Below are 44,402 nucleotides of genomic sequence, written 5' to 3'. Positions count from 1 at the left end.
TGTACGGCAGCCCGAACCGCTCCACCCAGCCCTCGCGCGCCCACACCTCGTCGGTGCCGGCGAGCGGCGCGATCTGGGCGTCCTCCATCCGGGCGATGTGCCACAGGATCCAGGCGATCGAGTTGGCGCGGTCGTAGGGCCGCCACAGCAGGTCGTCGACCGAGAGCCCGTCGACGATCGAAGGAAGGGTCTCCGCGATCCGGCCGAAGCCGTCCACGAGCAGTCGCTGGGGCCAGGTTTCGCTCATGCCTTCCGTTCTACACCGTCGAACTAGACCGTGTCCGGGAGGAGGCTCCGTGCCTCGCTCCACATCCGGGTCACGATGTCGGCGGCCGGCTCGGCCACCGCGCGCGCTGCGGCCTGGCCGGCCCAGTGGTTGGCCCGGTCGAGCGCCACCTCGGCCGCGGGGTCGGGCGTTCCCTTGCGCCACCTGGCGACCAGCCTGCGCTGGTGAGGGTAGGGCGCAGGCGACGGCGCGCCCGGAGCCTCCCAAGAGCGGACATAGCCCGTCGGGGCGGCGCGACCGAGGCGACCGGAGTAGGCCCGCGTGGCGACGGTGTCCTCCGGCGCGAGGCCGTCGAGCGAGGCCGCCCAGGCGTCCGCGATCGCGGTCTCCGGGGACCGCAGCAGCGCGGTGCCGACCTGCACGGCACTCGCGCCGAGGGTCAGCGCGGCGGCGACCGCACGTCCGTCGGCGATCGCGCCGGTGGCGATGACCGGCACGTCGACCCCGTCGACGATGTGCGGCAGCAGAGCGAACAGCCCCACGGCCGTACCTTCAGCCGTCGCCGGCTCGAAGACCCCTCGGTGCCCGCCCGCCTCGAGACCCTGCGCCACGATGGCGTCTGCACCGGCCTCCTGCGCGGCGACTGCCTCGGCCAGGGTCGTGGCGCACGCGAACCAGGCGATCCCGGCGTCGTGCAGGCGGTCGACGTACTCCGGCGAGAAGAGGCCCATGATCGAGGAGACGGCCCTCGGCCGGGCGGCGAGCATCGCCTCGCACTGCTCCTCGAACGACGGCGCGGGCGGCTGCTCGGGGCCCGGCGTACCGAACCGGGCCAGGAACTCCTCCGCCGCCGAGATCCTGGCGGGGTCGTCGTCGGCCGGGTCGGGGATCCAGATGTTCAGCTGGAACGGTCCCGACGACAGCGACCGGAACTCGGCGGCCCACTCCGCGATCCGCTCCGGCGAGTCGAGCACCACCCCCGCCGCGCCCATCCCACCGGCGTCGGCGACCGCGGCCGCCGCCGCGGGCGGACACGCACCCGCCATCGGCGCCTGAAGGATCGGCATCGTGAGGCCGTACGCCTCGCAGAACTCCTGAGCACGTCGTCGAGCAGTCACGCCGCCAGGTTAGTCCTCGACCAGTCCGTCGCGGCCCCAGCGAGGCGTCGGCCCGGGGTCGCCGAGGTCGGTCCCCGGTGGTTCCTGGGAGACGTCCTTGGCGATGGCGGTGCCCCAGTCGAAGTAGGCCATCAGCGTCTTGTGCAGGTCCGGCCGGTCGGCCAGGACCTCCTCGATCGCTGCCTGCATGAGCTCGAGCCAGCGCTGCCGGTGCTCCTCGCGGATCCCGAGGCCGAGGTGGACGTTCAGCAGGGCCTGATGGCCGCCGAGCCTGGCGGTGAAGTCGGCCGGGCCACCGAAGATCTCGCCCAGCCAGATCGCGACCCGCTCGACATGGGTGGGGGTGAAGTTCGCGAACACCGGCGCGAGGAGCTCATCGGCCAGCACCCTCTCGTAGAACGCGTCGCTCAGCCGGCGCAGCGCGGGCCCGCCGCCGAGGTCCTCGTACAAGGTCATGCCTCACCATCACGTCCGGCGCCGAGATGCGCAACGAAATACTTGTGGCGGTATGGGGACCCGAGCGGCAGGATCAGGAGCATGCGCACACTCATCTACTCAGCGTTCGTGTCCATCGACGGCGTCGTCGACTCCCCCGGCGGCGGCTCCCCGTCCGAGCAGCACCGCAGCGGCGGCTGGACCTTCAAGGACATCGAGTTCCTGCCCGAGGCCTATGCGATCAAGGGCAGCGAGATGGAGGAGGCCGGCGCGCTGCTGTTCGGCCGACGCAGCTACGAGGCCTTCGCACCGATCTGGCCCGACATCGAGGACTTCGCGGTGGTCAAGGAGATCCCCAAGTACGTCGTCTCGACCTCCCTCGGCGACGACGCCCTGGTCGACAACTGGGGCCCGCAGAACATCCTGAGGTCGCTCGACGAGGTCGAGAAGCTCAAGCAGGGCGACGGCGCCCCGATCCTGATCGCCGGCAGCGCCGAGCTCGCCCGCAACCTCTCCGACGCCGGCCTGATCGACCGCTACCACCTGCTCGTCTTCCCCGTCGTGCTCGGCGCCGGCAAGTCGATGTGGAGCGAGACCGACAAGGACAAGCAGCGCCTCGAGCTGGTCGAGTCGGAGACCTATGCCAACGGCATCATCAAGCTCGTCTACGACGTCCTCCGCTGACCCCGGTCAGGGGCAGCGCGCGTAGAGACGACGCGAGCCGGTTCCGTACGCCGTGGGGTCGGTGAACGCGCAGCCGTAGTCGGGTGCGGCGACGGCTGCCCGGTCGAGCACGTCGTCGCCGGCCGGACGGTCACCGTTCTCGACCCAGTCGACGAGGTCGCCCCAGGCGGCCGAGGCCTCGGCGGGGCTGAACTCGCAGTGCCCGGCCGAGCGGATCGCCCGCTGCACGAGCAGACCGTCGCGGTGGTGGCGGGCCACCTCACGGGCATAGATCTGCTCCAGGGAGAACGGCACGAACATGTCGCCGAGGTTGTGCAGGCTCACCACCGGGGCGGTGGGGCGACCGGAGATCCGCGACGGGGCGTTGAGCCGGTGGCTGTAGCGCCCGGACGGATCCGTGGGGTCCGCCCGCTCGATCTCGGTGTTGAGGTCGACCGGCGAGCTCGGCGTGTAGACGGTGTCCCGGTTGGTCGCCACCCGGCCGATGTTGAAGCCCAGCGTGCCGCCGTCGTCCACCGACGGCAGCGTGAAGAGGAAGTCCTTCCACTGCCCGAAGGCCGCCACCGCGCCCGGCCGCGGACCGCCGCTGCGCTCGATGGTCATCGCCCGCAGCTGCTCGCCCTCCGGGGTCAGCGTGCCGCCGAGCCCGAGCCGCTCCTTGATCACCGGGACGTCGACGCTCTGGTAGTCCTTCGTATAGGGGTAGGCGTCGTGCCCCGCGAGCGCCTGCGCGCCGAGGTTGTAGTCGACGAAGAAGTCGAAGAGCTCCACGTCCCCCAGCTGCCCGCACATCGGCATCGCACCGTCGTAGAAGCCCGGATACTGCTCCAGCGAGCGCCCGATCACGTGCCCGCCCATCGACACCCCGGTCACATAGGTGCGGGCGGCCTTCCGCGGCAGCAGCTCGGAGGCGTACGTCGCCAGGTCCCGGGTCGAGCGCACCCCGGCGCCCACGTCGTAGCCGTTGGTCGAGTAGCTCGACGCCGCCCAGGCGTACCCCTGCTCGAGGAACGTACGCCGCAGCCCGAACCCAGGCGTCTCGGGCGTCAGCGTGTAGCTGAGCCCGCGGTAGCCGTGAGCCCACATCACCAGCTCGCCGTTCCAGTCTGCCGGCACCTCGAGGATGTACGCGGCGTGCTCGTGCACGCCCTGGCGCACCGTCGTCTCCTGGCCACCGACGACGATCGGCGCGACCGGCGGGTTGCTGATCGTGTAGCCGGGAAGCGGCTGGTCACCGGGTGGTTCGGGGTCAGCGAGCGCCGTGCCGGTCGAGGCGACCAGAGCGGAAGCGGTCAGGAGCAGGGCGAGGAGAGCGGCTGACGCACGAGGCATGCCTCCGAGAGTAGGGCTCGCTGTGACTGGCGTCACAGGAATAGTGCACGATCTGCCTCGTGCACTGCGCACAACGACTCAGCGGCCGACGGCCTTCCGGATCGCGCCGAACGCCGCCCGGCCGACGCCCTTGACGCCCGCCGCGATGAAGGTGGTCCAGTCGAAGTAGTCGCGCCAGAGCACGATCTTGCCGTCGCGCACCTCGAAGGTGCCGCACACCCAGAACTCGGCGGAGACCGAGCCGCGGCTGAGCACGTCGATGCGCTCGGTGAGCACCACCGGGCCGTTGGCCGCGATGTTGATCATCCGGACCTCGAAGCCGGTGGCGTACTTCCCCATGACCCGCAGCTGTCGCCCGACATCGGAGAGGCCACGCGCGGGTGGGAGGGGCACGTTCTGGTAGGTGACGTCGTCCGCGCACAGCAGCAGCGCCGCGTCGACGTCGCCCGTCTCGAGTGCGGCCAGGAACTGCTCGACGATCTGGATCTCGGTCATGCCGTCACGTTATCGCTGTTCAGCGGCCAGTGCTGGGCTCAGGACCAGACAGTCCTGCCGGTGAAGCGCCTGGTCGTCGAGAAGCTCCTCGACGGCGACCCGTCCGCCCGGCACCCGCCGCAGCGAGCCGGCCTCCTTCTCCTTCAGGAACACGTCGCGCGCCCTGGCCAGCTCGGCGAGGTAGCCACGGTCCATGTGCTCGATCTCGAGCATCAGCGCCCAGTGTTCCGTGTCCTCCAGCGACCTCGCCGCGCCGTCGACGACCTCCCGCTCGAAGCCCTCCACATCCACCTTCACGCAGAACGGACGCCGCTGGTCGCCCAGCACCGCATCGAGCGTGGTGACCTCGACGTCGCGGAGCTGCCAGCGCGCCGAGCCGTCGTGGCGCTCGTCGTACAGCGACGACGTCCCCGACCAGGTCCGATCCACCGCGAACCGCGCGACGCCGGGCTTGTCGGCGACGGCTTGCGCGCGCAGGTCGATCGCGATCCCACGGGTCTCGAGCGTCTTGCGCAGGACCTTGTGCAGCGAGGTGTTCGGCTCGAACCCGATCAGCTCCGCGCCCTCGGGGATCTCCACCCCGACGAGCATCTCGCCGTAGTTCACACCGATGTCGATCACCGTCTGCCACTCGTGCAGCCCGAGCGCCGCCCGCCACAGCTCGAGCGAGCCCCGGATGATCCGCCCTTTGTTCGCGATCAGGCCCAGCGCCCGTGGATCCGTCGGCTTCACATAGATCCGATAGCCGTCTTCGGTCGTCGCGTACGCCATCTCGAGCACCTTCACCTTAGGGTCCGCCAATAGCCGTCGCCGAACCCTAAAGCGCCTTCGGAAACGCCAGCCGAACCTCGGGCAACGCGGATCAGGCCGCAAGCGTGTGAGTGAGGAATACGTCGCGCAGCCTGAGCTCCGCCCGCGACAATCGCGGTGGTGGGTCCGGTGCCCAGGTGTCTGGTGGTGGGCTGGTGTAGGTGTGCCCGGTGGGTGTGATGGTGATGACGCTGCCGTCGGGTCCTGGTCTGGCTCGCCAGCCGAGGGCTTCCTTGGCCTGGTTGCATCGTTCGCACAGGCCCTGCAGGTTCTCGGATCTCGTTTCACCGCCGTCGGCGTGGCGTTCGACGTGGTCGATGTTGCGGATCGGGGCGTCACAGCCGTTGGTGCGGCAGATCCCACCATCCCGGGTGGCGATGAACTCGGCCAGCCCCTCGGGGGCTTTCCGGGAGCGGGACTCCATCGCCACCAGCCGTCCGACCGGGTCGGTGAACAGCCGCCGCACGAACACCTCCGCGTCGGCGAGGGCGTCGCGGGCCCAGGCGGCAGGGACGGGGCCGTAGCCCTCGACCATGGCGGGCTGATCGTTGGTGTTGGCGAGGGAGTCGGCGGTCATCACGATCTTGACCTCGATCCGCGGCTTGCCACCAACCTCCGCGCGGCCGGTGACCCGATCGACCAGGGTGTCGGCCATGACCTGACCCCGGGTCCGCTCATCACCGGCAGCCGCAGCAGCCTTGGCGGCCTGGTCCAGTGCGGCGAAGACAGCGACCCCGTCCTTGACCGGCAACAACGCGCCGAGCCAGGTCATCGTGTCCGGTGCCGGCCGGAGGCTGACGCGGCGGTCCTTCACGGCGTTGGCGGCGCGGGCGACGACGGAGGCTTGGTCGAGGGTGATGGCGAGCTTCTTGGCGGCGTTCTCGAGCTGCCGCAACCCCATCGGCACCGCCCGAGCAGGTTCACCGTCGGGCCCGGTCGCACAGAGTTGGTGGTCGATGACCCGACGGTCCTCCACCGACAAGCACGCGGTCTCGCGGGCCAGGATGGTGGCCTGCCATTGCGAGAACAGGCCGGCCCTCATCAGTGCGAAGGTGTGCGGCATCTCCGCAGTCAGAACCTTCGCCAATCCGAGGAGCTTGGCGCCCTTCTCGGGCGAGACCCGCCGCGCCAACGCAACCTGCGAGGCCACCCCTTCACCGAGCTTCCGGGCGGGAACCCCGTCCGCGGCCTGGCGGGCCCGGACGGCGTCATCCAGGCGTACCGCCGCTTCGGCCTGGACCGCCTCGGCGGTGCACTTGACCTCTTCAAGACGCGCGACCCAGTCGACCAGCTCACCCTCGGACGCACCCGCAGGCGGCCCAGCAAGGAGGCGGTCGATGGTCTCGTACATAGGCCTTATTATATGCGCAAGAGCATCATCAGGCGACCTATTTAAGCAGGTCAAGCCGATGTTACGCAGTCAGCGAACAAGTAACGTGAACTCCGCGCCACTCTCTCGCCGCCGCCCCGATACAGGCGAAATCTTTCTCGATCGGGTGCCGAGTCAAGGACCGCGAAGCGGCCGGCGAAGCCGGCGCCCGAAGGGCGTCCTTGACGCGGCGCACGATCGAGAAACACTCAAATCAAGGGTCGGCGGCGAACCTTTGAAACGAAGAACAGTCGCTAAGCGAGCCTCCCCCGAGAAGCGACCGTGTTGGTCTCGACAAGCCTCCGCCTAGCGGCTCCGGCGGCTCGACCAGCGGGGGCTCCGGCGGCTCGGCCAGCGGAGCACGGTGGCTCCGCCGACTCGACCGCGGGATCAGGAGATCTGCTCGACCAGGTTGTCGGCGATCTCGTCGAAGGAGTTGCCGTCCCGGAACTGCTCGCCGTCGAGCAGGATGGTCGGGGTGCCACTCACCCCGTCGTCGGCGGCAGCCTTGGTGGCGGCGTCGGCCCAGGCCTTGCCGTCGAGGCTCTCGATGCGGTCCTTGACCGCGGACTCCTCAGCGCCCGCCTCGACGGCGAGGTCGACGAGGTCTGCTGCCTCGGGGAACGGGCCGGACTCGCTGGGCTGATTCTCGAAGAGCAGGTCGTGGAACTTCTTGGCGACCTCGGGACCAGCCTCCTCCTGGACGACCGCGAAGGCCGAGGTGGCGAGCTCGGAGTAGGGGCCGACCTGGTCGAGGAGCACGAACGGGCGGTAGTCGACCTGGACCTTGCCGTCGGCGGCGAGCTCGGCGAGGTCCTCACGGGACGCGTTCTCGAACTCACCACAGTAGGGGCACAGGAAGTCTTCGTAGATGACGACCTTGTGCGGCGCGTCGTCGGGACCGATGACCAGGCCGTGCTCGCTGCTGCCGGCCTTGGCCGCGGTGATCTCGTCACCACTGGACCGGTTCAGGCTGAACCACACCAGGCCACCGACGATCACCGCGAGGACGGCGACGACCGCCACGACGGTGAGGATCGACTTGCGGGCCTGCTTCTTTCGCAGAGCCTCCAGCTCCGCGGCGGCCTTGGCAGCGCGTGCCTCACGCTTCTCCTTGCGCGAGGGGCTGCTGGCTGAATCCGTGCTCATGGAACCAACATAGGGCGGTCTCCTGAGCGCAGCCTGAAACCACGCCATGGGAACCGTTATCACATCGTCTCCTAACCCTCCGCGAAGCCGCTGAGCAGCAGCGTTATGGTGCTGCGGTGGCTTCACTGAACGAACGTCTGGTCTGGATCGACTGCGAGATGACCGGGCTGTCCCTCGAGCACGATGCGCTCATCGAGGTGGCAGCCCTCGTCACCGACTTCGATCTCAACGTGCTCGGCGACGGGGTCGACATCATCATCAAGCCCCCGGCCGAGGCGCTGGAGCAGATGGACGACTTCGTACGCGACATGCACACCAAGTCCGGCCTGCTGGTCGAGCTCGAGAACGGGGTGCCGATGCGCGAGGCGGAGGAGCAGGTCCTGGCGTACGTCTGGGAGCACTGCGGCAAGGACTCCCGGCCGCCGCTGGGCGGCAACACGGTGGCCACCGACCGCAACTTCCTGGCCCGCGACATGCCCGAGCTGGAGGGCTTCCTCCACTACCGCAACGTCGACGTCTCCTCGATCAAGGAGCTGTCGCGGCGCTGGTTCCCGCGGGCCTACTTCTCGGCGCCTCCCAAGCGCGGCAACCACCGCGCCCTGGCCGACATCCAGGAGTCGATCGAGGAGCTTCGCTACTACCGCGAGGCGGTCTTCGTGCCGATGCCCGGCCCGGACTCCGAGGCGGCGAAGGAGATCGCCGGCCGGCACGGAGCCTCGATCACCGGCCTCGGCGACCCGGTGGCCACCCCCGATTCCACAGATCCGGCCTGATTCCCCTATGATTCTTGCTGGCTCGAACATGCGCTGTCCGAGCCGATGGTGGGCGTAGCTCAGCTGGTAGAGCATCGCGTTGTGGTCGCGAGGGTCGCGGGTTCAAGCCCCGTCGCTCACCCCATATGGCGAGGTTCAAACCTCCACCAGAGGGAAACCTCTGGTCAGGTTTGAACCTCGCCCTTCATCATTTCGTCTCCTTGATGGCGAGCGAGACGCGGGCGAGCGCGCCGTGCTCCAGAGCGACCCAGAGCGCACCGTCGGGACCGACGGTGAGTCCATGAGGCTCGGAGTTCGGGGTCGGCAGCGCGACGGACTCGATCACGCCGGCCGCGGTGATCGAGCCGACCCGGTTGCCACCCCACTCGGAGAACCAGAGCTCGTCGGCGCCGGCGACGATGGCGTGCGGGCGCGCGCCACGGTCGGGCAGGGGATGCTCGGTGATCTCTCCGTCGAGGGTGATGCGGCCGATCTGGCCCGCCGCGATCTCGACGAACCACAGCGCAGCATCGGGGCCGAGCGTGATGCCGACCGGCGCCGCGTCGGGAGTGGGTAGGTCGTGCACGGTGACCTCGCCGCGCAGGTCGATTCGGCCGATCGCGTTGGCCCGGTTCATGGTGAACCACAGCGCCTCGTCCGGACCGGCGACGATCGCCGACGGGAACGCCTCGGTGATCGGGAGCGGAAACTCGGTGACCGTGCCGTCGGTGGTGATGCGTCCGATGCAGTCGGTCGTCATCTCCGTGAACCACAGCGCACCGTCGGGGCCGGCGGCGAGCCCGTACGGCCCGCACTCCCGCAGTGCGTACTCGCTCACCACGCCATCGACGGTGATCCGGCCGATCCGGTGGGCGCGAGTCTCGGTGAACCAGAGCGCGCCGTCCGGCCCGGGCGCGATGATCGTCGGACCGCAGTCGGCCGCCAGCGAGAACGTGGTAGGAGACTCCCCCGGGGCGAGGCGGCCGATCTCGCCACTGCCCTCCAGGGTGAACCACAGCGCATCATCCGGACCTGGGGCGATGGCGTACGGGCCACGGCCGGGCACTGGGTGCTCGGTGATGCGGCCGGGCTGCTCGGATGTCATACGTACCTCTCTCCGTTCGGCTTCGGCGCTCCCACTCTCGCCGCGCAGCGAGGCCCGAACAACCAGTTTTCGGACCATCCTTGGAATCCCAGAATTACCTGACTAAAGTCAGGTATATGACAGTGGACACCTCGGTGATGCGCAAGTTCAACATGAGCTACGTCCGTCGGGTGGGAGCGCTCGAAGACTCCTTCCTCGGCAGTGGTCTCCCCTATGGCACGGCTCGGATCCTCTACGAGATCGGGCTCGCAGCCTCGGACTCCGATTCCGCCCCCACGGTGCAGGACCTCAGGACCCGGCTCGGCGGCCTCGACTCCGGCTACGTCAGCCGGATGCTGCGGACGCTGGAGACCAAGGGGTACGTCGCGATGGACCGCGACCCCTCCGACGGCCGGCGCCGGCTGGTGGCGCTCACCGAGGACGGCCTCAAACAGTGGGACGACCTCGAGCGCCGCTCCGAGGAGCGCGCCCACCTGCTGCTCGATCCGCTCACCCAGCGGCAGCGCGACCGTCTCAACGAGGCGCTGGCGACAGCCGACCTCCTGGTCCGCGCGGCCACGATCACCATCGAGCAGGTGGACCCGCGCGACCCGATGGCCCAGGAGGCGGTGGGCCACTACTTCGCCGAGATCGGCGACCGCTTCGGGTTCACCGTCGGCGACGAGGGCTTCGGCGACGACCCCTCGCTGCGATCGCCCCACGGCACGTTCTTCGTGGCCGCCAGCGACGGCGCCCCGGTCGCCTGCGGTGGCGTGCGCGAGTTCGACGGCACCGGCGAGATCAAGCGGATGTGGGTCGACCCCGCCTGGCGCGGCGCGGGCCTCGGCTCACGCCTGCTGCGCCACCTCGAGGCCGAGGCGCTGCGGCTGGGCCACACGGTCGTACGCCTCGACACCCGCGACGTCCTCAGCGAGGCGATCGGGATGTACGAGCGGGCCGGCTACGAGCGCATCGACCGCTACAACGACAACCCGCATGCCACCCACTTCTTCCGGAAGGAGCTGGCCTAGGCGTACGTCTCCAACCGGTCCAGCGGCGGCTGGGCGCTGGGGTGCGCGACCGCGGCGGCGCCGACCGCACAGGCCGTACGCAGCGCCTGATCGTCCGGTGCGCCGGCCCGGATCGCGAGGGTGAGCGCCGCGGAGAACGCGTCGCCGGCGCCGACGGTGTTGACCACGTCCGCCGCCGGCGCGGCGGGGACGCGAGCGGTCTCGACACCGTCGGCGATCATCGCCGCACCTGAGGCGCCGTAGGTCACCGCGACCCGCTGGGCCGCGCGCAGCTCGGGCATCGCGGCGTACTCGGTCTCGTTGACGATGAACAGGTCCACCCGCTCCACGAGGTCGGCCGGGAGGGGCTGGGCCGGGGCGGCGTTGAGCGCGACGAAGCCCGTCGCCCGGGCGGCGACGGCGCGGACCACCTCCAAGGAGAGCTCGAGCTGCATCAGCACCGCCTCGTCCGCCCCGACCGAGATCCCGTCGGCGCCGACCGACGCGTTGGCGCCGGAGCACACCACGATCTGGTTCTCCCCCGCCGCGTCGACCGCGATCAGCGCCGTCCCGGTCGGCGAGTCGGTGACGCACACGCCGGCGACGTCGACCCCGACGGCTCGGATCGTCTCGACCGCCCAGGCGCCGTCGGCATCGGAGCCGACGGCGCCGACCATCCGCACCCGCGCTCCCAGCCGGCTCGCCGCGACCGCCTGGTTGGCACCCTTCCCGCCGACGTCGCGGCGCAGCCGACCGCCACCGACGGTCTCCCCTGCGCCGGGCAACCGCTCGACGAGCGCCGTCAGATCGACGTTGATGCTCCCGACGACGACCAGGTCCTGTGGCGGGCGCACCGGCATCAGGGACGTACGAGACCGATGCAGGAGTAGGGCAGGCCAGAGATGCGCTCCACCGGCACGTCGCGTGCCTCGGCGAGCTTCTTCACCTGGCTCACGTCGGCGTCGCGGGCCGGGTCCACCAGGATCTTCGCCGGCTCGCCGTGCAGCAGCAGCCGGAGGGTCTCGTCGACGCCGGCCTGGACGAGGCTGACGTCGCCGTCCGCGAACTTCTCCGCGACCTCCTCGACCGCGTCCCAGCCCACCCAGGTGGGGGTGTGGTCGCCGCCGAGGTGGGCACCGAGGTCGAGCATCACCTTGGTGCGCACGATCGGGAAGCGGGCCGCGACCGTGTCGATGAACTTCTTGGACACGTCGGCCGGAGCCAGCTCGGCGTGGAACACCGCGCCGTGGAAGTCGTTGGGGCCGACCCGGTCGTCGTCGATGATGGGGCGCGAGACGAGGCCGGAGACCGTCGACCCGAGGGACGCCGACGGGATCAGATAGTCCTCGCGGGTGCCGTAGACCGCCACGCTCCGGCCCGGGTCGGCGAGGACCGCGAGCTCCGGGGAGAACGGCGAGGCCAGATGGGCGTCGAGCGTCGAGTTGGCCTTCTCGACCGACGCGGCCAGCTCGCGGGCGATCGCGCCCGTGCCGGTCCACCCGTCCACGAACATCACCTGGGCGGGGTCGTGGTGGGCGGCCAGATAGGCGAGCGCGGTCTGGTCGATGCCGCGACCGCGGATCATCGAGATCGCGTAGTGGGGCAGGTCGAGCCCGTGCACGCGCTGAGCCCAGCGCCGCATCAGCACCCCGATCGGGATGCCGGCACGCACCAGGGAGACCAGCACGGCATCCTGCCCGCGCCTGGCGAGCACCTGCTCGGTGACCAGGCCGATGGCGTACGCGACCCGCTGGGCCGATGCGGTCAGGGCCTCGTCGAAGAGCTCCCGGTGAGCCTCCGCGTGTTCCTCGGCCGGCGCCTCGGCCGTGTCCTCGGACAGGTCCTTGAGCAGCCAGGCGACGTCGTCGCGGTCGTAGGAGCCGAACGCCGGCCCGTGGAGAGGAGCAGGCAGCTGCCGGGCCGGCTGGTCGTGGCGCGGCTCCGGGGCGTACGCCGGGATGGTCACGACCACGACCCGCGGCGCGAGCCGGGCGAGCTGGTCGACCAGGCCGCCCTCCTCGTGCAGCGCGGGGGTGTCGGCGGGCTCGTCGACCACCAGCACGATCGTCTCGAAGGCGCCCTCGCGCAGGTTGTAGGCGTAGCGGGGCCCGTCGCCGTCGGCCGGGGCGTCGTGGGACGGGAAGGTGATCGCGGTGCGGATGGCATAGCCCGGGTCGTCGACATCGAGCACCGGCGACCGCGTGGTCGTGGAGTAGGTGATCTCGTGGCGGCGGCCCTCGGCCGCGCGCCGGTCCGCCAGGGCAGAGGCGATCCGCAGCGGTGCGTACATCAGCTCCTCGGTGCCCAGGACGTGCACCGGGCCGTCGGGGATACGGCCGGCGACGGCCGCGGCGGTCACGGTGACGGCCGACTCGTAGGAGCCGGCGGCGCTGGGCGCGAAGCCGTGGCGACCACCCTCCTGGACGGCCCGCGGCCAGGTCGCGACGACCTGGACGACCTCGCCGCGCGGGCGCTGGCTCGTCTCGACGCCGGCCAGCTGACGGAGGTTCTCGACGGTGTCGATGAGCCGGTTGCCGTTGTCGGCGAGGTCCTCGGGCAGCTCGATCTCGCCGCTCGCGAGGGAGACCACGTCCAAGGTCGCGCGCAGCCGCTTGACCGAGCGCTCCATCCGGCCGCGGTCGGCCTCCGAGCGCAGGTCGACGAGCGCGGCCACGACGTAGTGCTTGTGCGGGAACTTCTTGTGCAGCGCCCGGATGGTGCTGACAACGGTCTTGCCGGTGATGACCTCGTCGTCGACCAGCACCAGGGTGTCGGCGCGGGCAAGGAAGGCGGGGTCGGCGGGGAGCAGCCGGTGGGCGGTCGCGTGCGAGTGCTCCTCGTAGAAGTCCGCGACGGACTCGATGCCGTCGACGACCCGGCGGGTGGAGTGCAGGTAGGGCGCCCCGAGGGCGTCGGCGACGAGATGGCCGAGGGCGGTCGCGGTCTCGGCGTAGCCGAGGACCACCGCGTCACCCGTGACCGCGGCGCGCGCCTTGGCGCCCAGGCGCAGCCCGGCGTCGGTCACCAGACGCGGGTCGGTCGGAACATGCTTGCCGAGGACGGAGGAGACGAGGAGCTGCGCCCGGCGTGGGTTGCGTCGCACCGCCAGGCCCACCAGATCGGTGAGCATCATCCCGCTCGGCGCGTCGGTCGTCCGCAGACGCACGCCCAGACGTTCGGCCACCCAGGTGCCTGACCAGCCGCTCGCTTCGTCTCTCACAGGTGACATTCTCCCCCAATGCTCCTCAGCTGACTCAACCGCAGAGAGGCCGCCCCTGTCCACTGCGGGTCTCTTCTGAACAGCCCCGATGCGCCGCCCGCCGTCCAGAATGAGAACATGTTCTTGTCGGATGTGATGAAGAGCACTAGGTTCCGCACATGTCACGTCGCTCGGGAAGCTTCGCCATCGTTGTCGCTGCGGCGGCTGTGCTCGCCTTCGGAACCTCCCTGCTGAGCCCCGTTGGTCCGGCCGCCGCCGACCCTTCCGCCGACACGGCGGAGACGCCGCGGCTGTCCCGCGAGGGGCGCTGGCTGGTCGACCAGCACGGCCGGATCGTGCTGGTGCACGGGCAGAACCTGGTCTGGAAGCACGATCCGTACGTCCCGCCCGACTCGCCCGAGGGCTTCACCGCGGCCGACGCGGAATGGCTCGCCGAGCACGGGTTCAACGGCGCCCGGATCGGCACCCTGTGGGCCGGCGTGACCCCGGACGCCCCGGGACAGGTCGACGACGACTACCTCGACGACTGGCAGCGGGTGATCGACCTACTCGCCGACGAGGGCATCTGGATGCAGTACGACTTCCACCAGGACATGTGGCACGAGACCTACGGCGGCGAGGGCGTGCCCGACTGGGCAGCGAAGCGACCAGCGCCCTACAACCTGCACCCGCCGATCAAGCTGTCCTTCCCGGCGACGTACATCACGCCCGAGCTGGCCACCGTCTACGACAACTTCTGGGCCAACAAGAACGGCGTCCAGGACGGCTGGGCCGCGGCCTGGGGCGCGGTCGCACAGCGGTGGGGCGACCAGCCCTACTCGATGGGCTACGACCTCATCAACGAGCCGTGGGCGGGCCGGGAGTGGCTGACCTGCCCGATCACCGGCTGCGCGAGCTCCTACCGGGACGAGTTCCAGCCGGCGTACGAGAGGGCGACGGCGGCGATCCGCCGGTCCGACCCCGACGGGATCGTCTGGTATGAGTCGCAGCTGCTCGCCAACCAGGTCCCCAACTCGAGCTTCGGCCCGGCCGACGACGACCAGGTCGGCTACTCCTGGCACAGCTACTGCCCCTACGGCTACCTCGACTCCCAGGGCATCCCGGTCGGGGTCAGCGGCTGCAAGGACTACGACGAGACGCACAACCTCAAGGCGCTCGAGCAGGCCGAGACGATGGGCGCGACCAACCTGATGTCGGAGTTCGGCGCGACCGACAACACCGAGCTGCTGGCCATCGACACCGCCTCGGCCGACGACCACTTCACCTCCTGGATGCACTGGGCCTACAAGCACTGGGACGACCCGACCACCGCCGACGGACGCCAGGGCATGTTCACCGACGACGCCGATCTCTCGACGGTGAAGCCCGAGAAGCTGCGTACGCTGGTCCGCACCTACCCGCAGGCCACGGCCGGGACGCCGGTGGATCTCTCCTTCGACCCGGAGACCGGTGCGTTCAGCTACACCTACGAGCCCTCAGCCGATGTCGACGAGCCGACCGAGATCTTCGTCAGCCCCCTCCACTACCCGTCCGGACCGGACATCTCGGTCGAAGGCGGCCAGGTGGTCGGCGAGGCCGAGCACCACCGGATCCTGGTCGAGGCGACCGGAACCGGGCCGGTGACGGTCACGATTGACTAGGCTTGTCGCGTCCGCGTCGGTCCAGCCATCGGAGGATCAGTTGTCCGTCTCGCTCGCCAAGGGACAGTCGGTCTCGCTCACCACCGGTGACGGCAGCAGCATGACGCACGTGCGGATCGCGCTCGGCTGGGACGCGGTCAGGAAGGGCCTGTTCGGCGGCTTCCGCGGGGCCGACGTCGACATGGACGCCTCCGCGATCCTCTACGACGCGGCCGGCACCCACGTCGACCATGCCTGGTTCCGGCAGCTGAAGTCGAGGGACGGCGCCGTCGTCCACACCGGCGACAACCGCACCGGTGCCGGCGAGGGCGATGACGAGTCGATCATCGTCCACCTCGACCGTGTGCCGGCCGAGGTCGCGCAGATCGTGTTCACGATCAACTCCTTCACCGGACAGAGCTTCGCCCAGATCCAGAACGCCTTCTGCCGTCTGGTCGACGAGAACACCCACACCGAGATCGCCCGCTTCGACGTGAGCCAGACCGGCCCGCACACCGCGGAGATCATGGCCAAGGTCAGCCGTCAGGACGGTGGCTGGGCGATGACCGCGCTGGGCGAGATCGGCAACGGGCGTACGTTCCAGGACCTGCTGCCCTCGATCGCCCCGACGCTCTGACCGCTCAGACTGCGTGGATCGCGGTCAGCCGAGTGAGCCGACGCCGACGACGGTGAGGCCGGCGCCGAGGACCGTGACGCCGAGCGCTGCCAGGATCGGGGTGATCTTCGCCGCGACCTGGAGGTAGGTCTTCGACTCGGCGAACCGGACGACGAGGTTGTTGCCGGCCAGGGCCAGCATGCCGACGCCGAACAGGATCGTCGCCATGCCCAGGCCGAAGGTGATCACCAGCAGCAGCGCGAACGCCGAGCGGCCGGCGAACAGGCCGGTCACCAGGACCAGGAAGGCCCCCGGGGACGGGGTCAGGCCGCCGGAGATGCCGAGCAGGACGATGCCGGGGCGGCGTACGCCTGGCTGACCGTGGCCATGCCCATGTCCGCGACCGTGCTCGGCGGAGTGCCCGTGGGAGTGCCCGTGTCCGGTCCCCGAGCGGGCAGCACGCCAGTGCCGGCGCAGCAGCCAGAGCCCGGTGCCGATGATCAGCACCCCGGCGACGATCTGCAGCCCGGCGGTGAGGTTCTCCAGGCGTACGAGATCCGAGAGCGAGAAGAACGCCCACGCCACCGCGATGACCAGCACCGAGAAGGTGTGCATCACCGCCACCGAGCCGCCCAGCCAGGCCGCGTCGCGCACCCGGCCCTCCGCGCCGATCAGGTACGCCGCCGCCAGGGTCTTGCCGTGGCCCGGCGCGATCGCATGCGCAGCGCCGGCGGCGAAGGCGAGCACGAAGGCGGCCGCAGCGATGCCGGGCTCGTCCAGATAGCCCTGCACGCGCTCGACCAGAGCCGCCGCGCCGAACCAGTCACCCGTGAAGAAGTCGTCCATGTCAGACGCAAACGATGGCACAGAGTTCCGCCGCCGGATACGGCTGCGGCAAGCGTTTACCCACCGGACAGACGGGCGTCGACAACGCCGCTCGGCCACGTTCACCAGATCTCAGGATCCTCATCCAATGGCCGGGCGTGTGCCTCGGCCGTTCGGCACCTCGGGCGATGCCGCACGTCATGCCGCACGACCCCAAGGAGCATCGTGTTCGCACCAACGAGTGCCAGCTTCGCCAGACCCGGACGTAGGCGAATGGTCGCCGTCGCCGCCGGTCTGGCCCTCGCCGGGGGTGTCATCGCCGCCCTGCCCGGTGACGCCGTCACCTCCGCCAGCGCGTCGACCTACACCGCCGTCGGCGCACCGCTGACCGGACCGCCGCGCGCCGCGCTGGCGACCGTGGACGCGCCGGCGCCCGACGTACTCGACATCGACTTCGAGGGCGGCGCCCCGCACGAGCGCGCCCAGTCGCTCGAGCCGCGCACCTGGGGTGCGCCGGCGTACGGCACCGACGACACCCTCGCCGAGACGCCGACCGATGTGATGACCGTCGACGGCACCGACGACGCGGTCTCCGTCGAGCACGACCCGTGGTCCGGCCTGCAGCAGGGCTTCACCATCGAGTGCGTCTTCCGGGTCGAGACCACGCTGCCCACCACCAACGAGAAGGACCTCTGCTCCAACAAGGAGGCGGGCGGCTACTCGGTCTATGTGACCGGCTCCAACCTGGGCACGATGGCCCACATCGGCGGCGGCTACAAGACGGTGCTGACCCCGATCACCGCTCACCGCTGGTACCACGTGCTCTCGGTCTGGGACGGCCAGAGGCTGAACCTGTACGTCAACGGCACCAAGGCCGGCTCGACCGCCGCCACCGGCGCGCTGCAGGCCCCGGCCGCGACCTCGCGCCGCTTCGTGGTCGGCGCCGACTCGGCGCCCACCGGGATCGGCCAGCCGGCCCCGCCCGCCTCGTTCGCCGCGGCCTCCCTCTTCGCCCGCGCGGTGACCGACGCCGAGGCCGCGGCGCTGGCCGGCGCCTACGACACCGCTCCCCCGGTGCCGGCCGCGGACGTGCTCGACGTCGACTTCGACGACGGCACCCCGGCCGACGACACCGGCCGGGCCGTCACCACGGTCGGCGAGCCGGTGATCTCCGACGACACCGCGCTGGACGCCAAGGTCGCCTCCTTCGACGGCGCCAACGACGCGTACGCCTATGCGATGGGCTCCGCGGCCTGGGACCAGATCGACGAGCAGGTCTCGATCGAGTGCACCTTCAAGGACAACGGCACCTTCCCCAACGGGACCGAGCACTCGATCTGCTCGGAGAAGGAGGGCGGCGGCTACTCCATCGTCGTCTACAGCGGCAAGCTGACCTTCGCAGTCCACGCCGGCGGGGCCTACCGCAACGCCCAGGTCGAGATCGAGACCGGCCGCTGGTACCACGCCGTCGGCACCTGGGACGGCTCGACCGCGCGGCTCTACGTCGACGGCGCGCTGGCCGCGTCGATCGCGGCACCTGCGCCGCTGACCCGTCCCGGTGGCAACGCCCTCAACTCCTTCTACGTCGGGGCCGACTCGGTCAACCAGTTCTGGTCGCCGGTCACCGTGCGCACCGCGCGGATCTTCACCGACGTGCTCACCGCGGACGAGGCCAACGCGCTCAGCGTGGCCGCGCTCGGTGACGTACGCGACGCCGGCGTGGTCGTCAACGGCACCACCCCCGCGGCCGGCTCGCACATCACCACACCGACCGAGTTCGCCGTCGACATCACCAACCAGGGCAACGCCTCCGGCTGGACCTACACGCTCGACGGCGACCCGATCCGGCCCGGCCAGGAGATCGGCGCCGGCCTCGCTCGCGGCGAGCACACCATCGAGATCGCGGCGAAGGACGTCTTCGGACGTCCGGTCGCGCACACCTCGACGTTCACCTCCGACGCCATCCCGACCGGCGGCGGCACCGACACCGGTCAGGGCAAAGGGAAGGTGACGCTCTCCGCGATCGCCAACAGCCCCGACGGCTCGGACGTGACCACCACCTTCAAGGCGGCCTCCGCCTCCGTCGCCGACGGCGGCTTCCAGGGGGTCGTGCCGGTGCTCCCGAGCGCGCTCGAGTTCGACTACTCCTCCCCCGAGACGATCGACGGGAGCCAGAAGCCGGACGGGCAGACCACCGACAGCGCCTCGAGCAAGCTGATCCCGTTCCAGCGCTACGACGTCTCCGTCCCGGCCTCCGACTCGCGTCGCCACGTGGTCTGGACCGGCACGGCCGACCCGGCCCGCTCGGTCTCGCTGCGGGTGTGGAACACCGTCGAGAGAAGCTGGGACGAGCTCGCCTCCGCGCGCGGCATCGCCGACGGCGACACCACGCTGCAGGGCCGAGCGTTGGCCGCCCACGTCGACGACGGCGTCGTGCACGTCCTGGTGACCGGCATCGACCCGTTCGCCGACGACCTCTCGCCGCGCGACGAGTCGGCCGCCGCCGACAAGGACCACTTCGAGAACCCCGACGACTACGACTTCTCCTTCGCCCACTTCACCGACACCCAGTACATCGCCGAGGGCGCGGCCGGTGGGACGTACGAGAACTTCAACGGGATCGAGGAGCCCTCGGACGTGCAGCTGGTCGAGGAGCAGGCGGTGTGGCAGCGCGCCTACCGCGCCGAGACCGAGTGGATCCGCGACAACGCCGACCAGCGCAAGATCGCGTTCACCTCGCACACCGGTGACGTCACCGAGAACGACACCAAGGACCCGCTGGCCACCGACGCCAACGGCAACCTGCTCTACCCGGGGCTCGACGAGCAGATCACCCGCGAGTTCGAGTTCACCTCGGACGCGCAGGGGATCCTCGACGAGGCGGGCGTGGTCAACCAGGTCGTCGCCGGCAACCACGACAACCAGGGTGGCCGCGAGACCGGGGCGCAGTCGCGGTTCAGCCGCTACTTCAGCCCGGAGCGCTACTACCAGGCGGCGCAGGGATGGCCCGATGGTGCGTCCTACCACGCCTGGGACGAGGTGACCGACGGCTCCGGCAACGTGGTCACGCCGGGCACGGACAACCAGAACAACTACGTGCTCTTCTCCGCCGGCGGGCTCGACTTCGTCGCCGTCGGCCTCTCCTACGGCGTCACCCCGGAAGAGGCGGCCTGGGCGAGCGAGATCTTCGCCCGCTTCCCGGACCGCAACGGCATCCTGAGCACCCACGCCTACCTGGCGCCCTCATCGGCGCCCGACGGGCGTGGGGCCAACTTCTCCACCGATGGGTCCCGGCTCTTCGACCAGGTCGTGGAGGCCAACCCCAACGTGTTCCTGGTCCTCGCCGGCCACGAGCACGGCGTCGGCACCAACCTCAAGCGCGGCATCGGCGCCACGGTCTCGCACAACGTCGTGGAGCTGCTCGCCGACTACCAGTTCTACAAGGTGACCGCCGGTGAGCTCTTCCCCGACTCCGTCGACGCGGCCGGCAACATCGACCTGAACGGTGACGGGACGGTCGACCACAAGGCGACCGACCTGCTGCAGTTCGGCGCCTCCTACCTGCGCCTGCTGCAGATCGACACCGAACGCGCCGAGATGTCGATCGACACCTACTCCCCGCACCTGGACGACTTCGGGGCGACCGAGTACGACGACCGCCACCGCTACAACGGAGCCGAGGACAACCTCACGCTTCCGGTGGACCTCTCCACCAGGCGTACGTCCTTCACGACCGACGCGCTGACGGTGGTCACCCCGACCGACACCGTGATCGGCACCGACACCGCGCGTTCGGGCTGGCCGGCGACGGTGGAGTGGGCCGGGCTGACCGAGGGCCAGGTGTACGCCTGGACCTCGACCTCACGCACCGGCGAGGCCCAGACGCTCGGCTCGATCGACCAGTTCGGCGGCGTCTTCCTGGCCACTGCGGCCGGCACCGACGCGACGCCGCCGGTGCTGACGGTCCCGGCCTCGACGACGATAGAGGTGGGCGCGGAGTTCGACCCGCTGGACGGGGTCAGCGCGACCGACAACACCGACGGTGACCTCACCTCGGCGATCCAGGTCTCCGGGAGCGTCGACACGACCAAGGCCGGCGCCTACCCGCTGACCTACACGGTCACCGACTCCAACGGCAACCAGGCCGTCGCCTCGCGCGCGGTCGTCGTGGAGGAGCCCGACGTGCCCGAGCTGACCCCGGTCACGCTCACCGCTAAGGACGTCACGGTCCGCTTCGGACGGGACCTGGTGTTGCGTACGTCGGTCGCGCCGCGCAGCGCCACCGGCACGGTGCAGTTCCTCATCGGTGAGGACGTCCTCTGCGAGGCGCGCGTCCGACGCGGCGTCGCCGAGTGTGAGGTCGACGTGCTGCCGCCGCCGGGACGTCACCAGGTGCAGGTCTTCTACCCGGGTGACGACACGCACGCCCCGGCCACGACGAACCTCACGCTGACGGTCAGGCAGCGTTAGTGGCTCGTCCTCTCCGGGCACTCGCGGTGGTCGCCGGCTTCGTGCTGGCGGCCACCGCGGCCGTGACCGCCTCCGCTCACCCGTTCGGCGCCCCGCAGACCGCGACGATCGCGGGCACCACCGGCGGTCCCGAGGTGACCTGGCGGTTCGGAGCCACCGACGACATCGCCTACCTCGCGGTGCAGGTCGGGGCCCTACCGCCGGACCGGATGACGCTCGACGGCGTCGTCCTCTACGAGCCCGGCGACGAGACCGCGCTCGCGCGGTCGGAGGCGTACGCCGACTACGTGCTCGACCACATCCGGATCGAGGGCTGCGAAGGGTCGGTCGAGACGGGTGAGGATCTGATCGCCGACGGCACCACGGTGACCTTCGACTGCCCGTCCCCGGCCTCGGCAACGTCGATCGAGATCGACATGATGACCGACCTGCATCCGGCGTACCAGACCCTCGCCTCGGGGCCGAACGGTCAGAAGGCGGCGTACGCAGGGACCACCCGCTCCCACGGCTGGTCCCTCGACGAGTCCCGGGCCGCGGCGACCGGACTCGGCGCACTGCTCCAGCTCGGCGGCACCCTCGGTGCGATCGCGCTGGTCGGTACCGGCGGTTGGTGGTTCGTGCGACGCCGCCGGCAGGCGGAAGCTAGCGCTTCAGCTTCTTGATCTCGTCCTTGGCGGCCTGCTGGGCGATCGCCTCGGCCTGGGCCTCCTCGCCGAAGACACCCTCGACCTTGGCCTTCTCGACCTTCTTGAACTGACGCAGCATGCTCCACGCGATCACCGCGACGGCGACGCAGAGCGCGATGAAGATGCCGAAGGCGGTCCAGCCCGCGACCACGTCCTCGTCCTGCGGCGGGGTGGGCTCAGGAGCTGGCTGAGAGGTGTGCAGCGTGTGCGTCGTCATCGGGAGGCCGGACATACCGACATTGTCTCACCCTTGTCTGAGGAAAGCTCAGGCGGTGACGACCTTGCCGAAGCTGATCTCGCGGCCGACCGCGGCCTTGCCCTCGTCGTCGGCGGTGGAGACGTCGAGACCGGCGAAGAGATCGGTCTCCTCACGCTTCTCCGCCTCGGGCACCGGCACGTAGGAGGTCACCAGCTCGTAGTCCTCGGTCGGCCAGGCCTCCTTCTCGATCTCCCGGGGCACGGCGAACCAGGGGCCGTCGGGGTCGATCTGGGTGGCGTGCGCGAGCAGGGCCTGGTCACGTACGCCGAAGTACTCGGCGCACTCCACCTTCGTGGTGACCCGCTCGTCCCAGCCCGGGTCCGGCTTCCACTCCTCGAGGCGCTCCTCGTACGGCGAGGCGAGGCCATGGCTCTTGATCGCCTCGTGCAGGGCGACCATGCGCGGATAGTTGAAGGTGTGGCTGTAGTAGAGCTTCAGCGGCTGCCACGGCTCGCCCGCGTCCGGGAACAGGTCAGGGTCGCCCGCCGCCCGGAACGCCTCCACCGAGACCCGGTGGCACATGATGTGGTCCGGGTGCGGGTAGCCCCCGTTCTCGTCGTACGTCGTGACCACGTGCGGCCGGAAGGAGCGGATGATCTCGACGAGCCGGCGCGTGCTCACCTCGAGCGGCGTCCGGCCGAAGCAGCCCTCGGGGAGCAGCGACCAGTCCTTGGCCCCCATCTCCTTGACCAGCATGAACTCCTCGACCCACCCGGAGTCCACGAAGCCGAGCCAGTCCTGCTTGATGCCGAGGATGTCGCGGGCGCGATGCATCTCCTCGCGGCGGATCTCGTGGATGTTCTCCAGGATCCCGGGGCGCTCCATCTTCGGGTTGAGGATGTCGCCCCGCTCGCCGCCCGTACACGTCGCGACATGGACGTCGACCCCTTCGGCGACGTACTTCGCGGTGATCCCCGCGCCCTTGCTCGACTCGTCGTCGGGGTGCGCGTGCACGTGCATCAGGCGGAACGCCTGCTGGAGCTGCTCTGGCATGAGTTCAATCCTAACCACGCTCCGTCTCACCACTCGGTTACCCGCTCCCACTCCGCGGACAACTTTGGTGGTAGGTGGCCGGGGACGGATGTGCGGTCTCCTTCGCCGGGGTGGGACCATGTTTCCCGTGAGCACGCCGTCATCTGCCGAAGCGGAGCCCGAAGCCGTGAGTTCTGAAGAATCCCGCATCGCGGCCCGCTACGGTCGCGGCCCGCGCCGTCGCCCGGGCGTACTCATCGTCGCCCTGGCTCTCATGCTCGCGGCGATCGTCGGCTGGTTCGGCTGGGCGCTGTGGCTGGCCCTGCACCCCGAGGTCTCCTCCGGGCTGGAGAAGTGGGAGGCGGTCAGCGAGAACGAGGTCCAGGTGACCTTCGTCGTACGCCTCCACGACAAGGACGCGAAGCCGGTCTGCACCGTCGAGGCCGAGGACGACCAGGAGGAGAAGGTCGGCCACGCCGAGTTCACCGCCACCGAGGGGCGTCAGACGATCACCATCCCGACCGAGCGCCGTGCGCTGCGGGTCGAGTGGGGTGAGTGCACGGTCGAGTGACCGTACTTCTCAGGCAATCCCTGCACTTCTCGGGCATTGCAACGCCAGAGAAGTGCAGGGATACCCGGTTAACCGGGTATCCCTGCGCAGGTCAGCCGGTGAAGACCTCGGTCTTCAGGATCTCGACCTTGAGCGGCCCGCGAGGACCCTCGTAGGTCACGGTGTCGCCGACGCTGGCACCGATGAGGGCAGCGCCGATGGGCGAGGCGGCAGAGGAGATCTCGACGCCGCCCGCGTAGTCCTTCATCTCGATCGAGGCGATGAGGCGGGTCTCGGCCTCGTCGTCGTCATCGCCCTCGAACTTGAACGTGACCAGCTTGCCGACCGAGACGACACCGTCGTCCTCGGGGACGGTGGTGTCGGCCTTGCGCAGCAGTGCCTCGAGCTGCTGGATCTGACCCTCGAGCTTGCCCTGCTCCTCGCGAGCGGCGTGGTAGCCGCCATTCTCCTTGAGGTCGCCTTCGTCGCGCGCGGAGCTGATCTCGGCAAGGATCTCCTGGCGTCGGGGGCCCTTCAGGTATTCCAACTCCGCGGTGAGCTTGTCGAATGCACCCTTGCTGAGCCAGATAGTGGCAGCCGTGGTCTCGGTCGACTGAGTCATAGCGAGTTACTCCTGATGGGTAGTGAATAGGTAAGGGGCGCCGGTCAACCCCCATCAACCGGCGCCTTTTCTCCCTGCTGAGCGGGCGTGTTTCACCCAGCTGAACGTTCCGCGGGAGATTGTCAGAAGGTTCAGTTTAACAAGGCAACCACACCCGAAGACAGTTCGCGACCGAAACGTCGCGCAATCTGGCCTCGGGACCGTTCCCCGGAACGTCCGGTCGAACGGTCAGGGCGTGGTCGCTGGATATCCCTTGCTGCGCAGCTGTTCGAGTACTCGCTCGGCGTGGGTCTGACCCCGGGTCTCCAGCTGGAGCTGCACGCCGACCTCGGCGAGCCGCAGTCCGGGGTTGGTGCGCGAGTGCACGACCTCCATGACGTTGGCTCCGGTGTCGCCGATCACCGACAGCAGAGTGGCCAGCGCGCCGGGCTGGTCGGGGATCGTCACCGCGACCGGCAGGTAGCGCCCGGCCAGCGTCATGCCGTGCTGGATCACCTTGCCGAGCAGGAGCGGGTCGATGTTGCCGCCGGAGAGCACCACCACGACGGGACCCTCGAATGCCTCGGGCGCGTCCATCAGGGCTGCTACGCCGACCGCGCCGGCGGGCTCGACGACCAGCTTGGCCCGCTCGGCCAGTGCCAGCAGCGCGCTCGAGATCGCCTCCTCCGAGACCGTACGGATCTCGTCGACGTAGGTCTGGATCATCGGGAAGTTGGTCTCTCCCGGCAGGCCGACCGCGATGCCGTCGGCCATCGTCGGCATCTTGTCGAGCCGGATCGGACGGCCCTCGCGCAGCGAGACCGGGTAGGCGGCGGCCGTCTCGGCCTGCACGCCGACCACCTTCACGTCGGGATGCTTCGCCTTGATCGCGAGCGCCGCGCCGGCGAGCAGGCCACCGCCGCCGAGCGGGATGACGACGGTCTTCACGTCCGGGGCCTGCTCGAGGATCTCGAGCCCGATCGTGCCCTGGCCGGCGACGACGTCGGGGTGGTCGAAGGGGTGGATCATCACCGCACCGGTGCGCTCGGCGAAGGCCATCGCGGCCTGGAGGCACTGGTCGACGTACTGACCCTCGAAGATCACCTCGGCGCCGTACGCCCGGGTGGCCTTCTCCTTCGGGATCGGCGCGCCTTCGGGCATGAACACGGTGGACGGGATGCCGAGGGTGGTCGCCGCGAGCGCGACGCCCTGGGCGTGGTTGCCCGCGCTCGCGGCCACCACCCCGTACTTGCGCTCCTCCTCGGTCAGCCGGGCGATGCGTACGAAGGCCCCGCGGGCCTTGAAGGAGCCCGTACGCTGCAGGTTCTCGCACTTGAGGATGACCGTGTCGCCGACCATGTCGGTGAGCCAGCGAGCTCCCTGGACAGGCGTCTCGGTGATGTGGTCGCGCAGCAGCTCGCGGGCCTCGAGGATGTCCTCGTACGTCGGCTGACCATGCATCTCAGGCACTGCCTGCTCCTGGGCTCGGCGGGGGTGGGGAGGTCGGCCCGTTGGCCGGCAGCGGGGGCGGCGACGTCGGCGCCTGAGCCTGGGCCAGTGCCTGGGCCGGGGCGGTGGCGGTCAGATGGTTGGCCACCGCGTTGAGGGCGGCCACCAGCGGCACGGCCACGAGGGCACCGGCCACGCCACCGAGCACGATGCCGGTCGCGACCGCCAGGATCACGCCGAGCGGATGGACCCGGACCCAGCGGCCGAGCAGGAACGGCTGCAGGCCGTGGGCCTCGAGCTGCTGGACCAGGATCACGCCACCGAGCATCAGCAGCGCCGTCACCGGTCCCTGGGAGACGAGGGCGACGAGCACGGCGACCGCGCCTGCGACGGTGGCACCGATCAGGGGCACGAACGAGCTCAGGAAGACGAGCACGCCGATCGCCGCGACGAACGGGACCTGCAGAGCGCTGGCGATGATCATGATGCCGACCGCGTCGACCGCGGCCACGATGACCGTCGCCCGGGTGAACTGGGTCAGCGACACCCAGGCGACCCGGCCCGAGCTGTCCATCCTGCTGCGCGCGGCCCGCGGCGCGAGCCGGACCAGCCAGCCCCAGATCCGCTCGCCCTCGGCGCAGAAGAAGTAGGTGGAGAAGAGCACGATGAACAGGCCGGCGAAGACGTCGAGAGCGACCCCGCCGACCTCGCTGACCCGGGAGAACGGGTTGGAGGCGTACGCCGCCGCCCACTCCTCCAGAGTGGTCTGCACCGTGTTGAGCCAGGTGTCGATCTGGGTCTCGCTCGCGTTGAACGGGCCGTTGATCAGCCAGTCGCGGATCTCGTCGAGCGCCTTGACGGTCTGCCCGGCCAGGTCGTTGAAGCCGTTGGCGACCTGGGTGCCGGCGAAGCTCAGCATGGCGATGACCGCCACGAGCACGCCGAGCACCACGAAGAGCGCCGAGATGCTCCGCTTCAGCCCTATCCGGGCCAGGCCGTTGACGACCGGGGAGACCAGCGCGGCGATCAGCAGCGCGATGACCACCGGGACCACGACGATGCTGAGGAAGCCGAGAGCGCGGACGATGAGGTAGCCGGCGGCGACGATCACCAGGAACCGCCAGGCCCACTGCGCGGAGAGCTCGACGCCGTAGGGGACGTCGGTGCGGCTGACGGCCTTGGGCGCGGTCACCGGCTCCGGCGCGGCCAGCTGCTCTTGGCGCTCCTCGCGCAGACGCTCGAACTGGTTGACGAGGCGAAGCGCGAAGTTCTCGGCCGACTCACGGGCCTCCGCGGCGGCCTCCTTGGCGACCTCGGCGGACTCGCGCGCGTCGGCCTCCTCCTGGGCGAAGCGGTGCGCCTCACGTGTCTCTCGGCTGCGCCTGAACGCGCCCTTCATCCGCTCGAAGCCATCCTTGGCGGTCCGCTTCTCGCCCCCGGGAACATCCCCCTGATCTGTCACCTGACAGAGGCTACCGGGAGGGTGAGAGATGGGTCGCAAGGTGCCGTGCGGTCGTGGGGTGCGACCGCGCGAGCAGGCCTACCGCGGCGAGCACGTAGTCGCTGTCGACCGCCCGCAGCGGCGCCTCCGGGAGCTGCCATCCGCCGCGACCCGACCAGCGCATCACCCGCTCCGCGATGCCCCGGCGTCCGTGCCTGAGTACGCCGCCGGAGCCGATCACCACGCCGACCCGGCGCAGGTCGGTGCCGGTGCGCTCGATGACCTTGCCGCTCGGGGACAGCACGACCCGGGAGCGACCCGCGTGCCGCTGCAGGGCCGTAGAGATCGCGATCCTCGCCAGGAGCTCGTCGATGTCCTTGTCCTGCTCGGTGCGCGGCAGCCAGCCGGGGTGGTGACGCCGATGCTCGACCTCGCCGGAGAGATCCGACTCGGCGAGGCTCGGGTCGGAGTGATCGGCCGCCTCGAGGGTCGTGGTCGCCGACCAGCGCATGCCCAGATCGCCTTCGACGGTCCGGGTCACCGGGGTGACGGCGACGACCTCCTCGCGTACGTGCTCCGCCTCGGGGTCGGGGCGGACCACGCTGTGCACGTCGGTCGTGGCGCCGCCGACGTCGACGACGACCACGTCCTCGCCGAGCACCTCTGCCAGCGTCTCGACTCCCTGGAGCACGACATCGGGGGTCGCCCCCTGGACGATCCGCCGGAAGTCGGCCCGGCTGCTGAGGTTCTTGCCGCCGATCACGTGCTCGAGGAACATCTCCCGGACCGCCGCGCGGGCGCTCTCGGGTGCCAGCACGCCGATCTTCGGAACGACGTTGTCGCAGGTCACATGGGGAACATCGGCCAGGATCTCGTCGATCTCCTGGTTCGCCTCGCGGTTGCCCGCCACGACCACCGGTCCGCGCCAGCCGGCCGCGGCCAGCTCGCGCGCAGCCGAGACGACGGCATCTCGGTTGCCGCCGTCGGTGCCGCCGGTCAGCAGCACCAGGTCGGGGGTGGTGGAGCTGAGGGTGGCCCCGAGATCACTCCCGGCCTCCCGACCTGCGGTCGCGATCACCGCGACGACCTTGCCCCCGCTGGACAGCGCCACCCGGCGCCCGGCCTCGGCGGTCACCAGCTCCTCGTTGCCGACCACGGCGATCCGGAGGCCGCCGCCGGCCGAGGAGCAGGCGAGGATCTCGGCGTCGGCAGCCCGGGAGTCCTTCTCGATGAGCGCGGTCAGGCAGGCGTCGTACGCCTCCATCACCTCGTGCAGCGACGTCGGTGCGCTCGCGGTGCCGAGGATCTCGCCGGAGACGAGGTCGACGTGGAGCGCCTTGGTCCAGGTGGAGCCGAAGTCGACGCAGACGGCGGTCTGTGGCGAGTCAGCTCTGGTCAAGGGCCTGCTCGAGGTCCGCGACGAGGTCCTCGGCGTACTCGATCCCGACGGAGAGCCGGACCAGGTCGGCCGGCACCTCGAGGTCGGTGCCCGCGACGCTCGCGTGAGTCATACGTCCGGGGTGCTCGATCAGGCTCTCGACACCGCCGAGCGACTCGCCCAGCGTGAAGATCTTGGTGCGCTCGCACACCGCGAGCGCAGCGGCCTCGCCGCCCTCGACGCGGAAGGAGATCATGCCGCCGAACCGCTTCATCTGCTTCTGGGCGGTCGTGTGGCCGGGGTGCGTCTCCAGGCCCGGGTAGATGACCTCGCCGACCTTCGGGTGCGAGGTCAGGAAGTCGGCGACGCGCTCGGCGTTGTCGCAGTGGCGGTCCATGCGTACGGCCAGGGTCTTGAGGCCGCGCAGCGTCAGCCAGGCCCCGAACGGGTCGGCGATCGCGCCGGCGGCGTTCTGGAGATAGCCGATCTTCTCGGCGATCCCGAGGTCGCGGACGACCACGGCGCCGCCGACGACGTCGGAGTGGCCACCGACGTACTTCGTCGTGGAGTGCACCACGACGTCGGCGCCGAGGGTGAGCGGCTGCTGCAGGTAGGGGCTGGCGAAGGTGTTGTCGACGACCAGACGGGCGCCGGCCTCGTGGGCGACCGTGGCAAGACCTGCGATGTCGGCGATGTTGAGCAGCGGGTTGGTCGGCGTCTCGACCCAGACGACCTTGGTCTTGCCCGGCTGGATCGCGGCCGCGACCGCGTCGATGTCGGCGACCTGGGCCGGGGTGTGCGCGATCCCCCACTGGCTCTCGACCTTGTCGATCAGCCGGTGGGTGCCGCCGTAGGCGTCGTCGGGGATGACCATGTGGTCACCGGGGCGCATCAGGCTGCGGATCAGGGTGTCCTCGGCGGCCAGGCCGGAGGCGAAGGCGAACCCCTTCTCACCGTCCTCGACCGCCGCCAGCGCACCCTCGAGCGCGGTGCGGGTCGGGTTGGCGGAGCGGCTGTACTCATAGCCGTTGCGCAGGCCACCGACGCCGTCCTGCTTGTAGGTCGTGGTGGCGTAGATCGGCGGGATCACCGCACCCGTCGTCGGGTCGGGCTCGTAGCCCGCGTGGATCGCCTTGGTCTCGAAACCGGCCTTGCCGAGGTGCTGCTGCTCGCTCACACAGCCGAGCCTACGTCCGATCCCACCTCGCGGCCCATCCGGGAACGTTCGCGCGTCGAACTGTGTTGGAGACTGGTAGCAACCCTGACTTTCTGGAGGTCACTCATGTTCGGTCGGCCAACACAGCTCTTCCCCGAGGACCGCACCCTCGCCGGGCGCGACCAGGCCCTCTTCGACCTGCCCGCGAAGCACCGCGTCCTGGGGACTCCGCTGCTCGCCTCCTCCGAGGACGGCACCGCGCCCGAGGGGTCCGAGGTGGCGTACTTCGGTCTCGGCTGTTTCTGGGGCGCCGAGGAGATCTTCTGGCAGACGCCGGGGGTCTACTCGACCGCCGTCGGGTATCAGGGCGGCACCACGGCCAACCCGACCTACGAGGAGGTCTGCAGCGGCCAAACCAACCACACCGAGGCCGTCCGGGTCGTCTTCGACCCGACCGTGGTCTCCTACGCGGACCTCGTCAAGAAGTTCTTCGAGGTGCACGACCCGACGCAGGGGATGCGGCAGGGCAACGACGTCGGGACCCAGTACCGCTCGGCGCTCTACTACGTCTCCGACGCGCAGCGGGAGACCGCTGAGGAGCTGACCAAGGTCTACGGCGACGAGATCGCCCGGCGGGGCTACGGCGAGATCACCACCGAGATCCGCGAGGTCCCGACCTTCTACGCCGCCGAGCCCGCGCACCAGCAGTACCTGGACCGTGTGCCCAACGGCTACCGCTGCCACGCCAACACGGGCATCGCCTTCCCCGCGACCGCCTGAGGTCAGGTCAGCGGCAGATACATCACATGGAGGCCGACCCGGCCGTGCGACGTCGAGTCGAACGCGTCCGGGACGGTCCCGATGATCTGGAACCCGAGGGACTTCCACAGGCGTACGGCGGTGGTGTTGGTCTCCACCACGGCGTTGAACTGGATGCCGTGGAAGCCGCTGTCCTTGTGCCACTGCACGCAGTAGTCGCCGAGGGCCCGGCCGACGCCCTTGCCGCGGGCGTTCGGCGAGACCATGAACGAGGCGGTGCCGATGTGGCTGCCGCGGCCCGGGCGGTTCGGCCCCATCTTGGCGCTGCCCAGGATCTGGTCGTCCTCGACCGCGACGACCACGTGGTCGTACATCCACAGGTCCTTGGCCTCCTCGGACGTGAGGCCCTCGGGGTACGCGTAGGTCTCCCCCGCCGCCACGATCTCGGCCCAGAACGGGTAGATCTGCGGCCAGTCCTCGGCCGTCGCTTCGCGGATCTGCATCAGAGGTCAACCTTTCCGTCGATGGCCTCGCGCATGAGGTCGGCGTGGCCGCAGTGGCGGGCGTACTCCTCGATCATGTGGACCAGGATCCAGCGCAGGCTGATCTCCTGGCCGTCCCGTGTCCTGCCGACCGCGATGCGGTCGAGGGAGCCGGCGGCGTCGGTGAGCTCGTTGGAGCGAGCGATCGCGTCGCGGAGCAGGGCGCGCAGCGCCTCGGGGTCGTCGGCGGCGGCGCTGTTGAACTCCCAGTCCTGGTCGTCGCCCCAGGGAGCGGTGTCGAAGGGCGGGAACGGATCGTTGCCGGCCAGGCGTACGCCGAACCAGATGTCCTCCACGTACGCCATGTGCTTGACGAGCCCGGCCAGCGTCATGGTGCTGGGCGGGAAGGGACGGTTCAGCTGCTCGTGGTCGAGGCCCGCGACCTGCCTGAGCAGGGTCGCCCGGTGGAAGTCGAGGAACGTACGCAGGGTCGTGGACTCGTCCGCGACATAGGGGGCACCGGTCGGATGGCGGGTGTCCTCGAAGAGTGCCTCGGTCATGGGCGCCAACGTAGCGGCGGCCAGTTTCCTCGGCGAATCACTTTCGCGAAACTGAAACGCGTTCTAGATTTGGGCCATGCCCCACGCGCCCAGAGGTCCCCAGAGTCCGGAGAAGCCGCTCAGAGTCGTCGTCTGGTCCACCGGGACGGTGGGTCGTCACGCGATCGCGGGAGTCGATGCCCATCCCGACCTGGAGCTGGTCGGGGTCTGGACCTCGACGCCGGCGAAGGCAGGGGTCGATGCCGGGGAGCTGGCCGGACTGGGCCGGACCCTCGGGGTGGCGGCGACCACGTCGCGCGACGAGCTGCTCGCGCTCGCCCCGGACTGCGTCGTCCACGCCGCGATGACCGACGACCGGGTCTTCGAGGCGATCGAGGACCTGACCGGGCTGATCCGGGACGGGGTCAACGTCGTCTCCTCCGGGCCGGTGATCCTGGTCCACCCGCAGGGGACGCTGCCGGACGAGATGATCGCGGGCATCGACGAGGCCGGCCGCGAGGGCGGTGCCTCGTTGCACGTCAACGGCATCGACCCGGGCTTCGCCAACGACGTACTGCCTCTCGCGATGACGTCTCTGTCCCAGCGGATCGACCACCTTCGGGTCAGCGAGATCGCCGACTACTCGACGTACTTCCAGCCGGTCGTGATGAAGGATCTCTTCGGCTTCGGGGGCTCGCTGGAGGACAAGCCGTTCCTGTGGGAACCGGGGGTGCTGAGCACCGCGTGGGGTCCCGTCGTGCGGGTCTTGGCCGCCGGGCTCGGGGTGACCCTCGACGAGCCGCTCGTCGAGTCGGTCGAGCGCCGGGCGGCGACGAAGGACACCAAGACGGTGTCGGTGGACATCGCCGAGGGCACCCAGGGCTCCGTACGCTTCACCGTCACCGGCAGCGTCGACGGAGTCCCTCGCATCACCCTGGAGCACGTCACCCGGACCGACGCGGCGTCCGATCCCGACTGGCCCACCCCGGCCACCGGCGACGGCTGCTACCGCATCGAGATCACCGGCGAGCCGTCGATGACCGTCGAGTTCAGCCACCACGGCGAGCACGGCGACCACAACGTCTCCGGGATGATCGTCACCGCCCAGCGCCTGGTCAACGCCATCCCCGCCGTCGTCGCCGCCGAACCCGGCCTCGTCTCCCCTCTCGACCTCCCGCTGATCACCGGCCGTGGCCTGGTCTCGACCGAATAGGTAGTTGTGGACGCCGAAACCGCACCTTTGGCGGCCGAAACCGCACTTCTGGTGCCCCGAGTGTAGTTCCGGCAATCGTCAGAACGACCGCTTCGGCCACCACAACTGCGTTCTCGGCTCCCACTTCCACCGATTCGCCTACCACAACTACAGATTCGGCCGCCGCTTCGACCGATTCGGCGCGAACGAGGAGACAGCATGAGCATTCTTGAACGATTCGAGCTGACCGATCACGTTGCGATCGTGACGGGAGCGGGGCGTGGGATCGGGGCGGCCACCGCGGTGGCGCTGGCCGAGGCGGGGGCGGACGTGGTGATCGCCTCGCGTACCGAGAAGCAGCTTCGGGAGGTCGCCGCCAAGGTCGAGGCGGCGGGGCGGCGGGCGCTGGTGGTGCCGGCGGATCTGGCCGATACGGAGGCGACTGCGGGGCTGGCGGAGCAGGCGTACGAGGAGTTCGGGCGTCTCGACATCGTGGTCAACAACGTGGGCGGGACGATCCCGAACACGTTCCTCGACACCGACGAGGGCTACCTCGAGGACGCGTTCCACTTCAACGTGACCACCGCGCACGCACTGACGCGGGCGGCGGTGCCGTACCTGGTGAAGAGCCCGGACGGGCAGCAGTCGGTGGTGTCGATCAGCTCGATGATGGGGCGTACCGCGGGGCGCGGCTATCTGGCCTACGGCACCGCGAAGGCGGCGCTGGCGCACTGGACGCGGCTGGCCGCGACCGACCTGGCGCCGCGGATCCGGGTCAACGGCATCTTCGTCGGCTCGGTGCGTACCAGTGCCCTCGAGTTCGTGGCGGGCGACGACACCATGCGCGGCGAGATCGAGTCGAAGACGCCGCTCGGACGCATCGGCGAGGCGGAGGACATCGCCGCCGCGGTGGTCTACCTGACCTCCAAGGCTGGCCAGTTCGTCACCGGGAAGATGCTCGAGGTCGACGGCGGCACCGAGGCGCCGACGCTCGACCTCAAGCTCCCCGACGTCGGCGCCTGATCCTCGATCAGACCGTGACGTCCTTGTGCCAGGACTCGGTGACGTAGTCGGTCACCCAGCCCATCGACTTGTAGAGCCCGTCGGCGCCGGTGGGGCTGTCGGCGTCGACCTCGAGCGAGACCCGGTCACGGCCGCGCTCGAGGGCGTCGGCGATGACGGTGTAGAGCAGTCCCTTCGCGACCCCACGGCCGCGGGCGTTGCGGTTGACGCCGATGTACTCGACGTACGTCCCCTCGACCCCGGCGGCGTTGGCGGGCAGCACGGAGGCCACCAGCGAACCAGCGGGCAGGAGCGTGTCCGGCTCGTCGGGAACGTCGACATAGGCCAGCCACCAGTGGGACCAGCGATGACCGGGGTCCTCGCGCAGGCGCTGCACGAACTCCGGGAAGCTCTCCCGGTAGGAGTTGAAGTGGTCCTGGAAGGACTCCTCCAGGGTCTGGTGGACCGTCTGCAGGTCGGCTGCGACTGGCATGCCGTTCTCGTGGGTCTCGACCGGGCGGATCGTCACCCCTTCGCGGAGCGGGGGCACCTTCTCGTCGGGCAGCACCGGCCGGCTCATGTGCAGCCAGGTGCGCTTGTTGGTGAACTCCGCCGCGGCCAGCCACTCGCGCTGCACGGTGTCGTCGGCGAACGGGCTGGCGTCGAGGTGCGACTCCGTGATGCCGCGCAGCTCGGCCATCGATCGGGCCTGGTCCTCGAGCCAGGCGTAGAGCCCGTCGGCGACCTCGGCGGCCTGGGCGATAGTGCGGTCGACGTAGAGGTAGACGAGCGTACGGCCGGCGGCGCGGTCATGGGCGATGGCCCAGGCCCGGATGTCGCCGCCGGGGTCGATCGCGACGAGCTGCTGGCGGGTCCAGGAAGCAGGTCCGGCGATCTCGCCGGTGATGGCGTCGGCATCAACGTTTCCGGAGCCCTCGAACGGCGTCTTGTCGGCCGCCCGAAGCCTCAGCAGGGCGGGCAGATCGTCGAGGTCAGGGACCTTCGCCGTCCATCCGGCAGGGAGTTCCACGGGCGTCTCGCTATGGTCGCTCACCCGGCCATTCTCCCAAATGGTGTCAGCGGTCGACCCAGCGGTCCGTGCCTGGGACCAGCGATGATGCACCCGCGGTGAGCTCGGCGAGCAACGATTCGAGCCGTTTCTCGTCCTCGGGAGGGGCCCCGATCCGCAGCGTCACGGCGGCCCCGTAGGAGGTGTCGAGGACGGTCACGCCGGAGGATCGCAGGTCGGTCTCGAGGCGGCCGGCGGCGTCATACGGGACCTCGATGTCGTACTCCCGGACCAGCTCGCGCCGGCGCGTGCCGACCTCGTCGAGCGCTGCGCGGACGGCGTCGGAGTAGGCCCGGACGAGGCCACCCGCGCCGAGCAGGGTTCCGCCGAACCAGCGGGTCACGACGGCGACCGTGTCGGAGACTCCGGCGCCGCGGAGCACCTCGAGCATCGGCGCCCCGGCGGTGCCGGCCGGCTCGCCGTCGTCGTTGGAGCGCTCGACCGGCTGCGGCGGCGGACCGATCACGAAGGCGGAGCACGTGTGGCGGGCGTCCCAGTGCTGCTTGCGCAGCCGCTCGACCACCGCCCGAGCGCCGGCCTCGTCCTCCACCCGGGCGAGCGTGCACAGGAACCGGGACCGCTTCTCCTCGATCTCGGCGGCGCCATCACGGCCGATGGTCAGGTAGTGCACGTCACCAGACTCCCAGGACGCTGCCACCGAGACGGATGATGAACCCGGCGACGACGACGATGAAGAAGACGCGTACGAACCCGGCGCCCTTGGCCACCGCCGTCCGCGCCCCGATGTAGCCGCCGATCAGGTTGCACACGCCCATCACCAGGCCGGTCTTCCACAGCACCGCGCCCTGTGGGATGAAGACGACCAGGGCAGCGAGGTTGGTGGCGACGTTGGCCATCTTCGCCTTCGCGCTCGCCTCCAGGAAGGAGTAGCCGAGGAGGCCGACGAGCCCGATCACCAGGAAGCTGCCGGTTCCAGGGCCCAGGGCACCGTCGTAGAAGCCGACCGCGAACCCGACCGCCATCGCACCGATCAGGTGCCGGTGACCGTCGTACCTCAGCTCGGTCGCCTCGCCCAGGGACGGTTTGAAGAGCACCCACGCGCCGACCAGGATCAGCGCGATCAGGACGATGGGCTCGAAGACGCTCTCCGGGAGATAGGAGGCCACCCCCGCCCCCAACGCAGAGCCCGCGAACGCGAGGATCATGAGCGGGATGAAGGTCTTCGGGTCCGGACCCACCCGTCGGTAGTAGGTCGCCGCGCTGATCGAGGTGCCGAAGATCGAGGCCAGCTTGTTGGTCGCCAGGATCTGCACCGGTGCGGCGCCGGGGAGGAACAGCAGCAGCGCGGGGAGCTGGATCAGCCCGCCTCCACCGACGACCGCATCCACGTATCCGGCGGCCAGGGCCGCGAGAGCGAGAAGGGCAAGTACGTTCAGCGTCTCCTCGGGCACGAGCGCAGGCTACGCGGCCGGATGCTCACCGAGGTAACTCGGTGAATGCGCACTGCCTTCGCGGAATTACACGAAGCAACCACACCTTGACCGAGTTACCTCGGTGAACATTCAGCCGGCCCACCAACCGCGGCCACCGAACGCATCGGGATAGCCGCCGTAGGTGTTCGACGTACGCCGCGCCGTCCTGTCGCCGAGATAGGACCCGACCACGGCCGCGCCGAGGTCGTCCAGCTCGGGGGCGACGACCCGGCCCTCGACGCGGCGGGCCATGGAGTCGATGAAGCGGGCCAGGCCGGGATCGTCGCCGAGGCGGAAGAAGGTCGTCTGGGCGCCGAGGCGGCGGGAGTTCTCCAGCTCCTCGACGGACCGGGCGATCGTCACCGGGTGAGGCGGGTAGGAGAACCAGACGTCGCCGCCAGCCTCCAGATGGGCGGTGGGCTCGCCGTCGGTCACGATCAGGAGCACCGGCTGGGCACCGGGGTGCTTGCGGAAGTGCCGGTTGGCGAGCAGCAGCGCGTGGTGCAGGTTGGTGCCCTTGTCCCAGATCGCGTCGAGCGCGGTCAGCTTCTCGATCTCCATCGTCTGGGCATAGCGGCCGAACGAGATCAGCTGCAGATCGTCGTTGCGGAACCGGCTCTTGATCAGCGTGTGCAGCGCCAGCGCGGTGCGCTTCATCGGCACCCAACGGCCGTCCATCGCCATCGAGAAGCTGGTGTCGACCAGGAGGGCGACCGCTGCCTGCGTACGGGCCTCCGTCTCCTGCACCTCGATGTCGTCGACGCTCAGCCGCACCCCGGGGCCGCGTCGGCCTTCGCCGACCTCCCGGATGACGGCGTTCGTGATCGTGCGAGGTACGTCCCAGGGCTCGGTGTCGCCGAAGGCCCAAGGCCGCGAGGAGCCGGAGAGGTCGCCCGCCGCGCCGGCGCGCTGCAGGTCACGTTCGCCCTGCCGTCCGGAGAGCCGCTGAGCGACGTCGCGGAGCAGGGCCTTGCCGAGCTGGCGCATCGCCTTCGGGGTCAGCCGGAGGTCGCCGTCGGAGCCGCGCTCGAGCTGGCCGGAGTCGCGCAGCGCCTGCTCGAGCTCCTGCAGCGTGCGCGCGTCGACCGCGGCCTGGTCGCCGAGCTGACGGGAGAGGGCGTCGAGGTCGATGTCGTCGAGCCGCGAGCCGGCGTAGGACTGCTGGAGCTGCTCGGAGAGCTGATCGAGCTCGGCGATGTCCTGGAGTACGCCGGTGCCGTCACCGAGGCCCAGGCCCTCGCCACCGCCGAACTCCTCGGAGCCGTACCAGTCCTCGCCGGGGCGAGCTGCCTGCAGGTTGGCGTCGAGCTGTGCCATCTGCTCCATCAGCGCGGGCGATCCGAAGGCCTGCTGGGAGAGCTCCATCAGCTCGCGTCGCTGCTCGGCCGACATCGAGTTGAGCATCCGCTGCGCGGCCGCCGAACGCTGCGCGAGGGTGTCGAGCAGCTCGTCGATGTTCTGCGGGTTCTCGGGGAAGTACTGGCCGTGCTTGGCCATGAACTCGTCGAAGTCCTCGGGGGTGTCCTCCCCGCGGTTGTGCTTGTCGAGGAGCTCGTTGAGATCGCGCAGCATCTCCGCGATCGCCTCGCGGTCCTCGTCGGTGGCCCCTTCGAGCGCCTGCTTCATCCCGGCGAACCGCTGGTCGAGGAGCTCGCGGCCGAGCAGGTCCTTGATCTCCTCGTAGGCCTCGCGGGCCTCGCGTGAGGTCCAGTCGTAGGAGGCGAGCTCGCTGACCGCGGCAGCGGTGTTCGGCGAGAGGTTGTCGATCTGCATCTCCCGGAACGCACGGTCGCCGTCGTCCATCGTGACATCGCGGGCCAGCTGCTTGCGCTCCTCGAGGACCGCCTTGTCCAGCAGCTCACGAACCTGCTCGAGCGTGCCGTCGAGGTTGTGGCGCTGCAGCAGCTCACGGCGCCTCTCCGCGACCTGCCGGGCGAGGTCGTCGAGCCCGCGCTGGTCCTGTCCCCCGCGCCGCAGGAACTCCCGCATCGCCCGCTCCGGCGAGTAGCCGGACATCACGTCCTCGCCGATCGCGTCCAGCGCCTCGGCGATGTCGACCGGCGGCGCGAGCGGGTCACCCCCGGCGTACTTCTTATAGCGGCTCATCACTGCCCCGCTGGTTGAGCCGGATTCGTGAGGTACGAGCGAATCCGTGTCGACTGCTCAGCCATAGATCGTCTCCCCGTCGGCCGTGTCCTTGCCGATCTTTCTGGCCAGGAAGAGGCCTTCCAGTGCCAGCTCGATGGCGCTGGCGAGCTGGCCGTCGTTCTTCGGGCCGCCGGTGGACTCGTAGACGCGGTCGCCGATCTGGTCGTAGAGGTCGGACTCGCCCAGGACGGGGAGGCCGGCCAGGAAGTCACCGGCAGCGACCTTGGTGCCGGTAGTGACCATGCGGCCGTCCTCGATGGCGTCGATGAGCAGCGCGAAGTCGAGGCCGCGGAAGGACTTGCGGACGGTCTCGGCGATGGCCGTACGCAGCAGGTGGGTGAGGATCTCGGCCTCGCGGCCCTCCTCGCCGGACTCGAACTCGATCTTGCCGGAGAGCACCTCGACGGCCGTCTCCAGGTCGACGATGCGGGCGACCGCGTCGGCCTCGCCCAGGACGGTGGCGCGGTGCAGCGCCGAGGCGGCGACGGTCTCGGCGCCGGCGATCGAGAAGCGCGCCGAGACCCCGGAGCGCTGGTCCACCGCGGAGGACGCCCGCAGATGACGGGTGAAGACGGCGAGGATCTCGAGCAGGTGGTCGGGTACGTCGGCGACCAGCGCGGCCTCCTGCCGGATGACCGCCATCTCCGCGGCGAGCTCGCGCGGGTAGTGGGTGCGGATCTCCGCACCGAAGCGGTCCTTCAGCGGCGTGATGATCCGGCCACGGTTGGTGTAGTCCTCCGGGTTCGCGGAGGCGACCACGAGCAGGTCGAGCGGCAGCCGCAGCACGTAGCCGCGGATCTGGATGTCGCGCTCCTCCATCACGTTGAGCATCGCGACCTGGATCCGCTCGGCGAGGTCGGGCAGCTCGTTGATCGCGACGATGCCGCGGTGGGAGCGTGGGATCAGGCCGAAGTGGATCGTCTCCGGGTCGCCCAGCGAGCGCCCCTCGGCGACCTTCATCGGGTCGACGTCACCGATCAGGTCGGCCACGGAGGTGTCGGGGGTGGCCAGCTTCTCCGAGTAGCGCTCGGAGCGGTGCTTCCACGCGACCGGCAGCGCGTCGCCGGCGGTCGCGGCCAGCCTCTGAGAACCGACCGAAACCGGCTCGTAGGGGTGCTCGCCGAGCTCGGACCCCTCGATGACCGGGGTCCACTCGTCGAGCAGGCCCACCAACGTACGCAGCAGCCTGGTCTTTCCCTGACCACGCTCGCCCAGCAGGACGACGTCGTGTCCGGCGATCAGGGCACGCTCGAGCTGGGGGATGACGGTGTCCTCCAGCCCGTGCAGCCCGGGCCAGGGGTCCTCTCCAGCTGCCAGCTTCGCCAGCAGGTTGTCGCGGATCTCCTCGCGGAGCGACTTGAACACATGGCCACTCGCGCGAAGCTGGCCGAGGGTGCTGATCGTGGGTGCGGCAGTCACGGACGCAACGCTACGCCGCCGCCCAACCCCTGGGCGGCCTCGGCGTCGACGTCCCGATCCGCGGATGCGGACGACCCGACGCTGGCGAGCAGCTCCTCGACCCGCTCCCGGGTCAGCGCGGTGCGGTCGAGCTCGCCCACCTCGTCGAGGATCGCGACGACCTCGTGGAGCGTCGCCCGGGCCTGCGCGACGCGCTCGGTCTCGCGCTCGACCACTGCCCGGCGTACGAGGACGTTGGCCTCGCCCCACCGGTTGCGCTCCTCGAGACGGTGGGCCAGCTCCAGCCGCAGATGGTTCTCGGCCTCGGCGTAGCGCCGCAGGCCGATCAGGGCATCGACCAGGGTCATCCGCGGCGAGGCGGAGGAGTCGACGTCGACGGACGCGTAGCCGATCTCCTCCTCGACCAGCCGCACGGCGTCCTCGTAGCGCTCCATCCGGACGTAGACCTCGGCCAGCCCGATCAGGCTGGCGCGGGCTCGGTCGTCCATCCCGGCCGCATCCGCGACCGCGTACGCCTCCTCGAGGACCGCGACGGCCTCGTCGAGCGAGCCGATCATGCTGAGCGCCTGGCCGCAGTTGGACAGCGCCATCTCCAGTCCGGCGGCGGTGCCGGCCTCGCGGAACACCTCGGCGGCACCACGGAACTCCGTGATCGCGCGGGGCAGGTCGCCGACCCGCGCCCGGCTGATCCCGAACTGGTTGCGGATGTAGGCCGCGTCGATGTGCTGACCGGCGCGGAGGGCGGCGTCGAGGCCGAGCTCCTGGAGGGGAACGGTCTCGGCGGGTGGGTGCCGCATCGACAGGCTGAACATCTTGTTGACCAGCTGATACGCAGGGCCCAGCAGTCCCGCGCGCACGGCGAGGCGGACGGCACTGCCCATGGTCGGCCACTCCCGGTCACCCCAGGCGCGGGCCTGCTGCGAGGTGGCGAAGCTCAGCGGCGTCACCCCGTCCACGACGGGGTCGAGGCTCATCAGCCGGAAGGACCGGCCGTCGGCCTCGGAGGCCGCGACCAGGGAGTGGGTGTACCAGCTCACCAGGCGCAGCAGCGCCTCGCCGGACTCCTTCTCGGAGCCCATCTCCAGGGCGTAGTCGCGGATGAGGTCGTGGAGCACGAAGCGTCCAGGGCGGTGCTCGCGGACGAGGTTGGCGTCGACCAGCTTGTCGACCAGACGCCGGGCGGCGGCGATGTCGACGGCGAAGAGCGCCGCCATCGCGGGCATCCCGATCTCATGACCCGGGCGGAGGCCGAGGAGGCGGAAGGCACGCCGCGACTCCTCGTCGAGGGAGTCGTAGGACCAGGAGAAGACCGCGCGCAGGTCGGAGATGGGGTCGAGCGGTGCCTCCAGAGCCGCCAGCCGGCTGGTCTCGCCGTCCAGCTCGGCGATCAGGTCGGTCAGCGGGAGATCGGGGTAGCGGCTGCAGCGCTCGGCCGCGACGGCGAGAGCCAGCGGAAGGTGTCCACACCTGTCCGCCAGGGCGCGGATGTCCGCCTCGTCGGCCGTCCGGTCGATGAGCCGCTGCCGCAGGAAGGCGGCCGACTCCGCCGGGGCGAGCGTGTCCAGTGCGAGCCGGCGGGCACCCTCGCGGGTGGCCAGGCCACGCAGCTGGCTCCGGCTGGTCACCAGCACCAGCGAGTCACCACCCGGCAGCAGGGGCCGCACCTGGGTGGAGTCGCGAGCGTTGTCGAGCAGCAGGAGCATGCGTCGCTGCGCGAGTGTCGTACGCAGCAGGGCCGACGCCGCGTCCACCTCGGCCGGCACCGAGGCGGCGTCGACGCCGAGCCCGATGAGCAGGGTCGTGAGCGCCTGGGCGTGCGAGAGCGGCTCGCCCGGGCCGAAGCCGCGCAGGTCGATGAAGAGCTGACCGTCGGGGAAGTGCTCGGTCCGGGCCCGGGCCCAGTGCACCGCGAACGCGGTCTTGCCCACCGCGCCGATGCCGTGCACGGCGACGACGCTCGGCCAGCCGGCGTCGTGGGAGATGGTCACCGCGTCGAGCAGGCGGAGCTCGGCCTCACGCCCGGAGAAGCTGGGGATGTCGGCCGGGAGCTGTCTCGGGACCATGTCCTCCTCCGAGACGCGCTGCGCGGGCACGGTCGCCCGGCCATGGGAGGCGTCGACCTCCGGTGCCGGCGAGGAGCCGGTCAGCAGCCGGGTGAAGGTGGAACGCAGCTCCGCGCCCGGGTCGGCGCCGAGCTCGTCGGCCAGCCGCGCCCGGACCTCCTCATAGGCCTCCAACGCCTCGGCCGTACGCCCCGCCGCCTCCAGCGCGTCCAGGAGCACCACCCACAGGGACTCGCGCAGCGGATGGTCGCCCACCACCCGGCGCACGTCAGCGACCGCCTTCGCGGCCCGGCCGGCGGCGATGTCGAGGGCAGCACGATGCTCCAGTGCGGCCAGATAGCGGTCGACCAGCCACGGACGGGTGCGCTCGGCCAGCGAGTCCCCGGACGGCTCGTCGAACGGCTCGGCGCGCCACAGCGCGATGGCCTGCTCGAGCCGGTCGTAGGCCTCCGGGCCCTCCGCCGCGTCGAGCAGGTCGATGAAGGTGAGCGCGTCCACCGACGATCGCGGCAGGTCGAGGATGTAGCCGCCGGCGGCGCGGCGTACGACCTCCTTGCCGAGCACCCGACGCAGCCTGCCGATGTAGGTGTGCAGGCTGCCGCGCGGGTTGTCGGGGAGCTCCTCGCCCCAGATCCGGTCGGCGAGCAGGTCGGCGGACACCGGGGTGCCGGCCTCCAGGGCCAGCAACGACAGCAAGGTACGCGGGCGACGTCCCGGGACCTCCACGGGCTCGCCTGCGCGCGTGACGATCAGGGGGCCTAGCAGACAGATGCTCACATCCGTCACCGATGCACCCCCGCCGTCCCGAGCCGATCGCGCCTGAGAGCCACCCCCACACAATAGACGGGGCGCTCCGGGCCTACGACGAGAATGCGCCCTTTCCGGTACACAATGGGGCGCATGTCTCCCTTCGGCCGCACCGCCACCGGTTCGCCCCTGCCCCAGGAGTGCCCGTGCGGCAGCGGGCGACGCTATGCGATGTGCTGCCACCGGCTGCACCGCGGCGGCGCCCTGGCCGAGACTCCGGAGGAGCTGATGCGCAGCCGCTACGCGGCGTACGCCCTCGGGGACTGGGACTACATCTTCCGCACCTGGCATCCGGGGACCCGCCCCGACGACCTGGGCGTGGCCGCACCCGACTCGCGACTGACGTGGACGGGGCTGGAGATCGAGGGCTCCGGGCTCGATGACGACACCCACGGCTGGGTGGCGTTCCGGGCGTCCTACCAGGCGCCGTCGGGCGACGGGGTGCTCGCCGAGCACAGCCGGTTCGAGGTGCGTGCCGGACGGTGGCTCTACGTCGACGGGGAGATCGCGAGTCGGTGACCAAACGCAAGCATCCACGTGAGTTTGAGGAAGACAGTGGAGAAACTGTTGCCGATATGTGGACGCGACCGGGTCCAGCACGACAGACTCTGACAAGTGACCACTGACGCGACCGAGGACCTGACCGGTCTGGAGCCATCGGCGCGCTCGCTCTTGGACGCGGTCATCGCGATGTCGAGCGAGCTCGACCTGAGCGCCATGCTGGAGAGAATCACCCGCTCCGCCTGCGAGCTGACCGGGGCGAGCTACGGCGCCCTCGGCGTCCTCAGCCCCGACGGCGACCTGCAGGACCTGATCACCTACGGGCACCAGCAGGAGCCGACGCTGCAGGTCGTGGGCAAGAGCCGGGGCCGCCGGGCTCGCGTCGATGACGACGGCGACGACGATGAGCCGGCTTCGACGACCCGGCCCCGCGGAATCACCGCTCCCGAGCCGCTCCTGCTGGTCTCACCTCGCACGCATGATGGCGGCGGCAGCCACGCGCTGCGTACCGGCGACCCCGGCAAGCGCAAGTTCATCGAGGTGCCGCTGCGCATCGGTGACCGCGACTTCGGCCACCTGCTGCTGTCGGAGAAGGTCGGCGGTGCCGAGTTCACCAGCCACGACGAGCAGCTCGTCGTCGCCCTGGCCCGCGCGGCCGGCGCCCAGATCGACAAGGTGCGCGAGCTGGAGCTCAGCGAGCAGCGCCGCAGGTGGCTCGAGGCGAGCGCCGAGCTCAGCCGCGCCCTGACGCCGCCGCTGGACCACTTGGTCGCGCTCGAGCGGATGTGCGAGACCGCGCTGCCGCTGATGCGCGCGATCGGGGTCGGCGCCGGCACCCGCATCGAGCACGGCATCGTCTCCGGAGTCGCTGCCGCGCCCGGTCAGGAGGAACGGGTCCGGGCAGTCACCGAGAAGGTCCCGCACCTGATCGACCGCCGCATCGTCGAGCCACTCGACCTCGAGGTCGACGGGCTCCATGTCGTGGTCGCCCCGGTGCGGTCCACGCTCGCCGGCCGCGGCGCGCTGCTGGCGATCTACGACAAGGCCAGCGCCGCCCACGACGAGCACGAGCGCGAGCTCTTCTTCGGCTTCGCCGGCCAGGCCGCCCTCGCCCTGGACCGCCTCCGCGCGGTCGAGGACCGGGCCGACCTCGCCGTCATCACCGACCGCGACCGGATCGCCCGTGACCTGCACGACGTGGTCATCCAGCGCCTCTTCGCCATCGGCATCCAGCTCGAGGCCCTGGGCCGGAACCCGCAGCGGGTCGAGGACCTGCCCCAGC

General features: G+C 70.3%; 40 protein-coding genes and 1 tRNA gene (1 of these 41 cut by a window edge). 14 read left to right on the top strand and 27 right to left on the bottom strand.

Annotation, left to right across the window (positions count from 1 at the left end; genetic code table 11):
* The 3 genes from ABTX24_RS22725 to ABTX24_RS22715 form a co-directional block, all read right to left on the bottom strand.
* Positions 1-247 (bottom strand): DinB family protein (locus tag ABTX24_RS22725; RefSeq protein ID WP_350842786.1); only part of this gene is annotated, 247 nt, incomplete at its 3' end.
* 23 nt (positions 248-270) lie between these two features.
* On the bottom strand, positions 271-1,344 hold the full coding sequence (locus ABTX24_RS22720; RefSeq protein WP_350842784.1) for an NAD(P)H-dependent flavin oxidoreductase: 1,074 nt from the start codon (positions 1,342-1,344) through the stop codon (positions 271-273).
* 9 nt (positions 1,345-1,353) lie between these two features.
* Positions 1,354-1,800 carry a group II truncated hemoglobin gene (locus ABTX24_RS22715; RefSeq protein WP_350842782.1) on the bottom strand — a complete coding sequence of 149 codons (447 nt, stop codon included), beginning with the start codon at positions 1,798-1,800 and terminating at the stop codon, positions 1,354-1,356.
* An 81-nt stretch (positions 1,801-1,881) separates the two neighbouring features.
* Here ABTX24_RS22715 and ABTX24_RS22710 point away from each other — a divergent pair, with 81 nt between their 5' ends.
* Positions 1,882-2,463, top strand: coding sequence for a dihydrofolate reductase family protein (locus ABTX24_RS22710; RefSeq protein WP_350842780.1), 582 nt, complete (start codon positions 1,882-1,884; stop codon positions 2,461-2,463).
* Positions 2,464-2,469: 6 nt separating this feature from the next.
* Here ABTX24_RS22710 and ABTX24_RS22705 read toward each other — a convergent pair whose 3' ends face one another.
* From ABTX24_RS22705 to ABTX24_RS22685, 5 genes are all read right to left on the bottom strand, one after another.
* Positions 2,470-3,795: a hypothetical protein gene (locus ABTX24_RS22705; RefSeq protein ID WP_350842778.1), complete on the bottom strand. Its 1,326-nt coding sequence runs from the start codon at positions 3,793-3,795 to the stop codon at positions 2,470-2,472.
* Positions 3,796-3,873: 78 nt separating this feature from the next.
* Positions 3,874-4,290 (bottom strand): limonene-1,2-epoxide hydrolase family protein, encoded by a 417-nt coding sequence (locus ABTX24_RS22700; protein WP_160024982.1) that lies wholly within the window; start codon positions 4,288-4,290, stop codon positions 3,874-3,876.
* 9 nt (positions 4,291-4,299) lie between these two features.
* Positions 4,300-5,061, bottom strand: coding sequence for an FkbM family methyltransferase (locus ABTX24_RS22695; RefSeq protein ID WP_350842776.1), 762 nt, complete (start codon positions 5,059-5,061; stop codon positions 4,300-4,302).
* A gap of 91 nt (positions 5,062-5,152) precedes the next feature.
* Positions 5,153-6,451: an HNH endonuclease gene (locus ABTX24_RS22690; protein WP_350842774.1), complete on the bottom strand. Its 1,299-nt coding sequence runs from the start codon at positions 6,449-6,451 to the stop codon at positions 5,153-5,155.
* A gap of 408 nt (positions 6,452-6,859) precedes the next feature.
* Positions 6,860-7,618 (bottom strand): DsbA family protein, encoded by a 759-nt coding sequence (locus ABTX24_RS22685; protein WP_350842772.1) that lies wholly within the window; start codon positions 7,616-7,618, stop codon positions 6,860-6,862.
* A 125-nt stretch (positions 7,619-7,743) separates the two neighbouring features.
* Here ABTX24_RS22685 and orn point away from each other — a divergent pair, with 125 nt between their 5' ends.
* Together orn and ABTX24_RS22675 are read left to right on the top strand one after the other, a co-directional pair.
* Positions 7,744-8,391: an oligoribonuclease gene (gene orn, locus ABTX24_RS22680; RefSeq protein ID WP_350842792.1), complete on the top strand. Its 648-nt coding sequence runs from the start codon at positions 7,744-7,746 to the stop codon at positions 8,389-8,391.
* A 48-nt stretch (positions 8,392-8,439) separates the two neighbouring features.
* A tRNA-His gene (locus ABTX24_RS22675) sits at positions 8,440-8,515 on the top strand.
* A 63-nt stretch (positions 8,516-8,578) separates the two neighbouring features.
* Here the strand turns inward: ABTX24_RS22675 and ABTX24_RS22670 are convergent.
* Positions 8,579-9,475, bottom strand: a complete 897-nt coding sequence (locus ABTX24_RS22670; protein WP_350842771.1) for a Vgb family protein — start codon at positions 9,473-9,475, stop codon at positions 8,579-8,581.
* A 116-nt stretch (positions 9,476-9,591) separates the two neighbouring features.
* Here ABTX24_RS22670 and ABTX24_RS22665 point away from each other — a divergent pair, with 116 nt between their 5' ends.
* On the top strand, positions 9,592-10,485 hold the full coding sequence (locus tag ABTX24_RS22665) for a bifunctional helix-turn-helix transcriptional regulator/GNAT family N-acetyltransferase (RefSeq protein WP_350842769.1): 894 nt from the start codon (positions 9,592-9,594) through the stop codon (positions 10,483-10,485).
* On the opposite strand, the gene ABTX24_RS22660 is transcribed toward ABTX24_RS22665, so the two are convergent.
* Together ABTX24_RS22660 and ABTX24_RS22655 are read right to left on the bottom strand one after the other, a co-directional pair.
* Positions 10,482-11,318 (bottom strand): ribokinase, encoded by an 837-nt coding sequence (locus ABTX24_RS22660; protein ID WP_350842767.1) that lies wholly within the window; start codon positions 11,316-11,318, stop codon positions 10,482-10,484. The two genes, ABTX24_RS22665 and ABTX24_RS22660, sit on opposite strands and share 4 nt — an antisense overlap.
* A 5-nt stretch (positions 11,319-11,323) precedes the next feature.
* On the bottom strand, positions 11,324-13,693 hold the full coding sequence (locus tag ABTX24_RS22655) for a phosphoribosyltransferase domain-containing protein (protein ID WP_350842765.1): 2,370 nt from the start codon (positions 13,691-13,693) through the stop codon (positions 11,324-11,326).
* Between the two features lie 149 nt (positions 13,694-13,842).
* On the opposite strand from ABTX24_RS22655, the gene ABTX24_RS22650 reads away from it, so the two are divergent.
* Together ABTX24_RS22650 and ABTX24_RS22645 are read left to right on the top strand one after the other, a co-directional pair.
* Entirely contained in the window at positions 13,843-15,324 is a 1,482-nt protein-coding gene (locus ABTX24_RS22650; protein ID WP_350842763.1) for a glycoside hydrolase family 5 protein, read from the top strand.
* A 40-nt stretch (positions 15,325-15,364) separates the two neighbouring features.
* Positions 15,365-15,940, top strand: coding sequence for a TerD family protein (locus ABTX24_RS22645; protein ID WP_350842761.1), 576 nt, complete (start codon positions 15,365-15,367; stop codon positions 15,938-15,940).
* Positions 15,941-15,964: 24 nt separating this feature from the next.
* On the opposite strand, the gene ABTX24_RS22640 is transcribed toward ABTX24_RS22645, so the two are convergent.
* On the bottom strand, positions 15,965-16,765 hold the full coding sequence (locus ABTX24_RS22640) for a HoxN/HupN/NixA family nickel/cobalt transporter (protein ID WP_350842759.1): 801 nt from the start codon (positions 16,763-16,765) through the stop codon (positions 15,965-15,967).
* Between the two features lie 204 nt (positions 16,766-16,969).
* Between ABTX24_RS22640 and ABTX24_RS22635 the strand changes: the two genes are divergently transcribed.
* Together ABTX24_RS22635 and ABTX24_RS22630 are read left to right on the top strand one after the other, a co-directional pair.
* Positions 16,970-21,214, top strand: a complete 4,245-nt coding sequence (locus tag ABTX24_RS22635; protein WP_350842757.1) for a LamG-like jellyroll fold domain-containing protein — start codon at positions 16,970-16,972, stop codon at positions 21,212-21,214.
* Positions 21,214-21,876, top strand: a complete 663-nt coding sequence (locus tag ABTX24_RS22630) for a hypothetical protein (RefSeq protein WP_160024994.1) — start codon at positions 21,214-21,216, stop codon at positions 21,874-21,876. The genes ABTX24_RS22635 and ABTX24_RS22630 overlap by 1 nt, the downstream gene beginning before the upstream one ends.
* Here the strand turns inward: ABTX24_RS22630 and ABTX24_RS22625 are convergent.
* On the bottom strand, positions 21,857-22,132 hold the full coding sequence (locus ABTX24_RS22625) for a hypothetical protein (protein WP_160024995.1): 276 nt from the start codon (positions 22,130-22,132) through the stop codon (positions 21,857-21,859). The genes ABTX24_RS22630 and ABTX24_RS22625 overlap by 20 nt on opposite strands.
* Positions 22,133-22,165: 33 nt before the next feature.
* Positions 22,166-23,152, bottom strand: coding sequence for a mycothiol conjugate amidase Mca (gene mca / locus ABTX24_RS22620; protein ID WP_160024996.1), 987 nt, complete (start codon positions 23,150-23,152; stop codon positions 22,166-22,168).
* 166 nt (positions 23,153-23,318) lie between these two features.
* On the opposite strand from mca, the gene ABTX24_RS22615 reads away from it, so the two are divergent.
* A complete protein-coding gene (locus ABTX24_RS22615; protein WP_350842755.1) occupies positions 23,319-23,702 on the top strand; it encodes a DUF4307 domain-containing protein in 384 nt (127 codons plus the stop codon).
* Between the two features lie 91 nt (positions 23,703-23,793).
* Here the strand turns inward: ABTX24_RS22615 and greA are convergent, their stop codons facing one another.
* The 5 genes from greA to ABTX24_RS22590 all read right to left on the bottom strand — a co-directional run bounded on the left by greA (position 23,794) and on the right by ABTX24_RS22590 (position 29,727).
* The gene (gene greA, locus ABTX24_RS22610; protein ID WP_141792144.1) at positions 23,794-24,303 is read right to left on the bottom strand and encodes a transcription elongation factor GreA; all 510 of its coding nucleotides are present in this window, start codon (positions 24,301-24,303) and stop codon (positions 23,794-23,796) included.
* Between the two features lie 228 nt (positions 24,304-24,531).
* A complete protein-coding gene (gene ilvA, locus ABTX24_RS22605; protein WP_350842790.1) occupies positions 24,532-25,743 on the bottom strand; it encodes a threonine ammonia-lyase in 1,212 nt (403 codons plus the stop codon).
* 1 nt (position 25,744) lies between these two features.
* Entirely contained in the window at positions 25,745-27,193 is a 1,449-nt protein-coding gene (locus ABTX24_RS22600; RefSeq protein WP_350842753.1) for an AI-2E family transporter, read from the bottom strand.
* Positions 27,194-27,203: 10 nt separating this feature from the next.
* Positions 27,204-28,571, bottom strand: a complete 1,368-nt coding sequence (locus tag ABTX24_RS22595) for a glutamate mutase L (protein WP_350842751.1) — start codon at positions 28,569-28,571, stop codon at positions 27,204-27,206.
* Positions 28,558-29,727, bottom strand: coding sequence for a cystathionine gamma-synthase (locus ABTX24_RS22590; protein ID WP_350842749.1), 1,170 nt, complete (start codon positions 29,725-29,727; stop codon positions 28,558-28,560). The genes ABTX24_RS22595 and ABTX24_RS22590 overlap by 14 nt, the downstream gene beginning before the upstream one ends.
* Before the next feature lie 105 nt (positions 29,728-29,832).
* On the opposite strand from ABTX24_RS22590, the gene msrA reads away from it, so the two are divergent.
* Positions 29,833-30,486: a peptide-methionine (S)-S-oxide reductase MsrA gene (gene msrA / locus ABTX24_RS22585; protein ID WP_350842747.1), complete on the top strand. Its 654-nt coding sequence runs from the start codon at positions 29,833-29,835 to the stop codon at positions 30,484-30,486.
* 2 nt (positions 30,487-30,488) lie between these two features.
* On the opposite strand, the gene ABTX24_RS22580 is transcribed toward msrA, so the two are convergent.
* Positions 30,489-30,968 (bottom strand): GNAT family N-acetyltransferase, encoded by a 480-nt coding sequence (locus ABTX24_RS22580; protein WP_350842745.1) that lies wholly within the window; start codon positions 30,966-30,968, stop codon positions 30,489-30,491.
* Entirely contained in the window at positions 30,968-31,507 is a 540-nt protein-coding gene (locus ABTX24_RS22575; RefSeq protein ID WP_350842743.1) for a DinB family protein, read from the bottom strand. Before ABTX24_RS22575 ends, ABTX24_RS22580 begins: the two co-directional genes overlap by 1 nt.
* A 76-nt stretch (positions 31,508-31,583) precedes the next feature.
* Between ABTX24_RS22575 and ABTX24_RS22570 the strand changes: the two genes are divergently transcribed.
* Positions 31,584-32,699, top strand: coding sequence for an NAD(P)H-dependent amine dehydrogenase family protein (locus tag ABTX24_RS22570; protein ID WP_350842741.1), 1,116 nt, complete (start codon positions 31,584-31,586; stop codon positions 32,697-32,699).
* A 198-nt stretch (positions 32,700-32,897) separates the two neighbouring features.
* Positions 32,898-33,701, top strand: a complete 804-nt coding sequence (locus ABTX24_RS22565) for an SDR family oxidoreductase (protein ID WP_350842739.1) — start codon at positions 32,898-32,900, stop codon at positions 33,699-33,701.
* Between the two features lie 7 nt (positions 33,702-33,708).
* Here the strand turns inward: ABTX24_RS22565 and ABTX24_RS22560 are convergent, their stop codons facing one another.
* The 6 genes from ABTX24_RS22560 to ABTX24_RS22535 form a co-directional block, all read right to left on the bottom strand.
* The gene (locus ABTX24_RS22560) at positions 33,709-34,710 is read right to left on the bottom strand and encodes a GNAT family N-acetyltransferase (protein WP_350842737.1); all 1,002 of its coding nucleotides are present in this window, start codon (positions 34,708-34,710) and stop codon (positions 33,709-33,711) included.
* Positions 34,711-34,756: 46 nt separating this feature from the next.
* A complete protein-coding gene (locus ABTX24_RS22555; RefSeq protein WP_350842735.1) occupies positions 34,757-35,380 on the bottom strand; it encodes a YigZ family protein in 624 nt (207 codons plus the stop codon).
* A 1-nt stretch (position 35,381) separates the two neighbouring features.
* Positions 35,382-36,161 carry a sulfite exporter TauE/SafE family protein gene (locus ABTX24_RS22550; protein ID WP_350842733.1) on the bottom strand — a complete coding sequence of 260 codons (780 nt, stop codon included), beginning with the start codon at positions 36,159-36,161 and terminating at the stop codon, positions 35,382-35,384.
* Between the two features lie 111 nt (positions 36,162-36,272).
* The gene (locus ABTX24_RS22545; protein WP_350842731.1) at positions 36,273-38,288 is read right to left on the bottom strand and encodes a VWA domain-containing protein; all 2,016 of its coding nucleotides are present in this window, start codon (positions 38,286-38,288) and stop codon (positions 36,273-36,275) included.
* 57 nt (positions 38,289-38,345) lie between these two features.
* Positions 38,346-39,749, bottom strand: a complete 1,404-nt coding sequence (locus ABTX24_RS22540) for a magnesium chelatase ATPase subunit I (RefSeq protein WP_350842729.1) — start codon at positions 39,747-39,749, stop codon at positions 38,346-38,348.
* Positions 39,746-42,538 carry an AfsR/SARP family transcriptional regulator gene (locus ABTX24_RS22535; protein ID WP_350842727.1) on the bottom strand — a complete coding sequence of 931 codons (2,793 nt, stop codon included), beginning with the start codon at positions 42,536-42,538 and terminating at the stop codon, positions 39,746-39,748. Before ABTX24_RS22535 ends, ABTX24_RS22540 begins: the two co-directional genes overlap by 4 nt.
* Before the next feature lie 174 nt (positions 42,539-42,712).
* On the opposite strand from ABTX24_RS22535, the gene ABTX24_RS22530 reads away from it, so the two are divergent.
* Both ABTX24_RS22530 and ABTX24_RS22525 read left to right on the top strand, forming a co-directional pair.
* Positions 42,713-43,138 (top strand): YchJ family protein, encoded by a 426-nt coding sequence (locus ABTX24_RS22530; RefSeq protein ID WP_350842726.1) that lies wholly within the window; start codon positions 42,713-42,715, stop codon positions 43,136-43,138.
* 96 nt (positions 43,139-43,234) lie between these two features.
* Positions 43,235-44,402, top strand: the 5' portion of a protein-coding gene (locus tag ABTX24_RS22525; protein WP_350842724.1) for a sensor histidine kinase. 473 nt of this gene lie beyond the right edge of the window; only the first 1,168 of its 1,641 coding nucleotides appear in the window; the start codon lies at positions 43,235-43,237; its stop codon lies off the right edge, out of view.

Origin of the sequence: Nocardioides sp. NPDC127514, from assembly GCF_040302125.1 — a bacterium.
In the GTDB taxonomy this organism is placed as follows: domain Bacteria; phylum Actinomycetota; class Actinomycetes; order Propionibacteriales; family Nocardioidaceae; genus Nocardioides.
Note: the sequence above shows the minus strand (reverse complement) of the source record. Positions and strands in the feature narration are given on the sequence as shown.

Bases quoted from the DNA above. Each gene is read 5' to 3' on its own strand.
- ABTX24_RS22715 (WP_350842782.1), bottom strand. From the start codon at position 1,800: ATGACCTTGTACGAGGACCTCGGCGGCGGGCCCGCGCTGCGCCGGCTG.
- ABTX24_RS22710 (WP_350842780.1), top strand. From the start codon at position 1,882: ATGCGCACACTCATCTACTCAGCGTTCGTGTCCATCGACGGCGTCGTC.
- ABTX24_RS22705 (WP_350842778.1), bottom strand. From the start codon at position 3,795: ATGCCTCGTGCGTCAGCCGCTCTCCTCGCCCTGCTCCTGACCGCTTCC.
- ABTX24_RS22700 (WP_160024982.1), bottom strand. From the start codon at position 4,290: ATGACCGAGATCCAGATCGTCGAGCAGTTCCTGGCCGCACTCGAGACG.
- ABTX24_RS22695 (WP_350842776.1), bottom strand. From the start codon at position 5,061: ATGGCGTACGCGACGACCGAAGACGGCTATCGGATCTATGTGAAGCCG.
- ABTX24_RS22690 (WP_350842774.1), bottom strand. From the start codon at position 6,451: ATGTACGAGACCATCGACCGCCTCCTTGCTGGGCCGCCTGCGGGTGCG.
- ABTX24_RS22685 (WP_350842772.1), bottom strand. From the start codon at position 7,618: ATGAGCACGGATTCAGCCAGCAGCCCCTCGCGCAAGGAGAAGCGTGAG.
- ABTX24_RS22670 (WP_350842771.1), bottom strand. From the start codon at position 9,475: ATGACATCCGAGCAGCCCGGCCGCATCACCGAGCACCCAGTGCCCGGC.
- ABTX24_RS22665 (WP_350842769.1), top strand. From the start codon at position 9,592: ATGACAGTGGACACCTCGGTGATGCGCAAGTTCAACATGAGCTACGTC.
- ABTX24_RS22655 (WP_350842765.1), bottom strand. From the start codon at position 13,693: ATGTCACCTGTGAGAGACGAAGCGAGCGGCTGGTCAGGCACCTGGGTG.
- ABTX24_RS22650 (WP_350842763.1), top strand. From the start codon at position 13,843: ATGTCACGTCGCTCGGGAAGCTTCGCCATCGTTGTCGCTGCGGCGGCT.
- ABTX24_RS22640 (WP_350842759.1), bottom strand. From the start codon at position 16,765: ATGGACGACTTCTTCACGGGTGACTGGTTCGGCGCGGCGGCTCTGGTC.
- ABTX24_RS22625 (WP_160024995.1), bottom strand. From the start codon at position 22,132: ATGTCCGGCCTCCCGATGACGACGCACACGCTGCACACCTCTCAGCCA.
- mca (WP_160024996.1), bottom strand. From the start codon at position 23,152: ATGCCAGAGCAGCTCCAGCAGGCGTTCCGCCTGATGCACGTGCACGCG.
- greA (WP_141792144.1), bottom strand. From the start codon at position 24,303: ATGACTCAGTCGACCGAGACCACGGCTGCCACTATCTGGCTCAGCAAG.
- ilvA (WP_350842790.1), bottom strand. From the start codon at position 25,743: ATGCATGGTCAGCCGACGTACGAGGACATCCTCGAGGCCCGCGAGCTG.
- msrA (WP_350842747.1), top strand. From the start codon at position 29,833: ATGTTCGGTCGGCCAACACAGCTCTTCCCCGAGGACCGCACCCTCGCC.
- ABTX24_RS22580 (WP_350842745.1), bottom strand. From the start codon at position 30,968: ATGCAGATCCGCGAAGCGACGGCCGAGGACTGGCCGCAGATCTACCCG.
- ABTX24_RS22575 (WP_350842743.1), bottom strand. From the start codon at position 31,507: ATGACCGAGGCACTCTTCGAGGACACCCGCCATCCGACCGGTGCCCCC.
- ABTX24_RS22570 (WP_350842741.1), top strand. From the start codon at position 31,584: ATGCCCCACGCGCCCAGAGGTCCCCAGAGTCCGGAGAAGCCGCTCAGA.
- ABTX24_RS22565 (WP_350842739.1), top strand. From the start codon at position 32,898: ATGAGCATTCTTGAACGATTCGAGCTGACCGATCACGTTGCGATCGTG.
- ABTX24_RS22545 (WP_350842731.1), bottom strand. From the start codon at position 38,288: ATGAGCCGCTATAAGAAGTACGCCGGGGGTGACCCGCTCGCGCCGCCG.
- ABTX24_RS22530 (WP_350842726.1), top strand. From the start codon at position 42,713: ATGTCTCCCTTCGGCCGCACCGCCACCGGTTCGCCCCTGCCCCAGGAG.